This window comes from Pedobacter sp. ASV12, from assembly GCF_016429155.1.
GTDB lineage: Bacteria > Bacteroidota > Bacteroidia > Sphingobacteriales > Sphingobacteriaceae > Pedobacter.
The window spans coordinates 1-42,155 of the sequence record NZ_JAELUC010000033.1 but is presented as its reverse complement, the minus strand read 5'-3'; the positions used below and the strand labels follow the sequence as shown (position 1 = coordinate 42,155).

Here is a 42,155-nt window from a genome sequence, read left to right as displayed (position 1 = left end):
ACGCGCCAAGTATTCTGAGTATGCCATCTGACTTTTTCCTTTTTGATAATGACGTATTAAAAAACAGCAGGTAGACGGAAAAAAAATCTTTCAATAAATCGTGCCGTATTTTATGGTTATAAAATAGCTTGGTAAACCAAGGAAGTTTTTTAAGATTTATATTGCGCCCCATCAGAAGACACCAGAAGGATTTTACCAGTTCTTCTGAGCCAAGTATCAGATGTGCAATAGCGTTTTGATACTGGTATGCCTTAGCCAGTATCTCCGCACATAAAAATTGTCTTTCGGCATTTTCCTTAGCCACCAAAAAGGTTTGTTGGTATTGGGCATGGCTAAGGGATGTCCAACCACTTTTCTGAATATTTTTTGTCATACAGATAAAGTTACCCGAGTAATTAAAGTATTAAATACTATCATATAGTTTTTTAAGATCTTCTTTTAGAGCTCCTTTTACATCCAGGCCATGGCAATCTTTGTAGAAAAGTGGATTTCCGCAGAAGCATAGTTTGTCTGGGTTTCCTCCAGATTGGATAAAGGGTAAAAACTCCTTGACAAACGACTCCAGTACCTTCAGATATGGAGCGATATGTTGATGGATACCGACATGATGCTCATCAATACGAACGGAACAGTTTGCGTAAAGTTCATCAATTGCCTCACAGATCAGTATCCAGTCATCAACAACAGTGTTGTCTGTAACGTTGATGCGTATGTTGCGCTCAATCTGCCCATTGTACTCGAAGCTATCGTCAATTACAAATTGTATAGATGTAATTGGCAGTGATCTTGGGGTTATGTCAAGATACAATCCTTGAGGAGTTTTCCAAATCGCATGCCTTTCTGCCTCCAAAATGTGCAGTTGCGGAAGGATTGCCCAGCCATAACACACGCTGCCTCCAGATTGGCCCACTTTTTTCGCTACATTATTGAAGCAATTATTTTCAACCGCACCGGGGTCTGGACGGATTTCTACATTGATTGGATAATACTTAGCCTCGATACGGTCAAATAAGGACTCGTAATAGGCTTGTACCTGCGTTCGGTCGAGATTTTGCATTGTCGATAATAGAATGCTAGAGACTAAATTTAGAAAAATATTCTCATTTATAATAGCGTTGGAATGATCTGATGATGACCATATTGGGGATTTCGGCAATAGTATCCACCTGTTTTCGCTCATCCTGGCCAGCTTTTTCGGCCTATATTGTTCACTGAATTTCGCTCAAAAATGGTCACTCGGCTCATTTTAAGCGGTCTTAATCTCTCTAGATAGCTGACCGAACTCATTGGGTTGTTTGTATGGAGAAACTAAACTGTCGATGCGCTAACGGCCTTAAAATCGAAACTTACAAATCTTTTATTGGGATGTTTTTGACCGAGGATAGTTCTATTATTCTAAGTCCAAAATGTCCTTTTTTTCCACTGAATAATGCTTTTTAGTGAATCGAGAAAAGTGTCGTTGAGTCAGACACGGGAAATGTTGCCAGCAAAATGAACACGTCAAATCGGGCTAGATTAAATATATTTAGGTCATTCTATAAGATACCATCAAGACCAGGTGGTAAAAAACGGGATGTACAGTTTGGAATGAGAATCAGTGAACACTTTTAGCAAAATCCCCAATTTAAGTCCAATCTTATTCAGCTCAAAAGCTTCAAGACCTCCAAAAAAGCGATTAAAACAATCCTCAATGGCAAATGGACTCATATATACCCAAGCTCCAACCCAAAGATGCGCTTAGAGCCATTGATTTCGCTAAATTTTAAAGAATTACTTTGGAATGCTACACCTGAAAAAAGTAGCTTAGAAGGTCAAAACGGCCACTTTGCACCGAAATCAAATGTCAGTTTGAAGCGAAATTTTCTGTCAGCTTAATGCGGATTGAGTGACCATTTTTTCTAAAATACCCACTAGGGACGCTTTCGCCGAAATACGCAATTGATATCGTTTCATTTACAACTTATTGAATTTCGATGCCTTTTGGCATTTTGATAAACAACACAGAAAATCTCAAAAATTAAATTGATCGAAAAAAAATGAAAGATCCCATCAAGGCCGGAATCTGGATACGAGTATCCACCGATATGCAGGTAAAGGACGAAAGTCCAGAACATCATGAACTACGAGCGAAGCACTACATCAATGCTAAGGGTTGGAATCTGGTTAAAATCTATCGTCTTGATGGAATAAGCGGAAAGACCGTCATGAAACATCCTGAGACCCAAAGAATGTTAAATGATGTTAGAAATGGAGAAATCAATGGCTTGGTTTTCTCCAAGCTCTCACGTCTTGCAAGAAGCACAAAGGAACTCCTAGAGTTCGCAGGCATATTTAAAACCGAGAAAGCAAATCTAATTTCGATATCTGAAAACATTGACACAAGCACTCCGTCCGGGATGCTTTTTTTTACGGTTATATCGGCAATGGCAGAATGGGAACGAGAGGAGATCTCAAACAGAGTTTCCTCTTCAATTCCTATCCGTGCAAAGCTGGGCAAGCCATTAGGAGGCCAGGCAATATTTGGATACTCCTGGCATAACAAGGAATATGTAATAAATGAATTGGAAGCGCCTATTAGAAAGTTGATTTACGAAATATTCCTTAGAACCCTGCGTAAGAAGACTACAGCTGATGAACTGAACAAACTCGGCTACCGTACCCGCAAAGGTGCACTGTTTTCAGACACCACTGTGGCCAGGTTACTCAGGGACACGACTGCTAAAGGAGAGCGGATCGCCAACTATACTAAAACTGGAGAAAATGGAAAGTGTATCGTTCTGAAGCCAAAGAGTGAATGGACCGTAATGAAATGTCCTCAGATTATTTCAGAACAGCTATGGGATAAAGCAAACCTTATACTTACCGAACAAGAAAGAAAAAGTAAACGCGTTGGCAGAAGATCCGCCTACTTATTGTCTGGATTTGTAAAGTGTTCTTGTTCAAAGAAAATGTATGTTAAAAGGACCAAGGTCTACCAATGCAAGGACTGTAAGGTAAAAATTAAGGTAAGTGACATTGAAGGAATATTTTGGAACTTTCTTTCTGATTGCCTAAATAGTATCGACTTGGCAAAACTTATGGAAGATTCCAACAGTTTACTGAGTAAGAAGCAAGCCTTATTTGAAGAGACAATGAATGAACACGCAACTTTAGAAAAGAAAATACAGAGGTATGTGGGAATAAGAATGGATCGCGAGATTACAAGGGAAGAATTTGTCGGTAATCTTCATACCCTAAATGCTCAACTTGCTCACCTTGAAGCTTTTTTGCAAAAGCTGAAGTCCGAAATGGATTTGGAAGCTCGTCAGATTCGGTTACGAGAAGACCAAGTTAAAGAAGCCAAGCTTTTGGCGACGGACTGGTCTATAATGGTATTCGAAAGAAAGAGGTCAATAATAGAAGCCATTACAAATCTCGTTTCAATAGGCAATACGAGCGTTATCATCGAGTTTTCTATCAATTTGCACAGCCTTCTTCGAGGTAAAAATATCCAATGCAGTGGCCCGGATACATCGCCTTGTTTGCTTTTCGATCGGGAATTTAGGAAACCTGCACCTCAAACTTACCCTGAAAATCCGGCGACCATTGGCGAGCAGATAAGAAAGAAAAGAATTGATAAGAGTTTGACCCAGGCTGAACTGGCCAAGATCCTTAATGTCAGTACCGACTGTATAATCTATTGGGAGAATAACAGGAGCAAGCCCCAGATATCCTATTATCCGAGGATACATCATTTTTTAGGCTTTAGTACAACTACGTTTGATGAAACCAATTTTGGGGGGCGTATTCGAACATATAGATGGAGGAATGGGATTAGCCGCAAGGACATAGCACGTCTTCTTAAAGTTGATATTTCTACTGTAAGAGCTTGGGAAAAGGGATTAAATATGCCTTCACAAAAAAGAATCAATGAGGTAGAAGTATTACTCCAGTCGCGATATTGAACAATAAACCGCAAGCCGTGTAAGGCTTGCAGTTTATAAGTGCTGTGAGATCCAAAGACCATATGGTTTGATCTTTTCAAAAAGCACTATCGATGAGATTTTGAATTCTTCTGATTGGCATCGAGGATAACAAGTCAACGCAACATAATCTTCCAAAAAAAGATTTTTTATAAATTCTACAAAAGTGCTCTGAGAGCTATTTATCAGTGATTTCATGCATTCTTTTTCAGGATGAAGGTATTAACAAAACGACAGGGATTCATAGAAGCCACCAGCATAAAGCTGGCAGGATAGGCCACGGCAAATCTAGCCCTTGAAATATTTACCATTCGATCTTCTAAGGGCTGACGCATTACCTCGAGTACGGTACGCTTAAATTCGGGAAGTTCGTCTAAAAAAAGCACGCCATTATGGGCCAGTGAGATTTCGCCCGGTTGCGGATTTATACCACCACCCACCAAAGCCACATCAGAAATGGTATGGTGAGGTGCCCGGAAAGGGCGCTCGGTTAAGAGGGCCTGTTTGGCTGTGAGCTTGCCTGCTACCGAATAAATCTTGGTGCTTTCTAAGGCTTCCTGCATGCTTAAGGGGGGCAGGATGGTTGGCAGGCGTTTGGCCAGCATGGTTTTGCCGGCGCCAGGCGGTCCAATTAAGATGACGTTATGCCCGCCCGCGGCGGCAATCTCCAAGGCACGTTTAATGTTTTCCTGTCCCTTTACGTCAGAAAAATCATGCTCATAAGCATTGGTTTCGGGAAGAAACTCTTTTGAGGCATTTACAATAACCGGTTGGGGAGCTGATTTCTCATTGAAGAAATCTATGACGTCTGATAAGGAGGCCATGCCATACACGGATAATTGGTTTACAATTCCTGCCTCGCGCGCGTTAGCCTTGGGAAGGACAAAGCCGGCAAATCCGTCGTTTAGGGCCTGTAATGCAATGGGTAAAGCCCCTTTGATGCTTTGTAGGGCGCCATCTAAAGAAAGCTCGCCCATGATGAAATATTGGTGCAGCTTGGTGGCGTTTATCTGGCCGGAAGCCGCTAAAATGCCTATGGCAATGGGCAAATCGTAGGCTGAGCCTTCTTTTCTGATATCTGCTGGAGCCAGATTGATTACGATTTTTTGTCGAGGCATGCGATAGCCGGCCGTGCGTATGGCGCTTTCTACCCTGAACAGACTTTCTTTAACGGCATTATCAGGCAGGCCTACCACAAAATACTGCGTGCCACTGTCTATGCTTACCTCGATGGTAATGGTGAGGGCATCAACCCCGCAAACAGCGCTTCCATAGGTTTTTACGAGCATAATCTTGAATCTAGACAATGCTTTGGCCATTTGCAAAAAGCAAACGGCTTATTTTAAAAATTCAATTAAAGGCTAATTTTTTTAATTGGAGAGGGCGTAGTTTTTCGCTTCTGGAAAAGATAGTCTTTGCAAAAACTCTCGGTAAAAGAGCCGAGCTAAATTACCTAATCGCTAACAGTTAGGCTGTCGTTGTTGCCTTACGTTTTACGAAAACATAGTAAATAACCAGATGTAAGATAAAACTGGCGGAACTAATCGCTAAAAGAACGGTGCTGCCGTCTTTTATAAAAGCAATAAATCCCATGATAAAAAAAATGGTAATTGCTACCATAGCAATATACACTTTGTACTTTAGGTATTTAATCATAATTGTAGATTTATAGAACTGGTAAACATGCAAGGATCGCTACTAGGGAACACAATGCATCTAAATACTTATTGAATCTATGCATTGCGCAAACCATTTGCAAAAAGCAAGCAACTTGTTTGAAAAATTCAATTAAGGGCTAATTTTTTTAATTGGAAGGAGGGTGTTTTTTCTTTTTGGGAAAGCCGGCTAATCATTCCCTATTTAGCCACAAGGATTTATAGAAGTATTTATATGAAGTATTCTTGATATCTTCAAATGAGGTTATGATGTTGATGACGTTCGGATCTATTTCATCATAATCATCCTTTAGAGGTTGGTGATTTACAAAAGCAAGCAAAAGAGGCTCCATGTTAAGCTCCTCGTAAGCTTGTAGCAGGTGGTTGCCTTCAACAATAAAGTAATAGCCATAGAGTTCTTGCCCACGATATTGTTTGGAATAAAGATAAACATTGGGTGTGGCGCCATTTAAAATAGCCTCTTTTAATGCATTGACCTTTTTACGGTCCAAATCATTAGCCGATTTAGTGCAAACTACGATGGTTTCTTGTTTTAATGGAGTTCCGCATATCAGCTCACATTCACCATTGCTTTGAAGCTGGTATTTTATAAAATCACTGCTATTGATATGCGTAACATAATATTCTCCAGATTCGAAAGAGGCCAATACATCTGCTATGCTTGTGGAGCTATTTTCGTAGAACTTGATTTTTTTCGAATTGATAACCTCATCCAGTTTGCCTAGCGCTAAGTTGATGTTCGAGTTGCAATTGATATAATAATCGTTTTCCACTTCTTGGTGAGGACCGGCTACCACAATACAGCCTAACCTATTCTCAAAGTATAGCGATATGGTTGTGCCATCATATCGAATTTTAATCAAGCTATTTCCTTCAATATTGTAAATAATCATTTTACTATAATTTTGGACCTGCGGATTTTAACCTAAAATAGCTATTCGAAAGCTTTGATGCAAAAACAGAACCCCCAAAGCCTAGCCTTGAGGGTTCGTTTCGTGTTTTTTAGCTAAAAGTCTAGCGCTGCGGCATTTTAGGCATGTTGCGCATCATTTTGGCAGCGGCGGCCGGGTTAGAGAATTGTTTCATCACCTTGCGCATGTCTTCAAATTGTTTAATGAGCTTGGTTACATCTTCTACCTTGCTACCCGATCCTTTGGCAATGCGTAGCCTGCGGCTTTGCTGAATGCTATCTGGGTTTTCTTTTTCGAATGGGGTCATCGATTGGATGATGGCCTCCACGCCTTTAAAGGCATCGTCGTCTATGTCAACGTTCTTCATCATCTTGCCTACCCCCGGAATCATGCCCATCAAATCTTTCATGTTGCCCATTTTCTTGATCTGCTGGATTTGGTTGTAGAAATCGTTGAAGTCGAATTTGTTCTTGCGGATTTTCTTTTGCAGTTCGGCGGCTTCTTTCTCGTCAAACTGCTGTTGTGCACGTTCTACCAACGAAACCACGTCGCCCATGCCCAAAATACGTGAAGCCATCCTGTCTGGATAGAACACGTCTAAAGCTTCCATCTTTTCGCCGGTACCGATAAATTTGATCGGTTTGTTCACTACCGATTTGATCGAAAGTGCCGCACCGCCACGGGTATCGCCATCCAATTTGGTAAGCACCACACCGGTAAAATCCAGTCGGTCGTTAAAAACCTTGGCCGTGTTTACGGCATCCTGACCGGTCATGGCATCTACCACGAATAGGATTTCGTGGGGCTTGGTTTGGGCCTTAACCTCCGAAATTTCGTTCATCAGGCTTTCGTCAATCGACAAACGGCCGGCGGTATCGATTATGATGACGTTATTGTTGTTCTTTTTACCTTCGGCAATACCTTCTAGGGCAATGGCAATTGGGTCTTTCGATTCTTTGTTGGCATAAACCGGCACGCCAACCTGTTCGCCCAGTACCTGTAACTGGTCTACCGCCGCAGGGCGATAAACGTCGCCGGCTACCATTAAAGGCTTTTTGCCTTTGCTTTTAAGGTGCAGGGCCAATTTTCCGGTAAAGGTGGTTTTACCCGCACCGTTTAAACCGGCAATTAATATGATGGTAGGGTTGCTCTTCAGGTCAAGATCGGTTACCTCGCCGCCCATCAAGGCCGTCAATTCGTCGTTCATGATCTTGGTGAGCAACTGGCCCGGAGAAATGGAGGTCAGTACGTTAGCACCAAGCGCTTTTTCCTTTACCTCGTCGGTAAAGGTTTTGGCTGTTTTATAATTTACGTCGGCATCTAGCAAAGCTTTCCTGATTTCTTTCATGGTTTCGGCCACGTTGATCTCGGTAATGCTTCCTTGTCCCTTTAAAACTTTAAACGCCCTGTCTAGCTTGTCCTGTAAATTTTCAAACATAATTGGTTACAAATTTTTGTAAATGCAAAGATATTGTTTTTTTGCCTAAAAGCGAGCCCAATCGTAATTGCAAGGCAATTTTCCATCCTGATTTTCAAAAATCCGACGCCACAAAAATTAAATGCAACATAAAAGTTACACAAATACTAATCGATTAGTTTGTGTATTAATCAATTAGTAGTACATTCGCTTATCAATTTTTACAACATGATCAAATTAGCAAAAAGAGAAGAGCAGATTATGCAGGTGTTTTGGGAAGTAGAGAAAGCATTCATCAGGGATATCATCCCTTTGTTGCCCGATCCTAAGCCCCATTACAACAGTGTAGCTACGATGGTAAAAATTTTAGAAGAAAAAGGCTTTTTAGGCCACGATGTGGTAGGCAATATGTTCTGTTATTTTCCGGTTATCGGTAGGGAAGAGTACCAGAAGCATGCCCTTAAAGACGTGGTGAGCCAATACTTCGACAATTCCTATCCGCGCATGCTGGCCTTCTTTGCCAAGGAGCAGAACTTGTCTGACGACGAATTAACCGAAATTGTTAACCTCATTAAATCGAAGAAACCATGATGTTCTACGTGTTGAGTGTGGCCCTTATTTTGGCGGGCTGCCTGGTGTTTTATAAGCTTTTGTTGCAAAACGAAACTTTTTTTCCGCTAAACAGGTTTGTGCTGCTCATTTGTTTGGCACTTTCTTTTGGCCTGCCTTTAATTCCGGTGCCGCAACAATGGTCGTTCAGAAAGGCGAATGTAGAGGTGCCCGCTGTGATCGATGACAGCAAGGTACCTGCGGTAGACGTACCGCAACCTACGCCAACTGTACAGCCCAAGGCCACCATCAGCACGGGCAACGAACAGCAAGAATCTTTCTTTAAGGATATCTCCCTGCTAAAAGTGCTTTTTTGGGCCTATTGGCTTGGCGTTATCGTATTTGTGGTCAATTTCCTTTTTCAGCTCTGCGTTTTGCTTTATCGCGCCTATTCGAGGCCGGTAATTAGAGACGGCCGTTTCAGAATTGTAGAGCTGGCGGGCAACCAGGCGCCCTGCTCCTTTGGCAACAACATCTTCATCAATCCCGAGAAATACGATTGGGATACCTACAACCAGATTATCCTGCACGAGAAAATCCATATACAGCAAGGACATAGCTATGATATTTTGATCGCCGAGCTGGCTTTGGTTTTTCAGTGGTTTAACCCCTTTGCCTGGATGTACCGCAAGGCCATGGAAGACAACCTCGAATTTTTGACGGATAACGAACTGCTGGCCAACTCCGATATTGAGCCAAGCAGCTATCAGATGAGCCTGGTAAAGGTTTCGGCCCCTCATTTTCCGGCTAGTTTGACCACCAACTACAATCAATCCATTCTTAAAAAAAGATTAGTTATGATGAACGCAAAAAAATCTAACGTAAACTCTACGTGGAAATACTTATTTATTGTACCATTATTATTGGTATTTGTGGCTTTCCTGAACGAGCCGAAGGCTTATGGAAAGAATGACGCACAAAGAAAAACCGCCGAAAGATTTCGATTGATCGACAATGAAGGCTCTTGGTTTGCCACCATCAAAGGCGACAAGGTAAACATCCGTTTCGAATCAGACGAAGACGGCAAGAATATCAGCAATCATACCTTTTCGCTGGCAGACCTTAAAAACCTGCCGCGTGGAAGCGAAGGCTCCTTTTCGATTACCCGTGATGCCGGCACGATGAACTTTACCGGAAAATTTGAAAACAATACCGGCATGGGGTCTTACAAATTTAGCCCAAATGCAGATTTTACCAGTTTCCTAACCAAGGAGGGCGTAAGCGGAATCAGAGAAAAAGATAACTTGGTGTTTTTCCTGATCAATGTGAAACGAGGCTATGTTACTGCGCTTAAAGGCTTGGGCTACAACCAGGTTTCTAAAGACAACTTGATTCCCCTTGTGGCTTTAAACGTAACACCCGAGTACATCCAGTCGCTAAAAAAGGCAGGCTTGTCTGACGTGAGCTTGGGCGAATTGATCCCGCTAAAAGCGTTGGATGTTGATGCCGACTTCATTAAAGGAATTAAAGATGCGGGTTATAGCAAAATAAGCGCCAACAAGATGGTCACCTTTAAATCGCAGGGCATTGACGGCGCCTACCTGAAAAGTGCAAAAATGGCAGATGCCGAAAGCCGCGAGGCAGATGCTGCCGACAAGGTGAAAAGCAAGATTGAAAAAGTCAGCGAAAAAGTCAGCGAAAAAACAATCGGGAAAGCAACCCAAAAAGCGGCCAGAACCGACGAAGATGACGAACTGGGTAAACTGATTGCCAGAAAAGTAATGAGAATTACGCCAGAATATGCCAAAGGCTTTACAGACAAAGGTCTTAAGGTATCTGACGAAGGTCTGCTTTCGATGAAAGCACTTGGCGTGACGCCAGAATATTTCGAAAGCTTCAAAACAGCAGGCCTTAGCAACCTAACAGCCGAGCAAGTAACATCGCTTAAGGCTTTGGGTGTAACGGCAAGCGATTTTGAAGAGTTCAAGAAACTGGGTTTCAAGAACATTACCATCGAAAATGTGCTTTCGGCCAAGGCAACTGGAACCTCGCCTACATTTGTGGCCTCGATGAAGAAGAAAGGACACAACTACAGTTCGATAGAAGACTATGTTAAAATGAAGGTACTCGCTATCGATTAACCTAATCTAATAAACCAAACCAACGATAAGTCCGCTGTTTTTGATGCCCTTGCGCATCAGAAACAGCTATGGGCAAGCCCTGTCAAATGAGGTTGGAATCTATTCGCTTGATGAGCTGAATAGCCTTTGCGCGCCCGACCAGAAAACACTAAAACCCATTCATTAACCAAAGGCTAAGCATGCAACATTTGCTTAGGCAGGATATCTTTTGCCCTAACCAATCCCTATTGAAATGAAGAATGCCCTATTCGTTTGCCTTTTATCCCTATTCGGTATGGCCACAGTTCAAGCCCAACTAGTTAAAATAAGCGGAAAAATTGTAGCCAACAGCAGTCAGCAAGGCCTTGATTATGCCTCGGCCACCTTGGTGCGCCTGCTCGATTCGGCCACTGTAGGCGTACAGTATAGCAACGCCCAGGGCATTTTCGAATTTAAGGAAGTAAAGTCTGGCCAATATTTTATAATGGCTTATTACCTGGGCTACGAAAAGGCTAAATCGGCTGTTTTTACCGTAGTCAATGCCGATTTGGAATTGCCAATCTTGCGGTTAACCAGCAGTACGAATACACTTAAAGAAGTAACCATCAAAGGAAACAAACCCCTAATAGAAAGAAAGATAGATCGTATGGTTTTTAACCTCGAAAGTTCGATCGCTGCCAAAGGCACAGACCTTACCCAGGCCTTAGCCTTAACACCGATGTTGCGGGTTGAGGAAAGTGGCATTTCCATTGTAGGCAAGGGTGGCGTATCAGTGATGATTAACGAACGCATGGTGCCACTTCGTGGCAGCGACCTCATTAACTATCTCAAATCGCTGCGGTCTGACGATATCGAAAAAATAGAAGTTATTACCACGCCCCCGGCCAAATACGAAGCGCAAGGCAACAGCGGGTTGATCAACATCGTGATGAAAAGCAATCCCAGCCTGGGATGGAGCGGCAATTTTAGCCCGTCGTTTATACAGAATAGCTATTCCGGTTTTGCCAACAACTTCAACCTCAACTACCAATCGCAAAAATTGGCCAGTTCGGTGAAGCTGAGGCAGTACCACAGGCCGGCGCATATCGACGAGCAGACCGATAACATCGGCGTCAATTCGATATGGAGCCGCGATCCGAGAAAAAGCGTTGCCGATGGCATAGGTGCTAACCTGAGCCTCGACTACAAAGCTGGGAAAACTACCAATTTGGGCCTGATTTACGATGTAAGCAAAACCAGTTCGGATATGGATATCGACAATGTTACCATTTATCAAACCCGTGGCCAAACCGATTCGGTGCTCCGTACGGTTTCGCATAACGAAAACCCAAACCTTACCCATACGCTAAGCCTCTACTACGATCAGAAACTGGATAGCTTAGGCAAGAAACTAAGCACCAGCTTCAACTATTTTGCCAACGCCCCCGAAACCACCAACAGCTTTCAAACCACTTCCGATCAAACCGGGCAAACCAATCGCGTGCGCAACTTTAACGGCACCCAGTACCATGTTTGGTCGGCACAAAGTGATTTGAACCTGCCCTACAAATGGGTCTTGCTTGAAACAGGCTTAAAGTTTACCAATTTTGACCAGGATGCCGAAACGGTTTATGCCAATTTTGTTCAAGACGTTTTTAGGCCAGATCCCTTGAGAAGCAATGCGTTCAACTATAACGAAAAGAACTTAGCAGGATACATCAGCCTGCAAAAGGCGCTCAGTAAAAAGTGGGAGGCCAAAGCCGGGCTTCGGTACGAATATACCTGGGTTGATGGCTATTCGCCCACCCTTGATTCGCGGAGCAAGTCGCAATACGGCAAACTGTTTCCAACGGCTTACCTCAGCTATAAGCTCGATAACAAGAACACCTTTTCCATCAATTATTCGAAGCGCATCAACAGGCCAAGCCTAAGGGCGGTTAATCCGGCTAAATGGTACTCTAATCCTTATACGTATTTTACCGGGAATCCCTATTTGAAGCCTTCTTACAACCACAACCTGGAATTTTCGTATATGCACGGCAACATTTCTTTTACGGCCTATGGCCAAAAATTGGTGAATGGCTATGCCTATGTCGTGGAGGTTAAAGAAGCGCTTAAAGTGGTTAATGCGTACAATTACCTTACGCAATACAGCACCGGGCTAACGGCAAGCCTTAACCAGAAATTTTTTCCCTGGTGGGAAAACAGCAGCTTTGCCTCATACAGCTACTCCAACTCAAAGTCTGCCCTTTCACAGGTGCTTACCCAAAACGGATCGGCCTTTTCCTACAGCATCAACAATACGTTTAAAACCAGCAAGCAAACTTCGGCATTCGTCAATTTTAGGCAATCGCTCTCTTCCAGGCAAAATAATATGTACAGCCAAGGACGGACGGTACTTTCGGCGGGAGCTAGGGTAGCCTTTGCCGATAATAAATTTCAGGTGAACGCTTCTGTTAACGATATCCTGAAAGGCGATTTAGAAAGAAACAGGCTGTACTATACCGATGCAGTGCAGTATGGCCGTACCTATTATGATACCCGCATGCTTAACCTGAATGCAACCTACACTTTCGGCAAATCAAAAGTGAAGGGCAGTCAAAAGCAAATTAACTTTAAAGAAACACAAAGAGCGAATTAATAGCGCTGAGAGCTATACGCTATAAGATAACGCAACATATTTTTCCTTTAGTGCAACATTCGGCACCTTAAGGCCGTCTTATCAACACCATATCAAAACCAAATGAAACTACGATTAACATTCCTAATTATCATATGCTGTAGCGTTGTCGCTTTAGCGCAAAATGTACAGCCCATCAAGAAAAAACTACAGGCCAAAAGAACTGCCATAAGCCCCAAAATTGACGGCTTGCTAAACGATGCGGTTTGGGAGGGTGCACCAATTGCTACAGATTTTGTAGAAAACAGACCCGTGCCCGGCCGTATAGAATCGAAAGAAAAAAGAACCGAAGTAAAAATCCTGTACGATGACTACGCCATTTACGTGGCTGCGCGCATGTACGACAAGCGCGACAGCGTAGTGCACGAGCTGGTATCGAGGGATAACATTGGCAATGCCGATTTTATCGGCGTTGTTTTCGACACCTTTCTGGATGGCGTAAATGGCAACGGATTTTATGTAACCGCGGCCGGCGTACAGTTTGATGCCAAGTATTCGCTTATTGGCGATGAAGATGCCAACTGGAATGCCGTTTGGGAAAGCGAGGTGAATATTGACGACAACGGCTGGACCGCCGAGTTCAAGATTCCCTATTCTGCTTTGCGCTTTTCGAGTAAAGACCTGCAAAACTGGGGCCTTAACTTGGTAAGAAAGCGCACCGGAGCCAATGTGCAAACCTTTTGGAACTTTGTAGATCCAAGGGTAAGCGGCTTCATTAACCAGGAAGGTGTTTTAGAAGGCCTGCAGGGCATCAAAGCACCTTTGCGCCTCTCTTTTTCGCCCTATATTTCTACCTTGGTTAGCCATTATCCCTACAATGTACCGGGTGTTAAGAACACGCAGACTACTTTTAACGGTGGTATGGACGTGAAATACGGCATCAACAAGAGCTTTACACTCGATATGACCCTGATTCCCGATTTTGGGCAGGTGCAAAGCGATAACCGCATCCTGAATTTAACGCCTTTCGAGGTCAAGTTTAATGAAAACCGCCAGTTTTTTACCGAAGGAACCGAGCTGTTTAACAAAGGCGATTTGTTTTACTCGAAAAGGATCGGATCTATTCCTTCTTATGTCGACCTTAGCGATTTGAAGGCCGGCGAGAAAATCGTGAAGAATCCGCAGGAGGCCAAAATCATCAACGCTACCAAAATATCGGGTCGTACGGCTGGTGGTTTGGGGCTGGGCATATTCAATGCCGTAACCAACAGCATGTATACCGAGGTAGAAGATGCGCAGGGCAACAAGCGCAGCTTCAAGAGCCAGCCTTTAACCAATTACAATATTTTTGTGTTAGACCAATCGCTAAAAAACAACAGTTCTGTTAGTGTAATCAACACCAATGTATTGAGGCAGGGCAATGCCTACGATGCCAACGTAAGTGCATTTTTGTTCAACATCAGCAATAAAGACAACAAGTATTTTGTAAGCGGGGCTGGCAAAATGAGCTATGTTACCGAGGCGCCTACAACGGCCGACCGTACCGGCTACAGCTATAATTTTAGCATGGGCAAAAAGAGCGGAACAGTTACCTACGATTACCAGCAGGAATTTTCAGATACGCGCTTTGATCCATCGGATATGGGCTTTTATACCAACAACAATTTCTTTGATCAAAAAATAACCGCCCACTATGATACCTACAAGCCTCATTCTTGGTACAATAAATGGCTCAACTATTCGAGGGTTTCCTATTCGAGGAGGTTTAAGCCCGGCGATTACCAGAACCTGAGCATCGAGGGCGGTCCTTACATCGAGTTTAAAAACTTTTGGTCGGCAGAGCTTAACCTCTATTATGCGGCAACTGGCAACGACTTTTATGAAGCCCGCAACGGACAGGTTTACAAAACGCCATCACAGTTCAAATACAGTGTATTTATCAATCCAAACCGGGCCAAAGCCTATAATTTTGGGGGCAATGTGCAGATTACCAAGGTTAATCTGTTTAAGGGCGGGAACTACAATTTCTACTTCTTTCAGAACCTGCGGGTAAACGATAAGCTGGCTTTTGGACTGGATCTTAATTTTGCGCCGAGCTATAATGCCGTCAATTGGGTAGCCGCGCAGGGCGCGCAAGCCATTTTTTCGAGGTACAACAGAAATACCGTCGAAAATTCGATGGATGCCAAATACAGTTTCAGCAATAAAATGGGCATCAACTTAAGGGTAAGGCACTATTGGTCTGACAGGCGCAATAAAGAGTTTTTTGTGCTGAACAGCGCCGGCCGATTGGATGCCTACAATGGCCCTGCCCTGCAAAATGTAGACCGCAATTACAACGTATTTAACATCGATCTGGTTTACCAATGGGTGTTTGCGCCGGGAAGCGAGCTGAGCATCACCTATAAAAATGCGGCCGAATCGAACGAAATGTTCTATACTGCCCGTTATGGTCGCAATTTCGACAAGATTTTGTCGGGCCCGCAAAACAACAGCCTATCGGTTAAGGTGCTCTACTATATCGATTACCTCAACCTGATCAAGAAGAAAAAGCATAACTAAAACTATCTGGGGAAGGTAAACATGAGCCCAAGCGCAAGTGTTTGGCTTCCCTGTATTTTAAGGTCGGTATCCCTGTCGTATAAGCCCACTCCGGTTAGCGAAACGTTGATATAACGATTAACCTTGGCCATGATGTTCACGTCTAAACGGTGGTCGATATGCCCAAAATTATCATAAGGAATAAACATGTTGTACCGGGTTTTAAGCATAATGTTGGTAAACACCTCTTTTTCAAAACTGCTCACAATCTGAAAGGCCAGCTCGTTTCTGAAGTTTTTGCCTTTTTCTACCCCAAAGTTATTCGGGTTGGTGCGCCAGATGGCTGTGTCGAGCACAAAGGTTTGTCGGGCAGTACCTGTACCAATTCGGGTTGAGAAAAACTTGTTGGGCTTGTACTCAAAACCGATGGATTCGGTGAGGTAGCCCGGCGACATGAACTTAGACAAGAGGTTTTCTTTTTCGTTGCCCTGTGCATCCTTGCTGTAGGAGAAGCCCTTGTCAAACTGCGATTCGAAATTGATGGAACCGAAGAAATACCAGTTTTTAGAAAGCTGTATGGCCGCTTTGTTATCCCAGTAAATACGGTCGGTAGTTTTCTTTTGGAGCTGGGCCTTGTTTTTTACCTTGCCGTATTGCAAAATGACTTCGCTTACATAGCTATAGCTTTCCTTGCTGTACTCGGCCTTATAGTTTACCAATCCGCCAATGGCCAGAGAGTTTACGCCCCCGCCTTTCCAGTTGTCGCTGAAGGCCGCCTGGTTGATGTTGATGCCCACCGAAGTCTTGGTTTTCCAGTAGTTTACCTTTGCATTAACCAAAGCAGGCTTAAGCACTACAGGCTGAAACTGAAGGATTCCCATGCGCGAAGGAAGCGGACTGCGCTTTAGCCTAATATCTAAATCTTTGGTAGAAATAGGAATGGTGTCTGTCTCTTGGGCCACAGCAGGAAACGAAAGGATAACGACAAATAGTAGGCTAAGTAGTGTGTTCTTCATTGTTTTACAAAGAAAAAGAAAAATAACAGCTAATAAAAGTTTTTATGGCGATTGCTTTGAGGGGCAAACCGAAAGGAGACAGTGCCAAGGCCGGAAAGCGGTGAACAAAATCGTTTGAGTAACCCACCAGGGAATAGACGACCATCAGAATCGATTTCTTTTGTAACCACAATGATGCAGAGCTTAAGGCACCGGATTTTGTGGCGTTGCGCTCATCCATAAAGTGACTATAATAAGCAATGACTTGAGCGGTTAGCTCAAAAACCTGAGCCAGCTATAAAGCTTTCGCTGCTTCAAATAATCAAAATCGAGTTCATTGGCAAAAGCTTCGCGCTCAAAACAGATCTTTAGATAAGCCTGGCGATGGTTGCGTAAACGCAACAGGTTAACAAGGTAATTGAGCAGGTAAACTACATAAAAAGGGATAACCAATAGTTCCAGCTGCTGCTTAAGGTGGATCTGCTCATGGTTGATTAACGATTTGTCGGATTTTAGCACATGGCTTTTAACCAGGATGAAAGGGAAAAGCGCCATGCCACTGGCGGGCAATTTTGACCAAACAACAATCCGGGGTCTCATGGATTGGTCTGTAAGCTCAGCCTTGGCAGTTTGGGCAACCTAAAAGTTGCCGGATTGCGCTTGTACGAAGCATAACTGTTTTTGATAAACTGCACAAACGAATAGTCGGATGCGGTAAGCACAAACTGGTAGGTTGGACGGTACTGCACCATAAAGTCGTTTAAATCAGCGTCGCCGATGCCGGTAACTGCTTTTACATAATCAGGCCTAAAGCGGTAATCGATAATGGCTTCGTGGTAGTCGCGCTCTAAAATGGCCTGTAGCCTTCGCGCATTACGTCCCTGGCGGCTTAGCAGGTTATAAATCACATCAATACTCAAACCCGCACCCGATGGACCTAAAGAAAAAGGATCTTTGGTACTGCCTCTTTGTAGGGCAGATTTATATTCTTTCAGGTTTTGGTTGTATTGTTCCTGCGGCGTTGGTTTTTTGCCTACGATCTGTACCTCTTTGAGCTTAATGCTGAGCGATTTGAGCTGAAACACAATGGCGCTTTGGCCTTTGTATATCACCGTGTCCATGGCATAGCCACTTAAGGCCGCAAAAAGCGTATCGCCTGGTTTTATGTTGGCTGTAAACTCTCCCTTGGTGTTGTTGTAAATGCCTTCGTCTGAACTTGGGTTGTAAATGTATACCTTGGCCAGTCTCAATTTGCTGTCCTGATCAACCACAAAACCCTGTACGGGCTTGTTTTGGGCAAAAAGCTTTGCGCTGCACAACAGAAGAAGTAAGACAACCGAAAATCTCATGGTTTAACAAAACTACAATTTATGCTAAAAGTTTTATTTGCTCTTAACATTATTTAACTACCAAAAGTTTTTGTCCAACCTTGATGTTGTTATCGTTCAGTTTGTTTAAGGCCTTCAAATCGTCAACCGTCAACTTGTACATTTGCGCAATCCTGAACAAGGTATCGCCCTGCTTAACCACATAATAGCTGTCGGTGCTGGTTGGTTCCGGCGTTGGCGGGTCTTTGGGCGCTACATCAACGGGGGTGAATTTCTTTTTTTCAAGCGGGATATTGGCATTGATTTCGGTAAATACCCGGTCTTCGCGGTTAATTTTTTCCCTTTCGCTTTCAGGCTGATCGTACTGGTACAGTTTGTACTTCTCAATGGTGGTAATCAGCATGTCGGGGTATTTCGGATTGGTGGCGTAGCCGGCAGTTTTAAGCCCCAGGGCCCAGTTTTTATAATCGTTTTTGTCCAACTCGAACAAGAAGCTGTAGCGCTTCCGTTTTAAAAATTCCGAGTGGTCTTTGTACGATTCGCGGGCGTCTTTATATACCCTGAAACAGTCGTTGGCTTGGTCGTCGTCTTTGTAATAAGCCTTGCCCCGCCAATCGGAAGTACATTTGATGCCGAAATGGTTGTTGGCATACTTGGCCAAAGAACTGTTGCCACTGCCCGATTCGAGGATGCCTTGGGCCAAGGTAATGCTGGCCGGAATACCGTAGGCATTCATTTCTTCGATGGCTACACCTTTAAAGGCCTCAATATAGCTCAGCGTAGTATAATTGCTGAAATTTGGATTTTCTTTGTTGGCGGCTTTCTCGATTTGCTTGTTGTTGCGGCTGTACTGTCTGGATTTACAGGCGCCCAACAGCAAGGTGGCAATAGCCAATAAGAGGATGGTGTTCTTCATTAACGTTTAATTTTTTGCCCCGGTTGCAGGGCTGATGACTTGAGACCGTTTTTTTGCAGGAGCGCAGCTGCCGTAGTGCCCCAGCGCTCGGCCAGTTTGTTCAAATTGTCGCCTTTTTTAACCGTATAGGTTTTAGATGGGCTAAACCCGCTGCGTTTGGCGCTTTTTGCGGTGCGCGTTTTGTTGGCCGGTGTGGCGATTATCGGATCGGGTTGCTCTTCATAATCGTCGGGGCGCTCGTCGTAAAGGTAAAGTTCATATTTTTTAATCAAGCCAATTACCTGTGAGGCCCACAAGCGGCTGTGTGCATAACCTCCCCTTTGAATGCCCCGTGCCCAGTTTTTATAATCGTACTGGTCGTATTTCTCAAAGAGCACGTCGAAATAAGGCCTGCTGTGCAAAAAGGAAACAAAATGATTGTATGACGAATCAACCGTTGGGTAATCGCGGTAAGAAGAACGGATTTCGGTACTGCTGTTGGATCCCTTTACGCCAAAATGGTTGTTGAGGTAGCGGGCAATCTTGCTTTTGCCGGCGGCCGATTCGTGGATGGCAACCGCCAGGATGATGCTGGCGGGCAACTGGTGTTCGCGCATCAGCTCTTGTGCATGTTCCACGTGTTCGGCAATATAATCTTCGGTTGATTGTGCTTTGCCAAAAAATGCCGATAAGAGCAACAGGCATACCATAAGGATTTTCTTCATTGTTAAATTGTTTGATTAAATGTTAGCCATCGCTAACCGTCAATTGACAATTGCCAACTCGAATTATTTTTTTCTGATCACAAACAGTCCGTCGCGAACGGGGAGGATTAATTTTTCTACCCGTTGATCCTTCGCAACTTCGTCATTAAAATTACTAATGTTTTTGGTGTCTTTGTCTTGTGCGCCACCCAACACTTTTCCACTCCACAGCACATTATCCACAATAATGATCCCGCCGGGCCTTACCCTGTCGAAAATGAGCTGGTAATAGGTGCCGTTGTTCTTTTTATCGGCATCAATAAATACCAGATCGAAAACCTCGTCGATATGCTGTAAGCTTTGCTGGGCATCGCCGATGATGTATTTAATCTTTGGGTTTAAGGGCGATTTGGCAAAATTGCCACGCACCATGTCTTCGAGTTCGGCATTGATGTCGAGGGTATAAATGAGGCCGTCGTCGGTTAATCCTTCTGCCAGACACAGGGTGGCATAACCCGTAAAGGTGCCGATTTCCAAAATCCTTCTGGCGCCGATCATCTTGCTCAGCATGCTCAGCACGCGTCCCTGGTAATGTCCGCTCAGCATGCGTGGCATCAGGACCTTTAAATGGGTTTCGCGGTCTATATGCTGTAAAAGCGCGTCTTCGGGTTCTGCATATTTTAACAAAAGGCTTTGTAATTCTTCGCTGATCATTGTGCTTATAAACGGTGTTGTTCCATAAAATATTGCAGAATTATGGTGGCCGAGATGGTGTCTACCCGTTCCTTGTCCCTTCTATCGCTTTTTTTGAGCCCGCTTTGCATAATGGTTTGATGCGCCATTTTGGAGGTAAAACGCTCGTCGATCCAATGTTGCGGGATGCCCGGAAAATTCTTCTTTAAAATGGTGGAAAAGCCTTTTACGTGCTGCGCCGATTCAGAAGGCGTGCCATCCATTTGTTTGGGGTCGCCCAGTACAAAGGCCTCTACCTGCTCATGGAGCATGTATTTTTTCAGGTAGTCTACGACATCTTTCGGGTGAATGGTGTCCAACCCTGTTGCAATCAGCTGCAGGGGATCGGTTACGGCTATGCCGATACGCTTGGTGCCATAATCAAAAGCCAGGATACGTGCCATATTCGGGCCAAAGATAGCGATTTATCTCGAGAGCGCCTGTGGCGACTGGTGTAGGAAATAAGGGCCTTTGTCGGAAGTCTAAGCCCAATGTCGTTGACCATCGGCCATAGACGATCGACTTTAGACCTCCGGCCTCCTCCTGCTAGGTCCCCGCCCTGTTGATTTCATCGCTGGCCCCGCCTGCCGAACGCTTGGTGGCTTTTAACGGTTTGCCAAAACGATAGCTAAATCCAACGTTCAATACTTGGGTGTCCCGCCATAAAATAAAATACTCGTTGGCACCAGGAAAATCGGTTAAGCCTTCCATCGATTGGGTATGGAAAATATCACGTGCGGTAAGCCTCAAGGTGCCGTTGCCCTTGAATAAGGTTTTAGCCAGGCCCGCCGATACCTGCCCGGTTGGCGAAAGCAGCTCCTGCAAATCGTTGCGTGCCTTGGTGGTGTAAAAGCCCGAAAGTTCGGCATTAAGCGTTTTGCTGATCCTGAACTGGTTGTTCATGCTGTTGTGCAGCTGTTTTACCGACGATTGGTAGTTTACCTGTTGGTAGCCACTCAGTTTTTTGTAGTTGAAGTTGCTTTGTGCGGTTAACGACCACCAGTTGAATGGTGATACCTGAAGCGTTACCGCTACGCCCAAATTGTGCATCTGCCCCACGTTGCCATCGGTGTACACCAAGATGTCGTCGCCCTCGGCCAAAAATAATTGCGAGAAATAATTTTTAATGCCGCTATAGGAAACCGCCGTAGTGAGCAGGTTTTTGTACGAATGGCTCAGCTCGAAATTCCAGGTGTATTGAGGCAAGAAGAACGGATTGCCTCGCTGATAGGTGTATTTGTTGATGATAAACACAAAAGGGTTCAGCTTTTGGTAAGGCGGGCGGTCAATCCTGCGTCCTGTGGTCAGCGTAAAGGCGTTTGACGAGTCGGCTTGATACGTAAGATAGCCTGAAGGGAAAAAGTCTTGATAGGTTTTGGTAAAACGGCTTCCGGTTTTTATGGCGTTGCCCAATTGATCGGCTACATAATGCGTATTTTCATAACGGAGCCCCAGTTGATAGCTCAAACGGCCCACCTTGTGCTCGAGGCTGCTGTAAACCGAGTTGATGTTTTCCTGGTATTTGAAATGATTGCTTTTATTGAGGTCTGCCTCCCAGTTGCCATTGCGCAGCAATTCGTAGTTGGCCTGGTTGTCGGTGCTGATGTTCGACGACTTCGCCCCCGCTTCAAGCTTGGCGTTCTTGCCGAGTTGTAAAACATAATCTGCCTTGGCCGAAAAAATATGGAGCTTAGAAGGAATGCTGCCCCTTGATCCCTGATTGTAAGCCACGGACCCGGTACGGATGTTGTTGAAAAACTGGTTGTTGTCAATAGAATAGCCCAAATAATCTACATCAAAGCCAATATCCTGCGTTTTGCTGATGTTGTGGCGGGCATATACATTAACGGCGCCATTTTTAAGGCCGAAATCGCTGGTACCAATGGTGCTGATGGCCGAATCGGTAACCTGTTTGCTCATCCAGGTAGCCACAGCAGTACTAATACCCGTACGCGAAACCAAATTGCCGGTTAAAGTAAGACCAATCGTTGTACGGTCGGAGGCAAAAAAGTCGACCCCTGTTTTAAGCAGGTGCGGACTGTTGGTGCTTTTCAGGTACGAGGGCTGGTCGAGCGCAGAAGTAACCGTTCCCTGGTCGTCGAAGTACTGGCGATACGCATAAATAGAAGTGTAGCCTTTGTAATAGCCATAGCTGTAATTTACGAAAGTATTGACCTTCCCCGAGCGCAGGTTAAGCAAAAGCGAGTTGTTGCTTTTCAGGTATTTGCCTTGGCCCAGGTTAATGGCGATGTTGCCGTTAAAGCCCTCCTGCTTGTTTTTTTTGGTTTTGATGTTGATGATGCCCGCATTGCCATTGGCATCGTACTTGGCCGAAGGGCTGGTAATCAACTCGATCTGGTTTACCTGCGACGAGTTCATGCTGCTGAGCAGGTTGTTCAGTTCGCTGCCCGAGAGGTAGGTTGGTTTATCATCAATCATCACCAGCACGCTGGGTTTGCCCTGCAAGCTGATGCCACCGTTTTTATCAACCATTACTCCCGGCGATTTTTCGAGTACCTCTAGCACTGTAGTGCCGGCATTGGTTACTGCGGCATCTACATTCACCACGGTTTTGCCCTGGCTGCGTTGTACAAAAGGCTTGCGCGATGTAATGGTTACTTCTTGCAGATTTTTGGTGCTTGTGCTCAGGTTAACGGTTAAGGTTTGCGTACCCGGTAGCTGAAATGTAGCGCTGTTTTTGTTGCCAAAACCTACTGCCACAACGGTAGCATAATATGGGCCTTGGGCAATGGCGTAAAACTCGGCTTGGCCTTTTTCATTGCTGATGGCCGCTTTAACAAGGGCTTTGTTAGCGGCCTTGTGCAGTTCTACCGTAGCGTTGGCAACAGGTTGCCGTTGTTCGTCTAGTACCGTAACCAATAAGGTTGGAGCCGGGTTCTGTGCATGTAGCTTAAAGCCTGCCATGAGGCAAAGCCATATTAAAAATAATTTGCGGGTTGGTTTCATTTGTTTGGTTTGTTGTTTGGTCAGGATTCCTGGCAATTGGCGATAATCCGTTGCATCAATTGCTTCATCTCTACGATGCTTTGTTGGTCGATGTTTTTTAAGGCCTTGGTTCTGTTTTGGATAGCGATTTCGTTTACCTTTTGGGTTACCTGATAGCCACTATCGGTTAAGGTAAGCGTTACCCGCCTGCGGTCTGAAGGATGGGCCTCTCGTACCAGATAGCCCGCGGCAACCAGCAACTGGATAATGCGCGTAATGGAAGCATTGTCCTTAAACACAATTTTGCTGATGTCGTTCTGCGTAATGGTGGGGTTTTCGGCTACGCTTTTTAAAATGAGCCATTGGTCTATGGTAATGTCATAGCCCGCCTGGCGTACGTTGCGCTGCGCAAACTGGTTGTAGGTTCTAAAACACTTGTCTAAAGTGTAAAGCATCGTGTCGTTGAGGTTTTCCATAATGCAAATATATGTATGCCAAATCAATTATTGATATATCAATCAAATTTTTACAATACCAAAGGCTTGCGTATAGCGGAGTGCGTATTGAGTTTAGGGAGCAGGCCTAGAAGCGCATTACGCAATACGCACTCCGTTATACTCGGTACGCATACCAATCTCACATCTCCTGCCCCACATCTCAAATCTATTTCTTATTTTGCACCAATGCAGTTCAAAGAGATTATCGGACAGGAAAACATCAAGCAACAACTCCTGCAAACCGTTGTAGAAAACAGGGTGAGCCATGCGCAGCTGTTTTTGGCGCCGGCAGGAAACGGAGCCCTTTTGCTGGCCATTGCCTATGCCCAATACATCAACTGTCAAAACAGAACCGCTACCGATAGCTGTGGCGAGTGTGCTTCGTGCCGCAAGTACGAAAAGTATATCCACCCCGATTTGCATTTCTCTTACCCGTTTTTTGCTTCGAAAGATGTCAAAACCGCAGTCGATGTGCTCGACGAGTGGCGCAGTTTGTTGCTGGAAGAGCCCTATTTCGACCTGGATATTTGGCGTTCTAAATTAAGTGCCGACAACAAGCAGGCCAATATCAATATTGCCGAGTGCCACGATATCATCAAAAAACTAAGTTACAAGGCATTTGAGGCAGATACCAAGGTGCTGATCATGTGGTTGCCAGAGTTTTTGGATAAAGAAGGAAACGCCTTGCTGAAAATTATCGAAGAACCGCCTGCAAATACCCTTTTTATTTTGGTGGCGCAAAACCAGGAACAGATTTTATCCACCATATTATCGCGGACGCAAATTGTGAAGATCCCCAAACTGGCCGACGAAGTGGTAGAAAACTACCTCATCAACAAGGCGCAGCTCTCTGCACAACAAGCCATCGAATACAGCTTTTTGGCCGATGGCAACCTGATTGAAGCCAATGCGCTGCTCAACGATGTAACCAACAACAATGCAGGCCTGTTTGCCGAATGGCTAAGGCTGGGCTTTGGCAACCGTGTACCGGCCATGATTGCCTTTACCGATACGGCTGCCGGCTGGGGAAGAGAGAACCAAAAGAATTTTTTAAAGTACGGCATCAATTTTTTACGCGAGTGCAGCTTGCTGCTGAGCGGGGCCTACGAATTGGTTAAATTACCGCCACAAACGCTCGAGGTGGCGCAAAAGCTGTCGGAAAAGGTACTGGATCTGGCCATGGTAGAGGCCTTGATTAACGAATTGGAACAGGCGCATTACCATATTGAACGCAATGCGAATCCGAAAATTCTGTTTTTAGATGTATCTTTACAATTAGTTAAAATAATAAAATTTAAAACGCTCCCTCAGGGGACTCAATATATATACAACTAATATGGGATGTGGAAGTTGTTCAACAGGAGGCGGTTGCGCCCCTGCTGGCTGTAAAAGCAATGGCTCTTGCCTAACGGGCGGCTGCCAGAAAATGGAAGTACACGATTGGCTGTCTAACATGGACATGCCTGCTAACTATATACCTTTTCAAGTAATTGAAGTGAAGTTTAAGGGCTCCAGAAAAGAGTTTTTCTTAAACAGCGACAATATTTACCTTGAAATAGGCGAGCTGGTGGCCGTTGAAGGACCAACCGGAGGCTACGATGTAGGCCATGTTTCGCTAACCGGCGAATTGGTGCGCATGCAGATGAAACGCCGCAAAACGCATCTAGACCAAGTTACCCGAAAAGTATACCGCAAGGCTACCGAAACCGATGTAGAGAAGTGGAAACTGGCCAAGGAAATGGAATGGGAAACCATGCACAAGGCCCGTACCTTGGCACTTGATCTGCGTTTGTCAATGAAAATTAGCGACGTAGACTATCAGGGCGACAAAACCAAAGCCACCTTTTTCTATACCGCCGAAGGCCGTGTAGATTTTAGGGAGCTGATTAAAAGAATGGCCGAAACTTTTCGTATAAGAATTGAAATGCGCCAAATCGGGATGCGCCAAGAAGCCGGCCGTTTGGGTGGCATTGGTTCTTGCGGCAGGGAATTGTGCTGCTCTACCTGGCTCACTAACTTTAAAACGGTATCAACCGCTGCGGCCAGATACCAAAACCTATCGTTAAATACCTTAAAACTGGCCGGACAATGTGGCAAGCTGAAATGCTGCCTTAACTACGAGCTAGATACCTATTTGGATGCGCTTAAGGATATTCCAGACCGCATCGAATCGCTGCACACCGAAATCGGTGTAGCCCGCCACCAAAAAACCGATATCTTCAAAAAACTGATGTGGTTCAGTTATGCCAATCAGGAAGACTGGATCCCGCTCAAGGTAGACCGTGTAAAAGAAATCATGGCCATGAACAAGCGTGGCGAAAAACCGGTTAATCTAAAAGAAGAAGCCGTAGCGCTAAAACCAGCCGCGGTAGTAGAGAAAGTATACGATTACGAGAACGTGGTTGGCCAAGACAGTTTAACCCGTTTAGACGAGAAAGCCAGAAACCGCAATAACAACCGTAACCGTAACAAAAACAACAAAGGCGATCAGCAGCGTGGCCAAAATCAGAACCAAGGTCAGCAGGCCAAGGCGCAGCAACAAGGCAACAAACCTGCACAGGGCAAAAACCAGCGGCCTAAGCAGGGGCAACAGTCGCAAAAGCAGCCGCAAAGCCCTAAGCCTGTAGCAGAAGGAGGTGCAAACCAGCCACAAGCGCAGCAACAAGGCAATCGCAATAACCGCAACCGCAATAAGAACCGTAACAAAAATAAGCCGAACAACCCGTCGGGAACCCCACCAAAAAATGAACAAGCTTAATTCTGTCTTCCTGTTTTTGGTCGCTTTGATCATGTTTTCGGGTTGCATGAACAATGAAGTACTCGATGTAAATCAAAGTGTTGCCGACAATAGCTGGGCTTATGCCAAAAGTTTGAAGGCCACATTGGAGGTGAAGGCCGCAAACCAACCTTACCAAATCAGGTTCAGGTTGCGCCATACCACAGACTACCGCTATGCAAACCTCTACGTGGTGGTGCATTTGAAAGGCAGCGGACTGCAAAAAAGCACACGTTACCAATTTAAGCTGGCCAAGGCAGATGGCGAATGGCTTGGCCAGGGGTCGGGAGCTATTTATACCCATACTTTCCCTTTGTTCAGCAACTTGCGCTTTCCAAAAGCCGGAAAATATGAAATCGAGATAGAGCAGAATATGCGCGATAATCCTTTGTTGGGCATTAGCGATGTTGGCTTGAGCATCAGCAAGCAGCAGTAGCCATAAAGACCGGTAAGATTATCGCAATTTGCCATTTAAGGGAACAGAAAAAAAATAACAGATGAAGAGATTAGTATGGGCATTGAGCCTGTTTTTAATGACTGCATTTGCCAATGCGGCCGAAATTAATTTTATGGATAATCCGGCCTGGAACACGGTGTTGGAAAAAGCCAAAAAGGAAAACAAAATGATTTTTTTGGATGGCTACGCCACTTGGTGCGGCCCTTGCAAAACCATGGATGCCGAAACCTATAAAAACCAGGCGGTAGCCGATTATTTCAATGCCAATTTTATTAATGTTAAATACGACATGGAAAAGGGCGAAGGCCCAAAACTAGCCGAGCAATACCAGGTTACGGCCTATCCGAGCTTATTGTTTATCAATGCCAATGGTAATATCCTGCACAAAGGCGTTGGCTTTCACGAAGCTGCGGATTTTGTAACCTTGGGCCAAACTGCCAAAAACCCGGAAACGCAGTTTTTTACGCTAAAAAACAAGGCCATGGAGCTGAGCAATGCCCAGTTTGTAAAATTTGCAGCCATGGCCGCCGAATTTGAAGACGAGGACTTTACGCAGATCAGCAACGATTACCTGGCCAAACAAGCCGATATTTTAGGCAATGCCGATCTGATCGACCTGGTGATGAACCATATAGAAACCCTGCCCGACGAAAAGTCGTTGGCTTACATTATTGCCAACAAAGACAAGATTGTAAAAGGAGGCAAATATACCGCACAAGATGTGGAAGAGCGCATGATTGGCCTTACCTTGGGTTATGCCGTTTCCGGAGCCATCCAGGGCGATTCGGAAGAGCCCGATTTTGCGGCCGTAAAAACGGTACTGGATAAATACATTCCCGAAAAGTCGTTCTTTATCTATCATTTTTTCCAAACGCAGTATTTCTTAAACAGCAAGAAAACCGACGATGCGATTAAGGAATTCAATATCCTTTTAGACAATACCCCGGCTAAGGTAGACTTTGAACATTTATGCAATGCCATGATGACCTTTGGTCCGGTACTGGCCGAAGAAGGCAAGCTGGCGCCGATGCTGACCAAGTTCGAAAGTATCGTCCTGCCGGCAAAAGATGCCAAGAAGGCCTACCTTAAAGATTATGTAAAGGCTATTCTTTTTATCAAAGCCAAGGATTTTGAGAAATTCAAAGCCCTAGCTAACAGCATGATTGCCAATCCTGATACACCCGATGCCATTAAAGAAGACCTGAAAAGCGCTTTGGCCCAGATCGGAAAAATGTAGAAACGCACTTTCGAAGTTATCATGAAACACCTGCGAAGTTTTTAAAACTTCGCAGGTGTGCTTAAAGTATATTCTTTTAAAGCAAAGGCAACAATTGCTCTAAGGCCATGCCTCTGCTGCCTTTTAGCAAAACCAGATTGTCTTTAATCGGATTGGCCTTGAGGTAAGCCGATGCTTCGGCCGGTGTGCCAAAAAACTGTCCGCTATAGCGGTCTTTTAGCGCATAAAAATATTTGCCAATAAAAACAACATCTTCTATTTCCAACTGTGAGGCCAGTTTGGCCACTTTTTCGTGTTGTGCAGCCGATTCTTCGCCCAGTTCGAACATATCGCCAATAATGGCCGTTTTGTGCGGGGCGCTCAGTGCTTTCAGGTTATGCAATGCGGCGCTCATGCTGCTGGGGTTGGCGTTGTAAAAATCGCAGATAACCGTATTGTTGTCGGTTTTGGTTAATTGCGAACGGTTGTTGGTGGGAAAGTAATGGGCCAGCCCGTTGTTGACCTCTGCGGCGGTTAGCCTAAAAAAATGTCCAATGCAAATGGCGGCCAATATGTTCTCAAAATTGTAGGTTCCGGTTAAGTTGGCTTTGGCCTGGTGGCTTTCGCTGGCCGTATGCCATTCCAGTTCAATCAGCGGATCGCTATGCAACAATTGGCCGGTAACGCTGTTGCCTTCTTCCGTGCCGTAATAAACAACCTTGTTCAGTTCGGCCCTTTCGCTCATTTCGATGAGGTAAGGGTTGTTGCGGTTAATAAAAGCAAAGCCATGTGTTTTTTTCAGGTAGGCATAAAGCTCGGCCTTGCCCTTTTTCACACCTTCAAAGCCTCCAAATCCATCTAAATGCGCCATCCCCACATTGGTAATGAGGCCATGGGTAGGCTGGGCAATTTCGCACAGCATGGCAATTTCGCCCTGATGGTTGGCGCCCATTTCAATAACGGCCATTTCAGTCTCGCGCGTTAGCGACAAGATGGAAAGCGGTACACCGATATGGTTGTTCAAATTGCCTTTGGTGGCAAAAGTATGATACTTTTCGGCCAAAACAGCCCTGATGAGCTCTTTTGTGGTGGTTTTGCCATTGCTGCCGGTTAGGCCAATTACCGGAATTTGGAGTTGCCGACGGTGGTGTTTGGCCAAATCCTGCAAAGTGGTGAGCACATCGTTTACCAAAAGGCACCGTTCGTTGGTGGCATAAGCCTCATTGTCAACAATGGCAAAGGCCGCGCCCTGTTCCAAGGCCTGCTGGGCAAACACATTGGCGTCAAAATTTTCGCCTTTTAGGGCAAAAAACAAGCATCCTGGGCTAATGTTGCGGGTATCTGTACAAACGATGGGGTGTTGTAAATAATATTGGTAAAGCTTTTCGATATGGACCATTGCAAGCGGATAAGTTGAGGTAAAATTACAAATGCAAAGCTAAAAAAAGCATTCTTTTTAGTATTATTGATTATTAATCACCATCATATGAAAAGATCGCTACTCTATTTATTGCTGTGCTGTTTAGGTGTTTCAAGTGCAATGGCTCAAACACCGTCGCCCGACGAATTTTTGGGCTATCCCTTGGGCAGCCACTTTACCCCACATCAAAAGGTTGTCGATTATTTCAAAAAAGTAGCTTCGCTCAACAAAAACATCAAGCTGCAAACCTATGGGAAAACCTACGAGGGACGCGAACTGTTGCTGGCGGTTATTTCCGATCAAGACAATATGGATAAGCTGGAGCAAATCCGTACCAATAACCTTAATTTTTCGAGCGTTACCAAAACACCAGCCAAAATGAGTCAGCAACCGGCTATTTTGTGGCTGAGCTATAATGTGCACGGCAACGAGGCCAATTCGACCGAAACCTCTATGCGGGTGTTGTATACCTTGGCCCAGGCGACAGATGGCAAGGTGAAAGATTGGCTAAAAAATACGGTAGTGATTATCGATCCCTGCTTAAATCCTGATGGCAGGGAGAGGTATGTGAGCTACTACAACATGGTAAGTGGCAAAGTGCCTAATCCAGATCCTTCGGCCAGAGAACATAGCGAGCCATGGCCTGGGGGTAGGCCCAACCACTACTATTACGATCTTAACCGCGATTGGGCCTGGCAAACGCAGGTTGAAACCAAACAAAGACTGGTGGCCTATCACCAGTGGATGCCACAAGTGCATGTTGATTTTCACGAACAAGGCTATAATGAACCGTATTATTTTGCACCGGCGGCAGAGCCGGTTCACCAGGATATTACGCCTTGGCAAAGGGAGTTTCAGGTTATTGTGGGAAAAAACAATGCCAAGTATTTCGACGAAAACGGCTGGCAATATTTTACCAAGGAGCGTTTCGACCTTTTGTACCCTTCTTATGGCGATACCTATCCGCTGTACAATGGGGCGATCGGCATGACTTATGAGCAGGGCGGAATCAGGGCCGGCTTGGCGGTGGTTACTGCCGATGGAGATACACTGACGTTGAAAGACAGAATAGACCATCATTTTACCACCTCAATGGCTACACTGGAAACGGTATCGGCCAATGCCGAAAAACTGATGAGCGAGTATAAAAAATACTTCGAACAAAGTGCCAGCAATCCGCCAGGCGCTTATACCACCTACATTGTAAAGGCCCAGAATATTTCGCGTTTGCGCAAACTGGCCGATTTGCTCAAAAATAACCACATTGCCTTTGCCTTTGGCGCCGAACGCACGCTGAACGGCTATAACTACGAAACCCAAAAAACCGAGAGTTTTAAGGTAGAGCGCAACGACCTGATCGTAAACCTGCAGCAGCCCCACTCGGTAATGGCCAATGTGCTTTTTGAACCGCAAACCAAGGTAACCGATTCGAATACTTACGACATTACGGCTTGGGCCTTGCCTTACGCCTATGGCTTAAATGCCTATGCTGTTAAAGAAGCGGTAACAGGAAGCTTTAATTTTATAGAAGAGAAAAAAGAAACACTGCCTAACTTGGCCAAGCCTTACGCCTGGGTTATTCCCTGGAATTCGGTAGCCGACGCACAGGTGCTCATTGCCCTGCAAAGGCAAAAGGTAAAAGTGCGGATAGCCGAAGAAGGCTTCACCATTGGGGGCAAAGCCTACCCGGCAGGCTCCTTGCTGGTTTACCGCAACGAAAACGAACGCAACATGAAAGATTTTGGCAGGTTTTTAACCGAAACGGCCAAAGATTTTAACGTAGCCTTTTTTCCGATTGCCAGTGGCTATGTAGAAAAAGGGAAAGATTTCGGATCGTCGGTTTACCGCCTGCTGGCCGTACCTAAAATTGCGGTAGTGGCCGGACAGGAAGTTTCATCTGGTGGCGTAGGCGAAGTTTGGCACTTCTTTGAGCAGGAACTGGGCTATCCGATTACGATGATCAGCACGCAGTCTGCCGCTTATTTAGACCTCAATAAGATCAACGTACTCATTATGCCCGATGGCTCTTATAACGATAAAATGGCCGAACAGTTAAGCAGCTGGCTCAATGCGGGAGGCAAACTGATCTTAATGGAAGACGCCATTACTTCGTTGCTGGGCAAGAAGCCTTTCGAGATCAAGAAGAAAGAGTACGCGAAAAAAGACGAAAAAGAAAGTAACGAACGCAGGTATGCCGAAAAAGACAAAGACGACCTCGAAAATGCCATTCCGGGGGCTATTTATAAGGTAAGTCTCGACCAGAGCCATCCCTTAGCCTTAGGCTTAGGCAAATATTACTATACCCTAAAAACCGACGAAAAGATTTACGAGCCCTTAGAAAACGGCTGGAACGTAGGTACGTTAAAAGCCAATAGCTATATGGCTGGCGTAGCCGGCGAAAAAGTGAAGAAAAAGCTCAATGCCGGTATGCTTTTCGGGGTACAGGAAGTAGGCCGAGGTACCGTAGTGTACCTGGGCACCGATGTGCTTTTCCGCTCGTTTTGGGAAAACGGAAAACAACTGTTCACCAATGCCCTGTTTTTGGTAAACTAGGTTAAATCGCGTCAAAAATCCCTTTTTCTCCCGCCTGCCCGGCGGGAGCGCTTTACCTTAAATAAACCGACAGATTTTGCAGGCCAGATTTCGTGAAGAAACTCGCCCCCTATATCCTTTATGCCTGTTTCAGGGTAAAAAAGGCTGTTGTAACTTGTTTAAAAAGAGCAGGATGCGCCTTGTGCCAAAATCACCTTTGTTAAAGTTTTGTTAAGAAAATCGACGTGGTTGCGCTACTTTCATGGCATCCAATTCGGAAAATTTTTAACTAAAAACTATTCTTTATGAGAAAACTTTTACAAAGTTTGTTTCTTTTGATGCTGTTTGCCCTGACGGCAACGGCGCAAAACAAAACAATAACAGGACGGGTTCTTGGAGCGGCCGACGGCTTGCCAATTCCCGGTGTAAGCGTTAAAGCAGCAGGCACTAATATCGGTGTCCAAACCAATGTGGAAGGCCGTTATGTTCTTTCCATCCCATCTTCGATAGAATCTATTGAATTTTCTTATTTGGGCTTCTTAACCAAAACAGAAGTAGTTGGCAACAGAACAACCATCAACGTATCGCTCGAGAGCGACGAAAAATCGTTGCAGGAAGTCATCGTAACAGGTTATGGAAGTGCCTCGCGAACAAAAGTAACCGGAGCCGTGGGCAAGGTTACATCTGAGAAGATCAATGACATTCCGGTAGGATCTATCGACCAGATTTTGCAAGGCCGGGTACCGGGCTTATATGTCACTGCCGGATCTGGCCAGCCAGGCTCCAATGCCCGTGTAACCATTAGGGGTATCGGCTCTATCAATGGTTCTACACAACCTTTATACGTGCTCGATGGAATTCCAATTGAAACTGGTGTTTTTTCTACGATGAACCCTGCCGACTTCGAATCGGTTACGGTGTTGAAAGATGCTTCGTCAACGGCCATCTACGGATCAAGGGGCTCGAACGGGGTGATTGTAATTACTTCTAAAAGAGGTAAGGCGGGCAAAGTTGTTTTCAGTGCCAATACCCAATTCGGCTTTTCTAACCGCACCAGTCCGAAATTTGAAATGTTAAATACCGCACAGCGTTTGCAGTTTGAAGAAGAGGTAGGCTTGGAAAATAACCTGACCTTGGGTCCTGGCTGGTATCTTTCGGCAAAAAATCCGGCCAATGCAGGCTTGAGTTCGGCCGAAAAAGCAAGAAATGCGCAGATGCTCGATAGTTTGTCGAGAATTAAATCGCCTTACTTGGACATATTCTTTCAAAAAGGCAAGTTCCAAGAACATGAAGTGAACGCCAGTGGCGGCAATGAGAATTTTAGGTTCTATTCTTCGGCCAACTATTACAAGCAAGAAGGTATTGCCGTGAGGTCTGGCATAGAGCGCTATTCGTTCAGAACCAATGTAGATTTTAACCAGGGAAGATTGTCGGGTTCGGCCAATGTGAATGCCGGTTTCAGCAACAGTTCTTTGATTGAGCAGGAAAACAGCACCAACGGAAACAACCCGTTTTCGGCAGCCTACTATTCATTGCCTTACGAACTGCCTTATGTTAACGGTAAATTAATTACGGCTTATAATGCGGCTACCGCACTGCCTCCAGGATACGAATTACTGGATACGAGAGAGGGCGCAACCGCACTCGATGCTTTGCTGAATTCGCAAAACAAATCGAACCAAACAAAAGCAGGCCTCAGCACCAATTTAAGGTACAGGATTACCAATGATCTTTATGCCAAAACCACATTTGGTATCGATTATAGAGAAACCAACGGTATCAGAACTACCGTTCCTTTCTCTGGCTATTCGGCGGCATTCGGCTTTCCGGGCAACCAAGGCCGGTATACCGAAGCTTATACCAGAAACCTGCAACTTACTTCTACCAGCGGTTTAACCTTTGCCAAAACGCTTAACGAGAAGCATGATTTTGAGGCCCAGGCCTTGTTTGAAATGAACAGGGTGAAGTTTAAAACCTTGTCTACTACAGGTTATGGTATCAATCCGAAGCTGCAGGGCACGCCTGCCGGCGTAACGCCAGGTTCGGCGGCCAATTTGTTTATCCCGCTCTTAACCGGAAACCGCTCGCAAAGTTTGTTGGCCTCTTTTATTTCGAGCGCCAGGTATACCTATGACGATAAATACACCGTTACCGGTAGCTATCGTTACGATGGATCATCAACCATTCCAAGTGCAAACAGGTACAAAGGCTTTTGGTCGGTTGGTGCCAGCTGGAATGCCAAAAAAGAAGACTTCATCTCTAAAATCGATTGGCTAAACGAATTGAGGGTAAGAGGAAGCTACGGCTTGACGGCGGCGCCTTTTATTTCCGATTTTGGATATTTCCAAACATATGGCAATACCAGGTACGGAACCTCAACCGGTATCGCCCCAACTTCGCCGGGCAACCCAGAATACGATTGGGAGTTCCAAAAACAACTTGACTTGGGCGTAGATTTCTCTGTTTGGAAAAATAGGGCGCGCTTTGTATTCGATTGGTACAACAGAAATACCTTTAACTTGTTCATCAGCCAAAGCTTGTCGTCAACATCTGGTTTCGGGTCGCTAAACGTTAATGCCGGCAAAATGCGCAACAGAGGTATTGAGGCCGACGTGCAGGTAGATGTGGTTTCGCAAAACGACTTGAGGGTTACCTTAGGTGCAAACTTTAACTACAACAAAAATGAGATTACCGACCTTGGCCAAGTAAACGAATTTATCTTGGGAACCAGTATCGTGAGAAAAGGCCTTCCTTTTGGATCGCATTATCAGGTAAAATATGCCGGTGTGAATACCCAAACCGGCGAGCCGATGTTTTATAATCTCGACGGTACCATTACCACCAACTACAATGCCGCTACCCAATCGCAGGCTACCTTCGGAACCTACCAACCTGTATTTCAGGGCGGTTTTAACTTGAGCGCCAGCTACAAAGGCTTGTATTTCGATGCCTTCTTCTCGTTTGCAGATCAGGTAACCAGGTTCAACAACGAGGATTTCTTTACCCAAAACAGAACCTTCGCCACTTCAAACGTATCTACCCTGGTTTTAAAAAGATGGAGAAAACCGGGTGATGTAACCGATGTGCAATCGATCAGCTCGGTAAGAAGATTTTCTTCTGCCGACCTACAGGATGCTTCCTACATCCGTTTCAGGAACTTTAACATTGGCTATGCCTTCCCTAAAAAGCTGATGAGCAAAATCAAGTATGCTTCTGGCATCAGGGTATTTGTACAAGGACAGAACCTTTATACCTGGACCAAATGGAGAGGCTTTGATCCGGAAGATAACAATAACATCGCGGCATTCGAATATCCAAATGCCAGAACTTATACGCTTGGTCTGAAAGTTGATTTTTAATTTAAATAGCATGAAAATGATAAACATAAAAAAATACTTTATCCTCCCGGTTCTCGGAGCGGCCTTGTTATTGCAGGGTTGCGATAAAGATCTAGATTTAAAACCCACCGATTCGATTACCGGAGATATTGCATTTACCGCTGTGGCCGATTTGGAAAGTGGCTTGGTAGGCGCCTATGCCGCTTTAGGGAATAACGACATCAACTTGTCTAACTACCTGTCTGACGAATCTTATTACCCGATTGAAAACAATACGGGTAGGGGTGCGATCCAATACCGGTGGGAATACGATTCTAGCGATGGTACGTTGGCCAACAATTTTGTAAACCTTTATGCAACCATTAACCGCGTAAATCAGGTGCTGATTGCGTTCGACCGTGTTCAGGCTACTTCTGCCACCGAAACCGCCACCAAAAACAAGGTGAAGGGCGAACTCCTGGCGCTACGGGCCTATGCACATTTCCAGTTGCTCAAATCTTATGCTTCGGGTTATAACGGAACCGATTTGGGCATCGCCTACATCGACGAAAAAACAGCTGGGGTATTTATCAAGCCTTCAAGGCTAAGCGTAGCCGAGTCGTTTGCAAGAATTGAAGCAGACCTGACAACTGCCAAAGGATTGATCCCGACTTCTTTTACCGATAATACAAGGATTACCAATAAAGGCGTGGCCGCCATTCAGGCCAGGGTTTATTTGTACGAGCAAAAATGGGATTTGGCCATTGCGGCAACTACCGAAGTGATTAATGCCATTCCGTTGGCAACCATCGCCCAGTTTTCCAATATTTGGACAGATGCCGGCAACAACGAAGTGGTTTGGAAACTGAAACGTGTGAGTGGCGATGCCCGTATCGGCGATCTTTTCGCTTCAACGGCAAACGCAGTGGAATTCGCCGCCTCGCCCAAAATCATTGCGGCATTAACGGCCACTACACCGCTTGTTGATGTGAGGTTTGCCAATTACCTGAAAATTACGCCAGGCCGGGGAACCAACAAAACCCCTAACCTGATTTCAAAATATTATGGCGGCAACAGCGCAACCAGAAACCTTGCCGACATTAAATTGTTCAGAACTTCCGAAATGTACCTGATCAGGGCCGAAGCCTATGCCGAAAAAGAAAATTATCTGTTGGCCGTTGGCGATGTGAACACACTGAGAAGAAACCGTATTACCGGCTATGTTGACCTGGCCACTTATGCCGATAAACCTTCGGCAGTGGCCGACGTTTACCTGGAGCGTTTCAGGGAACTGGCATGGGAAGGCCATCGCTATTTCGATTTGAGAAGAAGAGGCTTGGCAATTGACCGTTTGCCTTTGGCACCCGACGACAACAGCGGCGGGGCCGTAAACCTAACCTCGGCCAAAAAACAATATTTCATGCCAATTTCTACGGCAGAGATTTTGGCCAATCCAAACTATACCCAAAATCCGGTTTGGAAATAATATAAACAACAAAGCAAAAGGGTTTTAGGCCATGGCCTAAAACCCTTTTTTGTAAATAATGGAACTGCTTTTAGCAGGTTATGCGCCGTTTTTTCGTAACTTACTTTAATGAAGCGATTTTTATGTTGGCTGTAATGAAAAAGAAAATTTTAATAGCTGTTGCGGTGTTGGTTAGTGCGGTATTGGGCGCAAAGGCACAAACAAACATCGGCTACCTGAAGGATGTAAGCGGCAATACCGTAGAGCTGAGGACAAAGACCGAGCTGGTTGGCGATCCCTACCTCACCAAAGACTGGAGCAGGGCAATCATTACCACCACCGATGGCAAAAAGTATCAAGACGTTCCCATCAAATACGACCAGATAGAAAATGTATTGTATTTTAAAGATACCGAGGGAAACGCCAACAAGTTTGTTGATGCGGTTAAAGAATTTGTTTTGGTTGACGAAGGCAATGCCATTTACCGCGTATTTGCTGCGGGGAACAAGTTTTTTTATCATATTTTATACGATGGCAAAACGAAATTCGTACACCGCGACGCTAAATACCTCAAAGAAAATAGGGAGTATAACTCTGCCATTACCACCCAAAAAGTAGCTTCGGCTAACAAATACTATATCGTAAGGCCAGATCATAGCATGGAAGAAGTGAAGCTGAACAAAAAATCGATATTGGCCGTACTGGCAAACAAGGAAGCCGAATTGACCAAATACGTTAACGAAACAAAACCAGATTTAAGCACCGTTGAAGGCGTTAAGCAGTTGCTGGCTTTTTACGACCAGCTTTAACCTCGATTGTAAATAGATGCCCACAAAAAAAGCCTGTTGTTTACAGGCTTTTCTTTTTAAAAAGGTTGTTATTTCTTGTCGATACTATATTTTCCGGGACCAATAAACAACAGGCTGAAAAATACAATGGCCAGTTCTATGGCATGCGAAGCATCGCCCAGGCCCTGTTTTGGGTCAGACAGGTGAACCAGTGCCGCAATGATCATGGTAAACACCAAAAGCATATTTACCGGACGGAACAACAAGCCCAATATCAGCAGAAAACCGCCAAAAGTTTCGGTAGCGGCGGCCATAAAGCCCCATAGCACCGGTGCAAAATCAACGCCGATCAATTTCATGCTGCCCCCAATTTGGGTCCAGGTTTCTTGGCCGCCTCCTATTTTGGGGTAGCCGTGTATAATCATCATCGTGCCGAGGCCAAGCCTTAAAAGAAGAAGGCCGGTGTTGCGGTATTTACCTAAATTGTCGAAAACTGCCATTTTTTAAAATTTAAATTGAACGTTAGGGTGATCTATGCGTAAAGATACATTTTTACCCAATACCATGGCACGGTTGTCGTTGATATGGCCCGTTGGAAAATCGAAACAAACCGGATAGCCGTACTCCTTAACCAGCTCCCAGATTACTTCTTGCGGGCTTTGCCCAAAAGGAATGCTTTCTTCGGCTACCTCATTAAAAGCCCCTACCACAAGGCCTTTGAGCCGGGCCAGTTTGCCTTTGCGCTTTAAGAGCCGCATCATCCGGTCTATGGCGTATTCGTGTTCGCCAACATCTTCTATAAAAAGGATTTTGTCGGTATAATCCATTTCCGAAACCGAACCTTCTACGGCAATGAGCAAAGTGAGGTTACCCCCAATCAGCTGGCCTTCAACTTGTCCGTTGCGTCCTTTAAAACTGCTGGTGTAATGATATGCCACAGGTTGGCCAAAGAGCGAATTTTTAAGGCTTTCCAATGCTTCGGGTGTGCTGTCGGCAAAAGTATAAGGCATTTGTGCGTGGATGCTCTGCATTTGCAACTGGGCAAAGGCATGCGATAAGAGCACGGTAATATCGCTAAAACCGACTAGCCACTTGGGTTGTTGCAAAAATGCCGTAAAATCGAGCTCGTCTATAATGCGGAGCGTGCCGTAGCCGCCTCTGCCTGCAATAATGGCTTTGATGTTGGGGTCGTCGAGGTATTTTTGCAGGTCGTTTTTGCGCAGCTCGTCGGTGCCGGCAAATTGGTGGTAGCTGGCATTTACCGTTTCGCCCAATACCACCTCAAGCCCCCAGCCCTGCAAGATAGCGATGGCCTTGTCAATAGGCTTGGGCAATTTCTTGGCGGGGCATACAATTGCAACCTGATCTCCTTTTTTTAAATACGGTGGCTGTTTAATCATGGGTAAAACACTTATCTTTGCCAAAATAAATAAATAGTTTTGGATAACAGTAAAATTAAAAGATATACCGTAACGGCAGCTTTGCCTTACACTAATGGTCCAGTGCACATTGGCCACCTGGCGGGCGTTTACCTGCCGGCCGATACCTACGTGCGTTACCTTCGCTCCAATAAAAGAGACGTCAAATTTATTTGTGGCTCTGACGAAAACGGCGTACCCATTACCCTGAAAGCCAAAAAAGAAGGCATTACGCCACAAGAAGTGGTAGATAAATACCACAAGATTATTGGCGATTCTTTTAGGGATTTTGGTGTTTCTTTTGATATTTACCATCGCACCTCATCGCTAACGCATCATCAAACCGCCTCGGCCTTTTTCGAAAACCTATATAAAAAAGGCGTGTTTACCGAAGAAGTTACCGAGCAGTATTACGACGAAAAAGCACAAACGTTCCTGGCCGACAGGTACATTACTGGTACTTGTCCGAAATGTGGCAACGAAAACGCTTACGGCGACCAATGCGAAAACTGTGGCAGCACCTTGAATGCAACCGACCTTATCAATCCAAAATCTACTTTAAGCGGAGAACCTCCGGTACGCAAGGAAACCAAAAACTGGTTTTTGCCATTGGATAAATACGAAGATCAATTAAGAACCTATATCGAGAGCCATAAAGAATGGCGCCCCAACGTATACGGCCAATGCCAAAGCTGGCTCAATGCCGGTTTGCAGCCACGCGCCATGACCCGCGATCTGGATTGGGGCGTTAAAGTGCCAGTTAGAGGTGCCGAAGGCAAAGTGCTGTACGTTTGGTTCGATGCTCCTATCGGTTATATTTCGGCCACCAAAGAGCTTTGTAACTATCCGAAACTGGATGTATGGAATCCTAAGGCCGAAGAATACTATATCCGCCAGTTTGAAACAGACAAATGTGGCTGGGAAGAATACTGGCAAAGCGAAGACACCAAATTGGTGCATTTTATTGGCAAAGACAACATCGTTTTCCACTGCATCATTTTTCCGGCCATGCTGATGGCGCATGGCGGTTATATCTTGGCCGACAATGTACCCGCCAATGAGTTTTTAAACCTGGAAGGACAAAAAATATCGACCTCTAAAAACTGGGCAGTATGGCTCAACGAATACCTGGTCGATTTTAAGGACAAACAAGACGTATTGCGTTATGTTCTGACGGCTACTGCGCCAGAAACCAAAGACAACGATTTTACCTGGAAAGATTTTCAAGCCCGCAACAACAATGAACTGGTAGCTATTCTGGGCAATTTCATCAACCGCGTAACGGTACTAACCCAGAAATATTTCGATGGCAAGGTGCCTACGCTGATGGAAGTAACTGAGCAAGACCAGGCGGTAATCGACGAGTTGAAAACCTATCCTGCAAAAATCAGCGCTTCGATAGAAAACTACCGTTTTAGGGAAGCTTTGGCCGAAGTGATGAATGTAGCACGCTTGGGCAACAAATACTTGGCCGAAACCGAGCCATGGAAGGTGATCAAAACCGACGAAGACCGGGTGCGTACCATTTTGAACATCAGCTTGCAGCTTGCGGCCAATTTGGAAATCCTGATTGAACCTTTCTTGCCTTTTACGGCCGACAAGCTGATGAAGATGCTGAACTACGGAGGCCATACCTGGGAAGATGCCGGCTCGATCCACTTGCTTAAACGTGGCCATCAGTTAAACGAGCCACAGCTCTTGTTCAGCAAAATAGAAGACGAGGAAGTACAGGCGCAGATAGACAAGCTGAACAACAGTAAAGCCGCCAATGCACAGGCAAGCGCTACGGTTGCACCAGCCAAGGATAACATCAATTTTGATCAGTTTGGCGCCATGGATATCCGCGTAGCAACGATTATAGCGGCAGAGAAAGTAGAAAAAACCAAAAAGCTGCTGAAATTAACCGTCAACACCGGCTTAGACGAACGTACGGTGGTTTCGGGCATTGCCGAATATTACCAGCCCGAAGAAATTATTGGGCAACAGGTAAGCCTGTTGGTTAATTTGGCACCACGGGAAATCAAAGGAATTGTTTCGCAAGGCATGATTTTAATGGCCGAAGATGCCGAGGGGAAGCTCACTTTCGTGGCGCCTACAGCTCAATTTGGCAATGGCAGCGTAATCAAGTAGGTCGATTTACGATTTTGGATTTAGGGATTGCGGTTGATAATCCGGCTGGGAAAACTTGGCAGCTGGGTTTTATCGGCTTTTTTAGAGGACTGTACCATCTTTACGCCAAAGAAAAGCAATAAGCCGGCAGGGACAGCAAAAATAGCTCAAAAACCAAAAAACTGGCGATGGTGGCAAATCGTTCCATGTTGGAAGTCATCTGCCCAAGCTTGGCCAGATCCGGTCTAGCGATTACAAAAAATATAAGACCACAGAAGATGCCCAAAATGCAGGCAAGGATAATGAATAAGATGCCGAGCATTTTTTTCATAGTCAAATATAAAATGGTGCAGGAATAGTTTCAACTAAATTGCTGATGCATCTGATAATTTTTATATTTGTGCGCTTGAAAGTGATTGACGATCAAAAATCGTAAATCCACAACCTGAAATAAGACTGGTCCTGTAGTTCAACGGATAGAATACCTGCCTGCGGTAGGCAGGGAAGTTTCCTAAACTTTAGCGATGAGCATTTATACTGTGTATGCGATGAAAAGCGAAATGGATGGGCGAGTTTATGTTGGGTTCTGTCTCTTATACACATCTGACGCTGCCGACGAACCACGACATGTGTAGATATCGGTGGTCGCCGGATCATTAAAAAAATTTGTGGGGGGGGGGGGGGGGGGGGGGGGGGGGGGGGGGGGGGGGGGGGGGGGGGGGGGGGGGGGGGGGGGGGGGGGGGGGGGGGGGGGGGGGGGGGGGGGGGGGGGGGGGGGGGGGGGG

Annotated in this window: 33 protein-coding genes and 1 pseudogene; 14 read left to right on the top strand and 20 right to left on the bottom strand. The window is 45.2% G+C overall.

All coding sequences use genetic code 11. The features are described from left to right. Positions 1–373 (bottom strand): AbiV family abortive infection protein (locus tag JHD69_RS10155; RefSeq protein ID WP_199139925.1); only part of this gene is annotated, 373 nt, incomplete at its 3' end. A 30-nt stretch (positions 374–403) separates the two neighbouring features. Beyond that, complete coding sequence (locus JHD69_RS10150) at positions 404–1,057, bottom strand: hypothetical protein (protein ID WP_199139923.1); 654 nt, start codon at positions 1,055–1,057, stop codon at positions 404–406. A 979-nt stretch (positions 1,058–2,036) separates the two neighbouring features. Here JHD69_RS10150 and JHD69_RS10145 point away from each other — a divergent pair. Next, entirely contained in the window at positions 2,037–3,944 is a 1,908-nt protein-coding gene (locus JHD69_RS10145) for a recombinase family protein (protein WP_199139921.1), read from the top strand. Positions 3,945–4,157: 213 nt separating this feature from the next. Here JHD69_RS10145 and JHD69_RS10140 read toward each other — a convergent pair. The 3 genes and pseudogenes from JHD69_RS10140 to ffh form a co-directional block, all read right to left on the bottom strand. Then, positions 4,158–5,251, bottom strand: a pseudogene (locus JHD69_RS10140) (YifB family Mg chelatase-like AAA ATPase); the annotation flags it as partial. Between the two features lie 560 nt (positions 5,252–5,811). Next, positions 5,812–6,531 carry a hypothetical protein gene (locus JHD69_RS10135; protein ID WP_199139919.1) on the bottom strand — a complete coding sequence of 240 codons (720 nt, stop codon included), beginning with the start codon at positions 6,529–6,531 and terminating at the stop codon, positions 5,812–5,814. 121 nt (positions 6,532–6,652) lie between these two features. Then, on the bottom strand, positions 6,653–7,987 hold the full coding sequence (gene ffh, locus JHD69_RS10130; RefSeq protein ID WP_199139917.1) for a signal recognition particle protein: 1,335 nt from the start codon (positions 7,985–7,987) through the stop codon (positions 6,653–6,655). A gap of 207 nt (positions 7,988–8,194) precedes the next feature. Here ffh and JHD69_RS10125 point away from each other — a divergent pair, with 207 nt between their 5' ends. From JHD69_RS10125 to JHD69_RS10110, 4 genes are all read left to right on the top strand, one after another. Beyond that, positions 8,195–8,557 (top strand): BlaI/MecI/CopY family transcriptional regulator, encoded by a 363-nt coding sequence (locus JHD69_RS10125; RefSeq protein WP_199139915.1) that lies wholly within the window; start codon positions 8,195–8,197, stop codon positions 8,555–8,557. Next, positions 8,554–10,656: a M56 family metallopeptidase gene (locus JHD69_RS10120; RefSeq protein ID WP_233165839.1), complete on the top strand. Its 2,103-nt coding sequence runs from the start codon at positions 8,554–8,556 to the stop codon at positions 10,654–10,656. Before JHD69_RS10125 ends, JHD69_RS10120 begins: the two co-directional genes overlap by 4 nt. Before the next feature lie 232 nt (positions 10,657–10,888). Next, entirely contained in the window at positions 10,889–13,255 is a 2,367-nt protein-coding gene (locus JHD69_RS10115) for an outer membrane beta-barrel family protein (RefSeq protein WP_199139913.1), read from the top strand. A gap of 102 nt (positions 13,256–13,357) precedes the next feature. Continuing rightward, positions 13,358–15,796: a DUF5916 domain-containing protein gene (locus JHD69_RS10110; protein ID WP_199139911.1), complete on the top strand. Its 2,439-nt coding sequence runs from the start codon at positions 13,358–13,360 to the stop codon at positions 15,794–15,796. Positions 15,797–15,798: 2 nt separating this feature from the next. On the opposite strand, the gene JHD69_RS10105 is transcribed toward JHD69_RS10110, so the two are convergent. The 10 genes from JHD69_RS10105 to JHD69_RS10060 form a co-directional block, all read right to left on the bottom strand. After that, on the bottom strand, positions 15,799–16,791 hold the full coding sequence (locus tag JHD69_RS10105) for a DUF3078 domain-containing protein (protein WP_199139909.1): 993 nt from the start codon (positions 16,789–16,791) through the stop codon (positions 15,799–15,801). Positions 16,792–16,795: 4 nt separating this feature from the next. After that, entirely contained in the window at positions 16,796–17,011 is a 216-nt protein-coding gene (locus JHD69_RS10100; protein ID WP_199139907.1) for a hypothetical protein, read from the bottom strand. A 32-nt stretch (positions 17,012–17,043) separates the two neighbouring features. Then, complete coding sequence (locus JHD69_RS10095; RefSeq protein WP_199139905.1) at positions 17,044–17,370, bottom strand: hypothetical protein; 327 nt, start codon at positions 17,368–17,370, stop codon at positions 17,044–17,046. Further along, positions 17,367–18,119, bottom strand: a complete 753-nt coding sequence (locus JHD69_RS10090; RefSeq protein ID WP_199139903.1) for a hypothetical protein — start codon at positions 18,117–18,119, stop codon at positions 17,367–17,369. Before JHD69_RS10090 ends, JHD69_RS10095 begins: the two co-directional genes overlap by 4 nt. A 49-nt stretch (positions 18,120–18,168) precedes the next feature. Further along, complete coding sequence (locus tag JHD69_RS10085; RefSeq protein WP_199139895.1) at positions 18,169–19,014, bottom strand: glucosaminidase domain-containing protein; 846 nt, start codon at positions 19,012–19,014, stop codon at positions 18,169–18,171. Next, on the bottom strand, positions 19,014–19,718 hold the full coding sequence (locus JHD69_RS10080) for a glucosaminidase domain and LysM peptidoglycan-binding domain-containing protein (RefSeq protein ID WP_199139893.1): 705 nt from the start codon (positions 19,716–19,718) through the stop codon (positions 19,014–19,016). The genes JHD69_RS10085 and JHD69_RS10080 overlap by 1 nt, the downstream gene beginning before the upstream one ends. A 63-nt stretch (positions 19,719–19,781) precedes the next feature. Next, positions 19,782–20,411 (bottom strand): O-methyltransferase, encoded by a 630-nt coding sequence (locus JHD69_RS10075; RefSeq protein ID WP_199139892.1) that lies wholly within the window; start codon positions 20,409–20,411, stop codon positions 19,782–19,784. 5 nt (positions 20,412–20,416) lie between these two features. After that, positions 20,417–20,833, bottom strand: coding sequence for a Holliday junction resolvase RuvX (gene ruvX / locus JHD69_RS10070; protein WP_199139889.1), 417 nt, complete (start codon positions 20,831–20,833; stop codon positions 20,417–20,419). A 142-nt stretch (positions 20,834–20,975) separates the two neighbouring features. Next, on the bottom strand, positions 20,976–23,396 hold the full coding sequence (locus JHD69_RS10065; protein WP_199139887.1) for an outer membrane beta-barrel protein: 2,421 nt from the start codon (positions 23,394–23,396) through the stop codon (positions 20,976–20,978). A gap of 20 nt (positions 23,397–23,416) precedes the next feature. Continuing rightward, positions 23,417–23,851 (bottom strand): MarR family winged helix-turn-helix transcriptional regulator, encoded by a 435-nt coding sequence (locus JHD69_RS10060; RefSeq protein WP_199139885.1) that lies wholly within the window; start codon positions 23,849–23,851, stop codon positions 23,417–23,419. Positions 23,852–24,058: 207 nt separating this feature from the next. Here JHD69_RS10060 and JHD69_RS10055 point away from each other — a divergent pair, with 207 nt between their 5' ends. The 4 genes from JHD69_RS10055 to JHD69_RS10040 all read left to right on the top strand — a co-directional run bounded on the left by JHD69_RS10055 (position 24,059) and on the right by JHD69_RS10040 (position 28,342). Further along, positions 24,059–25,207 carry a DNA polymerase III subunit gene (locus tag JHD69_RS10055; protein ID WP_199139927.1) on the top strand — a complete coding sequence of 383 codons (1,149 nt, stop codon included), beginning with the start codon at positions 24,059–24,061 and terminating at the stop codon, positions 25,205–25,207. A 1-nt stretch (position 25,208) separates the two neighbouring features. Beyond that, on the top strand, positions 25,209–26,630 hold the full coding sequence (locus JHD69_RS10050) for a PSP1 domain-containing protein (RefSeq protein ID WP_199139883.1): 1,422 nt from the start codon (positions 25,209–25,211) through the stop codon (positions 26,628–26,630). Continuing rightward, positions 26,617–27,084: a gliding motility lipoprotein GldH gene (locus tag JHD69_RS10045; protein ID WP_199139881.1), complete on the top strand. Its 468-nt coding sequence runs from the start codon at positions 26,617–26,619 to the stop codon at positions 27,082–27,084. Before JHD69_RS10050 ends, JHD69_RS10045 begins: the two co-directional genes overlap by 14 nt. Positions 27,085–27,145: 61 nt before the next feature. Then, positions 27,146–28,342 carry a thioredoxin family protein gene (locus JHD69_RS10040; RefSeq protein WP_199139880.1) on the top strand — a complete coding sequence of 399 codons (1,197 nt, stop codon included), beginning with the start codon at positions 27,146–27,148 and terminating at the stop codon, positions 28,340–28,342. A 76-nt stretch (positions 28,343–28,418) separates the two neighbouring features. Here the strand turns inward: JHD69_RS10040 and JHD69_RS10035 are convergent, their stop codons facing one another. Continuing rightward, positions 28,419–29,720 carry a UDP-N-acetylmuramoyl-tripeptide--D-alanyl-D-alanine ligase gene (locus tag JHD69_RS10035; protein ID WP_199139878.1) on the bottom strand — a complete coding sequence of 434 codons (1,302 nt, stop codon included), beginning with the start codon at positions 29,718–29,720 and terminating at the stop codon, positions 28,419–28,421. Positions 29,721–29,807: 87 nt separating this feature from the next. On the opposite strand from JHD69_RS10035, the gene JHD69_RS10030 reads away from it, so the two are divergent. The 4 genes from JHD69_RS10030 to JHD69_RS10015 all read left to right on the top strand — a co-directional run bounded on the left by JHD69_RS10030 (position 29,808) and on the right by JHD69_RS10015 (position 37,864). Next, positions 29,808–32,294 (top strand): M14 metallopeptidase family protein, encoded by a 2,487-nt coding sequence (locus JHD69_RS10030; protein ID WP_199139876.1) that lies wholly within the window; start codon positions 29,808–29,810, stop codon positions 32,292–32,294. 284 nt (positions 32,295–32,578) lie between these two features. Beyond that, a complete protein-coding gene (locus JHD69_RS10025) occupies positions 32,579–35,632 on the top strand; it encodes a SusC/RagA family TonB-linked outer membrane protein (RefSeq protein ID WP_199139874.1) in 3,054 nt (1,017 codons plus the stop codon). A 16-nt stretch (positions 35,633–35,648) separates the two neighbouring features. Beyond that, entirely contained in the window at positions 35,649–37,076 is a 1,428-nt protein-coding gene (locus tag JHD69_RS10020) for a RagB/SusD family nutrient uptake outer membrane protein (protein WP_199139872.1), read from the top strand. Between the two features lie 134 nt (positions 37,077–37,210). Next, entirely contained in the window at positions 37,211–37,864 is a 654-nt protein-coding gene (locus JHD69_RS10015; RefSeq protein ID WP_199139870.1) for a hypothetical protein, read from the top strand. A gap of 68 nt (positions 37,865–37,932) precedes the next feature. Here JHD69_RS10015 and JHD69_RS10010 read toward each other — a convergent pair whose 3' ends face one another. Then, positions 37,933–38,343, bottom strand: coding sequence for a DoxX family protein (locus JHD69_RS10010; RefSeq protein WP_199139868.1), 411 nt, complete (start codon positions 38,341–38,343; stop codon positions 37,933–37,935). A gap of 3 nt (positions 38,344–38,346) precedes the next feature. After that, positions 38,347–39,243, bottom strand: coding sequence for a S66 peptidase family protein (locus JHD69_RS10005; RefSeq protein ID WP_199139866.1), 897 nt, complete (start codon positions 39,241–39,243; stop codon positions 38,347–38,349). 39 nt (positions 39,244–39,282) lie between these two features. Here JHD69_RS10005 and metG point away from each other — a divergent pair, with 39 nt between their 5' ends. After that, positions 39,283–41,391: a methionine--tRNA ligase gene (metG, locus tag JHD69_RS10000; RefSeq protein WP_199139864.1), complete on the top strand. Its 2,109-nt coding sequence runs from the start codon at positions 39,283–39,285 to the stop codon at positions 41,389–41,391. 100 nt (positions 41,392–41,491) lie between these two features. Here the strand turns inward: metG and JHD69_RS09995 are convergent, their stop codons facing one another. Both JHD69_RS09995 and JHD69_RS09990 read right to left on the bottom strand, forming a co-directional pair. Continuing rightward, positions 41,492–41,701, bottom strand: a complete 210-nt coding sequence (locus JHD69_RS09995) for a hypothetical protein (RefSeq protein WP_199139862.1) — start codon at positions 41,699–41,701, stop codon at positions 41,492–41,494. Between the two features lie 243 nt (positions 41,702–41,944). Continuing rightward, positions 41,945–42,155, bottom strand: a 211-nt coding sequence (locus tag JHD69_RS09990; protein ID WP_199139860.1) for a hypothetical protein, incomplete at its 5' end; no start/stop codon positions are given.

What these genes read in the sequence shown, in the direction of transcription:
- JHD69_RS10100 (WP_199139907.1), bottom strand. Translation starts at nt 17,011, where the DNA reads ATGGATGAGCGCAACGCCACAAAATCCGGTGCCTTAAGCTCTGCATCA.
- JHD69_RS10080 (WP_199139893.1), bottom strand. Translation starts at nt 19,718, where the DNA reads ATGAAGAAAATCCTTATGGTATGCCTGTTGCTCTTATCGGCATTTTTT.
- JHD69_RS10075 (WP_199139892.1), bottom strand. Translation starts at nt 20,411, where the DNA reads ATGATCAGCGAAGAATTACAAAGCCTTTTGTTAAAATATGCAGAACCC.
- JHD69_RS10005 (WP_199139866.1), bottom strand. Translation starts at nt 39,243, where the DNA reads ATGATTAAACAGCCACCGTATTTAAAAAAAGGAGATCAGGTTGCAATT.
- JHD69_RS10125 (WP_199139915.1), top strand. Translation starts at nt 8,195, where the DNA reads ATGATCAAATTAGCAAAAAGAGAAGAGCAGATTATGCAGGTGTTTTGG.
- JHD69_RS10095 (WP_199139905.1), bottom strand. Translation starts at nt 17,370, where the DNA reads ATGAGACCCCGGATTGTTGTTTGGTCAAAATTGCCCGCCAGTGGCATG.
- JHD69_RS10150 (WP_199139923.1), bottom strand. Translation starts at nt 1,057, where the DNA reads ATGCAAAATCTCGACCGAACGCAGGTACAAGCCTATTACGAGTCCTTA.
- JHD69_RS10120 (WP_233165839.1), top strand. Translation starts at nt 8,554, where the DNA reads ATGATGTTCTACGTGTTGAGTGTGGCCCTTATTTTGGCGGGCTGCCTG.
- JHD69_RS10145 (WP_199139921.1), top strand. Translation starts at nt 2,037, where the DNA reads ATGAAAGATCCCATCAAGGCCGGAATCTGGATACGAGTATCCACCGAT.
- JHD69_RS10050 (WP_199139883.1), top strand. Translation starts at nt 25,209, where the DNA reads ATGGGATGTGGAAGTTGTTCAACAGGAGGCGGTTGCGCCCCTGCTGGC.
- JHD69_RS10115 (WP_199139913.1), top strand. Translation starts at nt 10,889, where the DNA reads ATGAAGAATGCCCTATTCGTTTGCCTTTTATCCCTATTCGGTATGGCC.
- JHD69_RS10040 (WP_199139880.1), top strand. Translation starts at nt 27,146, where the DNA reads ATGAAGAGATTAGTATGGGCATTGAGCCTGTTTTTAATGACTGCATTT.
- ruvX (WP_199139889.1), bottom strand. Translation starts at nt 20,833, where the DNA reads ATGGCACGTATCCTGGCTTTTGATTATGGCACCAAGCGTATCGGCATA.
- JHD69_RS10020 (WP_199139872.1), top strand. Translation starts at nt 35,649, where the DNA reads ATGATAAACATAAAAAAATACTTTATCCTCCCGGTTCTCGGAGCGGCC.
- JHD69_RS10045 (WP_199139881.1), top strand. Translation starts at nt 26,617, where the DNA reads ATGAACAAGCTTAATTCTGTCTTCCTGTTTTTGGTCGCTTTGATCATG.
- JHD69_RS10110 (WP_199139911.1), top strand. Translation starts at nt 13,358, where the DNA reads ATGAAACTACGATTAACATTCCTAATTATCATATGCTGTAGCGTTGTC.
- JHD69_RS10030 (WP_199139876.1), top strand. Translation starts at nt 29,808, where the DNA reads ATGAAAAGATCGCTACTCTATTTATTGCTGTGCTGTTTAGGTGTTTCA.
- JHD69_RS10035 (WP_199139878.1), bottom strand. Translation starts at nt 29,720, where the DNA reads ATGGTCCATATCGAAAAGCTTTACCAATATTATTTACAACACCCCATC.
- ffh (WP_199139917.1), bottom strand. Translation starts at nt 7,987, where the DNA reads ATGTTTGAAAATTTACAGGACAAGCTAGACAGGGCGTTTAAAGTTTTA.
- JHD69_RS10015 (WP_199139870.1), top strand. Translation starts at nt 37,211, where the DNA reads ATGAAAAAGAAAATTTTAATAGCTGTTGCGGTGTTGGTTAGTGCGGTA.
- JHD69_RS10105 (WP_199139909.1), bottom strand. Translation starts at nt 16,791, where the DNA reads ATGAAGAACACACTACTTAGCCTACTATTTGTCGTTATCCTTTCGTTT.
- JHD69_RS10060 (WP_199139885.1), bottom strand. Translation starts at nt 23,851, where the DNA reads ATGGAAAACCTCAACGACACGATGCTTTACACTTTAGACAAGTGTTTT.
- JHD69_RS10090 (WP_199139903.1), bottom strand. Translation starts at nt 18,119, where the DNA reads ATGAGATTTTCGGTTGTCTTACTTCTTCTGTTGTGCAGCGCAAAGCTT.
- JHD69_RS10010 (WP_199139868.1), bottom strand. Translation starts at nt 38,343, where the DNA reads ATGGCAGTTTTCGACAATTTAGGTAAATACCGCAACACCGGCCTTCTT.
- JHD69_RS10085 (WP_199139895.1), bottom strand. Translation starts at nt 19,014, where the DNA reads ATGAAGAACACCATCCTCTTATTGGCTATTGCCACCTTGCTGTTGGGC.
- JHD69_RS10055 (WP_199139927.1), top strand. Translation starts at nt 24,059, where the DNA reads ATGCAGTTCAAAGAGATTATCGGACAGGAAAACATCAAGCAACAACTC.
- JHD69_RS10135 (WP_199139919.1), bottom strand. Translation starts at nt 6,531, where the DNA reads ATGATTATTTACAATATTGAAGGAAATAGCTTGATTAAAATTCGATAT.
- JHD69_RS10025 (WP_199139874.1), top strand. Translation starts at nt 32,579, where the DNA reads ATGAGAAAACTTTTACAAAGTTTGTTTCTTTTGATGCTGTTTGCCCTG.
- JHD69_RS09995 (WP_199139862.1), bottom strand. Translation starts at nt 41,701, where the DNA reads ATGAAAAAAATGCTCGGCATCTTATTCATTATCCTTGCCTGCATTTTG.
- JHD69_RS10065 (WP_199139887.1), bottom strand. Translation starts at nt 23,396, where the DNA reads ATGAAACCAACCCGCAAATTATTTTTAATATGGCTTTGCCTCATGGCA.